Source organism: Marinospirillum alkalitolerans, from assembly GCF_045055655.1.
GTDB lineage: Bacteria > Pseudomonadota > Gammaproteobacteria > Pseudomonadales > Halomonadaceae > Marinospirillum > Marinospirillum alkalitolerans.
In genome coordinates this window covers 1-57,671 of sequence record NZ_JBANFI010000005.1, presented here as the reverse complement: position 1 = coordinate 57,671, position 57,671 = coordinate 1, and the positions used below count along the sequence as shown (strand labels likewise).

Annotated in this window: 50 protein-coding genes (1 of these 50 running past the window's edge); 35 read left to right on the top strand and 15 right to left on the bottom strand. The window is 52.4% G+C overall.

Annotation, left to right across the window (positions count from 1 at the left end; translation table 11 throughout):
• Together V6U78_RS09045 and gltA are read right to left on the bottom strand one after the other, a co-directional pair.
• On the bottom strand, positions 1-33 hold the beginning of the coding sequence (locus tag V6U78_RS09045) for an NAD(P)-dependent oxidoreductase (RefSeq protein ID WP_405339620.1). It extends 861 nt beyond the left edge of the window; only the first 33 of its 894 coding nucleotides appear in the window; it begins with the start codon at positions 31-33; the stop codon falls past the left edge of the window.
• A 65-nt stretch (positions 34-98) separates the two neighbouring features.
• Positions 99-1,379, bottom strand: a complete 1,281-nt coding sequence (gltA, locus tag V6U78_RS09040; protein ID WP_405339618.1) for a citrate synthase — start codon at positions 1,377-1,379, stop codon at positions 99-101.
• A 339-nt stretch (positions 1,380-1,718) separates the two neighbouring features.
• Here gltA and sdhC point away from each other — a divergent pair, with 339 nt between their 5' ends.
• The 10 genes from sdhC to V6U78_RS08990 all read left to right on the top strand — a co-directional run bounded on the left by sdhC (position 1,719) and on the right by V6U78_RS08990 (position 14,589).
• A complete protein-coding gene (gene sdhC, locus V6U78_RS09035; protein ID WP_405339616.1) occupies positions 1,719-2,096 on the top strand; it encodes a succinate dehydrogenase, cytochrome b556 subunit in 378 nt (125 codons plus the stop codon).
• On the top strand, positions 2,090-2,437 hold the full coding sequence (gene sdhD, locus V6U78_RS09030) for a succinate dehydrogenase, hydrophobic membrane anchor protein (RefSeq protein WP_405339614.1): 348 nt from the start codon (positions 2,090-2,092) through the stop codon (positions 2,435-2,437). Before sdhC ends, sdhD begins: the two co-directional genes overlap by 7 nt.
• A gap of 3 nt (positions 2,438-2,440) precedes the next feature.
• Positions 2,441-4,228, top strand: a complete 1,788-nt coding sequence (sdhA, locus tag V6U78_RS09025; protein WP_405339612.1) for a succinate dehydrogenase flavoprotein subunit — start codon at positions 2,441-2,443, stop codon at positions 4,226-4,228.
• Positions 4,229-4,256: 28 nt separating this feature from the next.
• The gene (locus tag V6U78_RS09020) at positions 4,257-4,961 is read left to right on the top strand and encodes a succinate dehydrogenase iron-sulfur subunit (protein WP_405339610.1); all 705 of its coding nucleotides are present in this window, start codon (positions 4,257-4,259) and stop codon (positions 4,959-4,961) included.
• A gap of 285 nt (positions 4,962-5,246) precedes the next feature.
• A complete protein-coding gene (locus V6U78_RS09015) occupies positions 5,247-8,081 on the top strand; it encodes a 2-oxoglutarate dehydrogenase E1 component (RefSeq protein ID WP_405339608.1) in 2,835 nt (944 codons plus the stop codon).
• A 75-nt stretch (positions 8,082-8,156) separates the two neighbouring features.
• Entirely contained in the window at positions 8,157-9,356 is a 1,200-nt protein-coding gene (gene odhB / locus V6U78_RS09010) for a 2-oxoglutarate dehydrogenase complex dihydrolipoyllysine-residue succinyltransferase (protein ID WP_405339606.1), read from the top strand.
• Between the two features lie 50 nt (positions 9,357-9,406).
• Positions 9,407-10,846 carry a dihydrolipoyl dehydrogenase gene (gene lpdA / locus V6U78_RS09005; protein WP_405339604.1) on the top strand — a complete coding sequence of 480 codons (1,440 nt, stop codon included), beginning with the start codon at positions 9,407-9,409 and terminating at the stop codon, positions 10,844-10,846.
• A 122-nt stretch (positions 10,847-10,968) separates the two neighbouring features.
• On the top strand, positions 10,969-12,135 hold the full coding sequence (gene sucC, locus V6U78_RS09000) for an ADP-forming succinate--CoA ligase subunit beta (protein ID WP_405339602.1): 1,167 nt from the start codon (positions 10,969-10,971) through the stop codon (positions 12,133-12,135).
• On the top strand, positions 12,135-13,010 hold the full coding sequence (sucD, locus tag V6U78_RS08995; protein WP_405339600.1) for a succinate--CoA ligase subunit alpha: 876 nt from the start codon (positions 12,135-12,137) through the stop codon (positions 13,008-13,010). The genes sucC and sucD overlap by 1 nt, the downstream gene beginning before the upstream one ends.
• Positions 13,011-13,185: 175 nt before the next feature.
• Complete coding sequence (locus V6U78_RS08990) at positions 13,186-14,589, top strand: sodium-dependent transporter (RefSeq protein ID WP_405339598.1); 1,404 nt, start codon at positions 13,186-13,188, stop codon at positions 14,587-14,589.
• A 72-nt stretch (positions 14,590-14,661) separates the two neighbouring features.
• On the opposite strand, the gene V6U78_RS08985 is transcribed toward V6U78_RS08990, so the two are convergent.
• Positions 14,662-14,895, bottom strand: a complete 234-nt coding sequence (locus tag V6U78_RS08985) for a DUF2798 domain-containing protein (RefSeq protein ID WP_405339596.1) — start codon at positions 14,893-14,895, stop codon at positions 14,662-14,664.
• Between the two features lie 186 nt (positions 14,896-15,081).
• Here V6U78_RS08985 and V6U78_RS08980 point away from each other — a divergent pair, with 186 nt between their 5' ends.
• The 8 genes from V6U78_RS08980 (at position 15,082) to V6U78_RS08945 (ending at position 22,567) form a co-directional block, all read left to right on the top strand.
• Entirely contained in the window at positions 15,082-15,564 is a 483-nt protein-coding gene (locus V6U78_RS08980) for a PaaI family thioesterase (protein WP_405339594.1), read from the top strand.
• Complete coding sequence (locus tag V6U78_RS08975; RefSeq protein WP_405339593.1) at positions 15,561-16,001, top strand: PaaI family thioesterase; 441 nt, start codon at positions 15,561-15,563, stop codon at positions 15,999-16,001. Before V6U78_RS08980 ends, V6U78_RS08975 begins: the two co-directional genes overlap by 4 nt.
• A gap of 91 nt (positions 16,002-16,092) precedes the next feature.
• Complete coding sequence (gene htpG / locus V6U78_RS08970) at positions 16,093-17,985, top strand: molecular chaperone HtpG (protein ID WP_405339591.1); 1,893 nt, start codon at positions 16,093-16,095, stop codon at positions 17,983-17,985.
• 170 nt (positions 17,986-18,155) lie between these two features.
• The gene (locus V6U78_RS08965) at positions 18,156-19,118 is read left to right on the top strand and encodes a M15 family metallopeptidase (RefSeq protein ID WP_405339589.1); all 963 of its coding nucleotides are present in this window, start codon (positions 18,156-18,158) and stop codon (positions 19,116-19,118) included.
• 99 nt (positions 19,119-19,217) lie between these two features.
• Positions 19,218-20,066: a glucosaminidase domain-containing protein gene (locus V6U78_RS08960; protein WP_405339587.1), complete on the top strand. Its 849-nt coding sequence runs from the start codon at positions 19,218-19,220 to the stop codon at positions 20,064-20,066.
• Positions 20,067-20,183: 117 nt separating this feature from the next.
• Positions 20,184-21,209 carry an NAD(P)H-dependent glycerol-3-phosphate dehydrogenase gene (locus V6U78_RS08955; RefSeq protein ID WP_405339585.1) on the top strand — a complete coding sequence of 342 codons (1,026 nt, stop codon included), beginning with the start codon at positions 20,184-20,186 and terminating at the stop codon, positions 21,207-21,209.
• Positions 21,210-21,257: 48 nt separating this feature from the next.
• Entirely contained in the window at positions 21,258-21,641 is a 384-nt protein-coding gene (locus tag V6U78_RS08950; protein WP_405339583.1) for a DUF4389 domain-containing protein, read from the top strand.
• A gap of 20 nt (positions 21,642-21,661) precedes the next feature.
• Positions 21,662-22,567 carry an alpha/beta hydrolase gene (locus V6U78_RS08945; RefSeq protein WP_405339581.1) on the top strand — a complete coding sequence of 302 codons (906 nt, stop codon included), beginning with the start codon at positions 21,662-21,664 and terminating at the stop codon, positions 22,565-22,567.
• A gap of 31 nt (positions 22,568-22,598) precedes the next feature.
• On the opposite strand, the gene V6U78_RS08940 is transcribed toward V6U78_RS08945, so the two are convergent.
• The 3 genes from V6U78_RS08940 to V6U78_RS08930 form a co-directional block, all read right to left on the bottom strand.
• The gene (locus V6U78_RS08940) at positions 22,599-23,405 is read right to left on the bottom strand and encodes an alpha/beta fold hydrolase (protein WP_405339579.1); all 807 of its coding nucleotides are present in this window, start codon (positions 23,403-23,405) and stop codon (positions 22,599-22,601) included.
• A gap of 190 nt (positions 23,406-23,595) precedes the next feature.
• Positions 23,596-24,993: a cysteine--tRNA ligase gene (gene cysS, locus V6U78_RS08935; RefSeq protein WP_405340151.1), complete on the bottom strand. Its 1,398-nt coding sequence runs from the start codon at positions 24,991-24,993 to the stop codon at positions 23,596-23,598.
• A 53-nt stretch (positions 24,994-25,046) separates the two neighbouring features.
• Entirely contained in the window at positions 25,047-26,732 is a 1,686-nt protein-coding gene (locus V6U78_RS08930; RefSeq protein WP_405339577.1) for a glutamine--tRNA ligase/YqeY domain fusion protein, read from the bottom strand.
• A 179-nt stretch (positions 26,733-26,911) separates the two neighbouring features.
• Between V6U78_RS08930 and V6U78_RS08925 the strand changes: the two genes are divergently transcribed.
• The 5 genes from V6U78_RS08925 (at position 26,912) to fadA (ending at position 34,238) form a co-directional block, all read left to right on the top strand.
• Entirely contained in the window at positions 26,912-27,430 is a 519-nt protein-coding gene (locus V6U78_RS08925; protein ID WP_405339575.1) for a peptidylprolyl isomerase, read from the top strand.
• A 13-nt stretch (positions 27,431-27,443) separates the two neighbouring features.
• Positions 27,444-28,190 carry a UDP-2,3-diacylglucosamine diphosphatase gene (locus V6U78_RS08920; protein WP_405339573.1) on the top strand — a complete coding sequence of 249 codons (747 nt, stop codon included), beginning with the start codon at positions 27,444-27,446 and terminating at the stop codon, positions 28,188-28,190.
• Positions 28,191-28,478: 288 nt separating this feature from the next.
• The gene (locus V6U78_RS08915) at positions 28,479-30,638 is read left to right on the top strand and encodes a methyl-accepting chemotaxis protein (protein ID WP_405339571.1); all 2,160 of its coding nucleotides are present in this window, start codon (positions 28,479-28,481) and stop codon (positions 30,636-30,638) included.
• 252 nt (positions 30,639-30,890) lie between these two features.
• On the top strand, positions 30,891-33,038 hold the full coding sequence (gene fadB / locus V6U78_RS08910; RefSeq protein WP_405339569.1) for a fatty acid oxidation complex subunit alpha FadB: 2,148 nt from the start codon (positions 30,891-30,893) through the stop codon (positions 33,036-33,038).
• A 24-nt stretch (positions 33,039-33,062) separates the two neighbouring features.
• Positions 33,063-34,238, top strand: coding sequence for an acetyl-CoA C-acyltransferase FadA (gene fadA / locus V6U78_RS08905; RefSeq protein ID WP_405339567.1), 1,176 nt, complete (start codon positions 33,063-33,065; stop codon positions 34,236-34,238).
• An 89-nt stretch (positions 34,239-34,327) separates the two neighbouring features.
• On the opposite strand, the gene V6U78_RS08900 is transcribed toward fadA, so the two are convergent.
• Positions 34,328-35,089, bottom strand: a complete 762-nt coding sequence (locus V6U78_RS08900) for an SDR family oxidoreductase (RefSeq protein WP_405339565.1) — start codon at positions 35,087-35,089, stop codon at positions 34,328-34,330.
• 344 nt (positions 35,090-35,433) lie between these two features.
• On the opposite strand from V6U78_RS08900, the gene chrA reads away from it, so the two are divergent.
• From chrA to groL, 4 genes are all read left to right on the top strand, one after another.
• Positions 35,434-36,624, top strand: a complete 1,191-nt coding sequence (chrA, locus tag V6U78_RS08895; RefSeq protein ID WP_405339563.1) for a chromate efflux transporter — start codon at positions 35,434-35,436, stop codon at positions 36,622-36,624.
• A gap of 80 nt (positions 36,625-36,704) precedes the next feature.
• Positions 36,705-37,196 (top strand): FxsA family protein, encoded by a 492-nt coding sequence (locus tag V6U78_RS08890; RefSeq protein ID WP_405339561.1) that lies wholly within the window; start codon positions 36,705-36,707, stop codon positions 37,194-37,196.
• A 186-nt stretch (positions 37,197-37,382) separates the two neighbouring features.
• On the top strand, positions 37,383-37,670 hold the full coding sequence (locus V6U78_RS08885) for a co-chaperone GroES (RefSeq protein ID WP_405339559.1): 288 nt from the start codon (positions 37,383-37,385) through the stop codon (positions 37,668-37,670).
• Positions 37,671-37,730: 60 nt separating this feature from the next.
• Entirely contained in the window at positions 37,731-39,371 is a 1,641-nt protein-coding gene (gene groL / locus V6U78_RS08880; RefSeq protein WP_405339557.1) for a chaperonin GroEL, read from the top strand.
• 65 nt (positions 39,372-39,436) lie between these two features.
• On the opposite strand, the gene V6U78_RS08875 is transcribed toward groL, so the two are convergent.
• The gene (locus V6U78_RS08875; RefSeq protein WP_405339555.1) at positions 39,437-41,395 is read right to left on the bottom strand and encodes a methyl-accepting chemotaxis protein; all 1,959 of its coding nucleotides are present in this window, start codon (positions 41,393-41,395) and stop codon (positions 39,437-39,439) included.
• A gap of 210 nt (positions 41,396-41,605) precedes the next feature.
• On the opposite strand from V6U78_RS08875, the gene lipA reads away from it, so the two are divergent.
• The gene (gene lipA / locus V6U78_RS08870; protein ID WP_405339553.1) at positions 41,606-42,649 is read left to right on the top strand and encodes a lipoyl synthase; all 1,044 of its coding nucleotides are present in this window, start codon (positions 41,606-41,608) and stop codon (positions 42,647-42,649) included.
• A gap of 201 nt (positions 42,650-42,850) precedes the next feature.
• Here lipA and V6U78_RS08865 read toward each other — a convergent pair whose 3' ends face one another.
• From V6U78_RS08865 to V6U78_RS08850, 4 genes are read right to left on the bottom strand one after another with little or no spacing between them, the layout of a single operon-like run.
• Positions 42,851-43,630, bottom strand: coding sequence for a heme ABC transporter ATP-binding protein (locus tag V6U78_RS08865; RefSeq protein ID WP_405339551.1), 780 nt, complete (start codon positions 43,628-43,630; stop codon positions 42,851-42,853).
• Positions 43,627-44,655, bottom strand: coding sequence for a FecCD family ABC transporter permease (locus tag V6U78_RS08860; RefSeq protein ID WP_405339549.1), 1,029 nt, complete (start codon positions 44,653-44,655; stop codon positions 43,627-43,629). The genes V6U78_RS08865 and V6U78_RS08860 overlap by 4 nt, the downstream gene beginning before the upstream one ends.
• Positions 44,656-44,683: 28 nt before the next feature.
• Positions 44,684-45,544 (bottom strand): heme/hemin ABC transporter substrate-binding protein, encoded by an 861-nt coding sequence (locus V6U78_RS08855; RefSeq protein WP_405339547.1) that lies wholly within the window; start codon positions 45,542-45,544, stop codon positions 44,684-44,686.
• A gap of 10 nt (positions 45,545-45,554) precedes the next feature.
• Complete coding sequence (locus V6U78_RS08850) at positions 45,555-46,631, bottom strand: hemin-degrading factor (RefSeq protein ID WP_405339545.1); 1,077 nt, start codon at positions 46,629-46,631, stop codon at positions 45,555-45,557.
• Positions 46,632-46,938: 307 nt separating this feature from the next.
• Between V6U78_RS08850 and V6U78_RS08845 the strand changes: the two genes are divergently transcribed.
• From V6U78_RS08845 to V6U78_RS08835, 3 genes are all read left to right on the top strand, one after another.
• A complete protein-coding gene (locus tag V6U78_RS08845; protein WP_405339543.1) occupies positions 46,939-48,993 on the top strand; it encodes a TonB-dependent receptor plug domain-containing protein in 2,055 nt (684 codons plus the stop codon).
• 82 nt (positions 48,994-49,075) lie between these two features.
• Positions 49,076-50,206 carry a hypothetical protein gene (locus V6U78_RS08840; RefSeq protein ID WP_405339541.1) on the top strand — a complete coding sequence of 377 codons (1,131 nt, stop codon included), beginning with the start codon at positions 49,076-49,078 and terminating at the stop codon, positions 50,204-50,206.
• Between the two features lie 238 nt (positions 50,207-50,444).
• A complete protein-coding gene (locus V6U78_RS08835; protein ID WP_405339539.1) occupies positions 50,445-51,587 on the top strand; it encodes an HmuY family protein in 1,143 nt (380 codons plus the stop codon).
• A gap of 157 nt (positions 51,588-51,744) precedes the next feature.
• Here V6U78_RS08835 and V6U78_RS08830 read toward each other — a convergent pair whose 3' ends face one another.
• From V6U78_RS08830 to serB, 3 genes are all read right to left on the bottom strand, one after another.
• A complete protein-coding gene (locus tag V6U78_RS08830) occupies positions 51,745-51,948 on the bottom strand; it encodes a cold-shock protein (protein ID WP_405340148.1) in 204 nt (67 codons plus the stop codon).
• Positions 51,949-52,074: 126 nt separating this feature from the next.
• The gene (locus V6U78_RS08825) at positions 52,075-52,446 is read right to left on the bottom strand and encodes a GIY-YIG nuclease family protein (protein ID WP_405339537.1); all 372 of its coding nucleotides are present in this window, start codon (positions 52,444-52,446) and stop codon (positions 52,075-52,077) included.
• The gene (gene serB / locus V6U78_RS08820) at positions 52,443-53,711 is read right to left on the bottom strand and encodes a phosphoserine phosphatase SerB (RefSeq protein ID WP_405339535.1); all 1,269 of its coding nucleotides are present in this window, start codon (positions 53,709-53,711) and stop codon (positions 52,443-52,445) included. The genes V6U78_RS08825 and serB overlap by 4 nt, the downstream gene beginning before the upstream one ends.
• Before the next feature lie 217 nt (positions 53,712-53,928).
• Here serB and V6U78_RS08815 point away from each other — a divergent pair, with 217 nt between their 5' ends.
• The 4 genes from V6U78_RS08815 (at position 53,929) to V6U78_RS08800 (ending at position 57,650) form a co-directional block, all read left to right on the top strand.
• Complete coding sequence (locus tag V6U78_RS08815) at positions 53,929-54,390, top strand: GAF domain-containing protein (protein ID WP_405339533.1); 462 nt, start codon at positions 53,929-53,931, stop codon at positions 54,388-54,390.
• Between the two features lie 198 nt (positions 54,391-54,588).
• Positions 54,589-55,149: an oligoribonuclease gene (orn, locus tag V6U78_RS08810; RefSeq protein ID WP_405339531.1), complete on the top strand. Its 561-nt coding sequence runs from the start codon at positions 54,589-54,591 to the stop codon at positions 55,147-55,149.
• A complete protein-coding gene (gene rsgA / locus V6U78_RS08805) occupies positions 55,146-56,183 on the top strand; it encodes a small ribosomal subunit biogenesis GTPase RsgA (protein WP_405339529.1) in 1,038 nt (345 codons plus the stop codon). Before orn ends, rsgA begins: the two co-directional genes overlap by 4 nt.
• Positions 56,184-56,240: 57 nt before the next feature.
• Positions 56,241-57,650, top strand: a complete 1,410-nt coding sequence (locus tag V6U78_RS08800; protein WP_405339527.1) for a diguanylate cyclase domain-containing protein — start codon at positions 56,241-56,243, stop codon at positions 57,648-57,650.
• The last annotated feature ends 21 nt before the right edge of the window (positions 57,651-57,671 follow it).

Below are 57,671 nucleotides of genomic sequence, written 5' to 3'. Positions count from 1 at the left end.
CTGCTCTATTTTTGTTTTTATTGGCTGCGACATTGCCTTCTCCTTTGATAGAAAACAGAAAAAAAGCCACCCGAAGGTGGCTTTTGCACATCTCAAAATCAGCTTTGCGGATAATCGCGCTGCTCAGCACCTGTATAAAGCTGGCGTGGACGGCCAATTTTATAGTCATTACTGATCATCTCATTCCAGTGCGAAATCCAACCAATTGTGCGACTCATTGCAAAAATCACAGTAAACATATTGGTCGGAATACCGATGGCTTTCAAGATAATCCCTGAGTAGAAATCCACATTCGGATAGAGACGACGCGATTTGAAGTAATCATCTTCCAGCGCGATCTGCTCCAAACGCTTGGCGATGCGCAGCTGAGGATCATCAGCCATGCCCAGTTCATTCAGGACTTCATCACAGGTTTTCTTCATCACGCGCGCACGCGGATCAAAATTACGATAAACGCGGTGACCAAAGCCCATCAGCTTGAAGGGATCATCCTTATCCTTAGCACGCGCAACAAATTCTTCGATACGCGATTCATCACCTATCTGATCCAGCATGGTTAAGACTGCTTCATTCGCACCACCATGCGCTGGTCCCCAAAGGGCCGCGATACCAGCAGCGATACAAGCGAAAGGATTAGCACCTGTCGAGCCAGCCAAACGCACAGTGGAAGTCGATGCATTTTGCTCGTGATCGGCATGCAGCATAAAGATGCGATCCATCGCCCGCGCAAAGACAGGGTTGACCTTATACTCTTCACAGGGTGTAGCGAACATCATATGGAGGAAGTTTTCTGCATAGGTCAAATCATTGCGTGGGTACACAAAGGGCTGACCTGTCGAATACTTGTAACACATAGCCGCAATCGTCGGCATTTTTGCCAAAAGACGGTGCGCCGAAACTTCACGGTGATAAGCATCACTGATATCCATCGCTTCATGATAGAAGGCTGACAAGGCACCAACAACCCCACACATCACGGCCATAGGGTGCGCATCACGACGGAAGCCCTTGAAGAACTGCGTCAACTGCTCATGCACCATCGTATGGCGACGAATAGTATTCTCAAACTTATCCCTTTGTGCCAGAGTTGGCAGCTCGCCATTTAACAGCAGATAACAGACCTCAATATAATCTGAATGCTCAGCGAGCTGTTCGATGGGATAACCACGATGCAACAAAATGCCTTGATTGCCATCAATAAAAGTGATTTTGGACTCACAGGAGGCCGTGGCTAAAAAACCTGGGTCGTAGGTAAAGAAGCCTGTAGCACCAAGGCCACGGACGTCAATGACTTCAGGCCCAGTCGATCCAGCCAGAATGGGCAGCTCAACACTCTGCTCCACACCATCAATAGTTAATACTGCTTTCTTGTCAGCCATAAGGCCTCCTTATTTATTTTTACTCACACTTGCCGTCTTTAAAACTGAGTTGCACCACTATAGAAGTCTTTAAAAGCTTGTCAATTACGCTATTTGGCTAGGGTCTTTGCGAATCAGCCTGCTAGAATGCGCTGCGCCTAGCCTGGTGCCCGCTGCCTAAGACTCGCTTATTTTGGTGCAGCGCACAACCTTTGGCTAGATTGCAGGATCAAATGAGCCTTCCTATAATCAGCGACCTGCACAAGGGGGAGGAGTGCGATCGACTGTTAAAAAGAAATCGCATCCTAAAATTCTCGTTTGGTTTTTCAAAGACGATCAAACACACAAGAGTGTAGAGCCGTGAATAAAAAACGACCTGTTAATCTCGATCTATCAACGATCAAGCTACCTTTATCGGCACTAACATCCATTACACACCGGATTAGCGGCGTGATTATGTTTGTTGGTCTGATCTTTCTGTTCTGGGCATGGGATGTTTCCTTGTCTTCACCAGAAGGCTTTGAAGCTGTGAAGTCCACTTTGCAAACTAACTTCCTGGCGAAGTTCGTTCTGTGGGGTCTGCTTTCTGCTCTGGCCTACCACTGCGTGGCGGGTTTCAAGCACCTGATCATGGATCTTGACATAGGTGTCAATCTGGAATCTGGCCACAAAATGTCACAAGCCGTTGTTCTGGTATCTGTTGTTCTTATTCTGCTGGCAGGAGTCTGGGTATGGTAACCAATATCACTAACTTTGGCCGCAGCGGTTTGTCTGACTGGCTGATTCAACGCCTCAGCGCCATCATCCTGCTGGCTTTCACTCTGTTCATGGTGGGCTACTTCTTATTCGGCTCCCAGCTGGATTTTGCCACCTGGCAAGCCCTGTTCCAAAATACCGCCATGCGTATCTTCACGCTGCTGGCTCTGCTATCCCTCGCAGCGCATGCTTGGATAGGCCTGTGGACCGTCTCCACTGACTATCTGAAAAATACTGGCGTGCGTTTGATTTTCCAAACCCTGGTGATCCTGGCAACCTTTGCCTATGTGGTCTGGGGCGTTCAAGTTTTGTGGGGAGCTTAATCCATGTCTACGCTACGTACTCTCGAGTTTGATGCCATTATTGTTGGCGGCGGCGGTTCAGGTTTGCGTGCAGCACTTCAACTGGCCCAATCCGGTCGTAAAACAGCTGTCATTTCCAAAGTCTTCCCGACCCGTTCACACACGGTTTCGGCTCAAGGCGGCATTACCTGTGCCATTGCATCAGATGATCCGAACGATGATTGGCGCTGGCACATGTACGATACCGTCAAAGGCTCTGATTATATCGGTGACCAAGACGCGATCGAATATATGTGTAACGAAGGCCCCAAGGCTGTTTTCGAGCTAGAGCACATGGGCCTGCCCTTCTCTCGCACCGAGCAAGGCCGCATCTATCAGCGTCCTTTTGGTGGCCAGTCAAAAGATTTTGGTAAAGGCGGACAGGCTGCACGGACTTGCGCCGCAGCGGACCGTACAGGCCATGCACTGCTCCACACCCTGTATCAGAACAACGTCAAAAACAACACCACCTTCTTGAACGAATGGTATGCCGTTGATCTGGTCAAAAACGCGAAGGATGATGTAGTAGGCTGTATCGCTGTCTGCATCGAAACGGGCGAAACAGTCTTCGTGAAATCCAAGGCGACTGTACTGGCGACAGGTGGTGCTGGTCGTATCTATGCTTCGACCACCAATGCATTGATCAATACTGGTGACGGTATCGGCATGGCACTGCGCGCTGGCTTTGCAATGCAGGATATGGAAATGTGGCAGTTCCACCCCACCGGTATTTACGGCGCGGGCACACTGGTCACCGAAGGATGCCGTGGTGAAGGTGGTTACCTGATCAACAAAGATGGCGAGCGTTTCATGGAGCGCTATGCGCCAAACGCAAAAGACTTGGCTGGCCGCGATGTTGTCGCACGTTCAATGGTACTGGAAATCCTGGAAGGCCGCGGTTGTGGCGAGAAGGGTGACCACGTCTTCTTGAAGCTGGATCACCTGGGTGAAGAAGTCCTCAACAAGCGTCTGCCTGGTATTTGCGAACTGTCTAAAACCTTCGCTCATGCTGACCCTGTTAAAGTGCCTATCCCCGTTGTCCCCACCTGCCACTACATGATGGGCGGGATTCCAACCAACATTCACGGCCAGGCCATCACGATTGATGAGAGCGGCCAAGAGCGCATCGTTAACGGTCTCTATGCTTGTGGTGAAGCGGCTTGCGTTTCTGTTCACGGTGCCAACCGCCTGGGCGGTAACTCACTGCTTGACCTGGTGGTCTTTGGCCGTGCAGCGGGTCTGTACATCGAGCAGGCACTGGATCAAGGCATCGCCTACGATGAAGCCTCTGCTTCTGATCTGGATAGCGCCCTGGCACGCATGAACCGCTGGAATGAATCTAAAGGCGGTGAATCTGTCCCAGCATTACGCACTGAGCTGCAAAACTGCATGCAGAACTACTTTGGTGTCTTCCGTGACGGTGAATACATGGAGAAGGGCATCAAGCAGCTGCAAGATCTGCGTGGCCGTATTGCACAAGCCCACATGCAGGACAAGAGCCAAGCCTTCAATACAGCCCGTATCGAAGCTCTGGAGCTGGACAACCTGCTGGAAGTCGCTGAAGCAACAGCCATCTCCGCTTATGAGCGCCGTGAAAGCCGTGGTGCGCATAGCCGGAATGACTTCACCGAGCGTGATGACGCCAACTGGTTGAAGCACTCAGTTTATATGCCTAAAACCAAGACTCTCGGTAAGCGCGACGTCAACATGGCACCTAAGCTCGTCCAAGGCGACCTGTTGAAGCATTTTGAACCCAAAGTGCGTACTTACTAATCAGAATTGAGATGATGGGAGAGTAAAAATGCTCCAGGTATCCGTTTACCGCTATAACCCAGAAACAGACAAAGCGCCCTACATGCAGGATTTCCAGATCGACACCAAAGGCAAAGACCTGATGGTGCTGGATGTACTGCATCTGGTCAAAGAAAAAGACAATGGCATGGCCTACCGTCGCTCTTGCCGCGAAGGCGTCTGCGGCTCTGACGGCATGAACATGAATGGCAAGAATGGCTTGGCGTGCATCACACCTCTGTCTGAGGTAGTGAAAAACAACAAGCTCGTCATTCGCCCGCTGCCTGGCCTGCCTGTCATTCGTGACATCGTGGTCGACATGTCGCTTTTTTACCAACAGTACGAGCGCATTCAGCCTTACCTGATCAACGATACGCCGGCTCCTGCCATTGAGCGCCTGCAATCACCAGAAGATCGTGACAAGCTCGATGGCTTGTACGAGTGTATTCTGTGTGCCTGCTGCTCAACAGCCTGCCCTTCTTTCTGGTGGAACCCAGAGAAGTTCGTGGGCCCATCTGGCCTGCTGCAGGCTTATCGCTTCTTGGTCGATAGCCGTGACACCGCACGTCGCGAGCGTTTGGCTGAGCTGGATGATCCATTCAGCGTCTTCCGCTGCCGTGGCATTATGAACTGTGTGGCTGTGTGTCCTAAGGGCCTGAACCCAACACGCGCCATTGGTCATATCCGCGATATGCTGCTCTCCAACGCCACCTAAGCGGCGCTCCACGACTTAGGTGTTCCGGCGTCTTAGCATTTAGTCGCTAATACACCAAAAGTCGTGGAGAAAACCCGTGTACAGGACTGTAGTTTTTCTACAAGTCGGGTACAATAGCTTAGTAGAAGCCGATGGCCTAAAAACCATCGGCTTCGATCTAAATACAGTAACCACCAGGGGATACGGGTTTTCCCCGTTTGTTCGCTACGATTAGGGGAACTGGGTGCCAAAAGTGACCCAGCAGTCGCAGCGGATAGACTCCCCTTCTATGCAGGGTGATAACAGATGCAAGAAGGCAGCATGGAGTTAATGTGGAACACCTCCCATACCTATGGGGGCAACGTCCACTTCATCGAAGAACTCTACGAAGAGTATCTTAACGATCCGAACGCCGTACCTGAGCAGTGGCGCGACTACTTCAACAAACTGCCGCGTCCCGAGGGTGCTTCCGCACAAGATCTTCCTCTTACACCGATCCGCGATCATTTTGCTCAGCTTGCTCGTCAGCGTATTTCACGCTCTGCAACAGGCAGCAGTGATATGGCCAACGACAAGAAGCAGGTCAAGGTACTGCAGCTGATCAACGCCTATCGCTTCAGAGGCCATCAGCAGGCTCAGCTCGATCCACTTGGGCTGCAAGTCCGTAAACCTGTCCCTGATCTTGATCTCAGCTTCCATCAGCTGGATAAAAACGATCTTGATACCGAATTCCAGACCGGCTCTTTGTTTATTGGCAAAGAGAAGGCCAGTCTGCGCGAAATCCATGAAGCAGTCAGCCAAACCTACTGCTCGACTATTGGCGCAGAGTTCATGCACATCGTCGACACAGAAGAAAAACGCTGGCTACAACAGCGCTTCGAATCTGTGCGCTCTAAACCTGAATTCAGCCCAGAAGTCCGCCAGCATCTGCTAGAGCGCTTAACGGCCGCTGAAGGCTTAGAGAACTATCTCGCTTCAAAATATCCAGGCACCAAGCGCTTTGGCCTTGAGGGCGGTGAATCCTACATCCCAATGATGGATGAAATCATTCAGCGCTCAGGCTCTTATGGCGTGAAGGAAATTGTCATCGGCATGGCACACCGTGGGCGCTTGAATACCCTGGTGAACATTCTGGGCAAAAACCCTGCCGAACTCTTTGATGAATTCGATGGCAAGAAGATGTTTGCTGATGGCTCTGGTGACGTCAAATACCACCAAGGCTTCTCTTCCAACGTCATGACCTCAGGCGGTGAAGTGCATTTGGCACTCGCTTTCAACCCTTCACACCTCGAAATCGTTTCTCCTGTGGTTGAAGGCTCTGTTCGCGCCCGCCAAGATCGTCGCCAAGATACCGAAGGCCAGAAGGTGCTGCCCATCTCGATCCACGGTGACTCAGCCTTTGCTGGTCAGGGTGTGGTGATGGAAACCTTCCAGATGTCGCAAACGCGCGCCTACAAAACAGGCGGCACGATCCATATCGTCATCAACAACCAGGTCGGCTTCACTACCTCCAAACCTGAAGATACGCGCTCTTCTGAGTACTGCACCGATATCGCCAAGATGGTGTCGGCGCCGATCTTCCACGTCAATGGCGATGATCCTGAAGCCGTGCTCCACGTCACCCAGGTGGCGGTTGACTATCGCATGCAGTTCAAGCGCGATGTGGTGATCGATCTGGTGTGCTATCGTCGTCGCGGCCACAACGAGGCCGACGAGCCATCCGGCACCCAGCCTTTGATGTACCAAAAAATCGCTAAGCACCCAACAACGCGTAAAATCTATGCGGAAAAACTGGTACAAGCAGGTGTGATTACGCCAGAAGACGACAAGCAACTGGTCGCTGACTATCGTGATGCACTGGATAACGGCGAGCATGTTGCCAAGTCTCTGGTCAAAGAACCCAATAAAGAGCTGTTTGTTGACTGGACGCCCTACTTGGGCCACAAGTGGACCGCTAAGTACGACACCAGCGTTGATGTGAAGCACCTGCAAGAACTCGCTGCCAAAATGTGCGAAGTGCCCGAAGGCTTCCAAATGCAGCGTCAAGTCGCCAAGATCTATGAAGATCGACGCAAAATGCTCGCAGGCGGCATGGCGCTCAACTGGGGCTTTGCAGAAGTCCTTGCCTATGCCACCCTGCTTGATGCTGGCCATCCAATCCGCATTACAGGTCAGGATGTGGGCCGTGGCACCTTCTCGCATCGTCATGCCGTTCTGCATGATTTCAATGATGCGCGAGTCTTTGTTCCGCTGCAAAACCTCAAAGCGGCTCAGCCTCCCTTTATCATTCATGACTCTTTCTTATCAGAAGAGGCAGTGCTGGCCTTCGAATATGGCTATGCCACCACCACACCGAATGCACTCGTGATTTGGGAAGCCCAGTTTGGTGATTTCGCCAACGGTGCACAGGTGGTCATGGATCAGTTTATTTCATCAGGCGAAACCAAATGGGGGCGTCTGTGTGGTCTCACAATGCTGCTGCCACATGGCTATGAAGGCCAAGGCCCTGAGCACTCTTCAGCGCGTCTAGAGCGCTACTTGCAGCTGTGTGCCGAACACAATATTCAAGTCTGCACACCTACGACACCTGCACAGATTTTCCATCTGCTGCGTCGTCAAGTCCTGCGTCCTTTGCGTAAGCCACTGGTGATCATGTCACCAAAGAGTTTGCTGCGCCATAAGGATGCAACGTCGACCTTGGAAGACCTGGCTGAAGGCCACTTCCAAACTGTGATTGGCGATCAAGCTCAGCTGGATGCCAACAAGGTCAAGCGCGTCATTCTGTGTGGCGGCAAGGTCTACTATGATCTGGCAGCCAAGCGCGAAGAATTGGGATCTGAAGACACAGCCATCGTGCGTATTGAGCAGCTCTACCCCTTCCCAGAGGAAGATCTGCAAGCTGAACTGGCTCAATACCCACATCTGGAACACGCTGTCTGGTGTCAAGAAGAACCACAAAACCAGGGCGCTTGGTACTCCAGTCAGCACCATATGCGTCATGTTTTGGGTCGCCTTGAAAATGACCTCTCAGGCAAGCTCCAATTTGCCGGACGTCCTGCTTCAGCGGCACCAGCCTGTGGTTATGCAAGTGTGCATGTCGAGCAGCAAAACAAACTGGTCGCTGATGCTTTCGGTCTCTAAGCCTTGGCAGTTCAGTAGATGACTTCAAACCACCCAGAGCCCTGCTCTGGGTTATAAAGAATGAAAGGGTTAAACATGGCTATCGAAATCAAAGCTCCAACTTTTCCTGAGTCTGTCGCTGAAGGCAGCGTTGCCACTTGGCACAAGCAACCTGGCGAAGCGGTCACGCGTGACGAAATTCTGGTTGAAATTGAAACCGACAAGGTTGTGCTCGAAGTGCCTTCACCTGTTGATGGTGTCCTCGAAAGCATCGCCGCAGCCGAAGGAGATACCGTCACTTCGGAACAGGTTCTGGCCCTGGTCAAAGAAGGTGCTGTTGCTGCAGCACCAACACCCGCTGAAGCCAATGCACCAGCAGCAGCAACAGAAGAAGTTGAGCTGGTGGGTGATCTGCGTGTTGCACCAGCAGCGCGTAAACTGGCAGCAGAAAAAGGCTTGGATTTAGCCAAGATTGCAGGCAGCGGCAAGGGTGGCATGATCACCAAAGAAGACGTTGTCAAAGCAGCCAGCGCACCGGCGGCCAAGCCTGCTGCTGCACCAGCGGCAGTACAAGTGACCGCTGCACCTGGTGAGCGCATTGAAAAACGCGTTCCAATGAGCCGTATGCGTCAAACCATCGCCAAGCGTCTGGTACAAGCTCAGCAAACAGCCGCCATGCTGACCACTTATAACGAAGTGGACATGAAGCCTGTGATGGAGCTGCGCAAGCAATATAAAGATCTGTTTGAAAAGCGCCACAATGGCGTGCGTTTAGGCTTTATGTCTTTCTTTGTGAAGGCGGCCACTGAAGCCCTGAAGCGCTTCCCTGATGTCAATGCCTCGATTGATGGTAATGATATCGTTTATCATGGCTACCAGGATATCGGTGTTGCGGTTTCAACAGATCGCGGCCTGATGGTTCCTGTTCTGCGCGATTGCGACAGCATGAACCTGGTTGATATCGAAGCGACCATTGCTGACTTTGGTAAGCGTGGCCGTGAAGGCAAAATTGGTATTGATGATCTGCAAGGCGGCACCTTCACCATCACTAACGGTGGCGTCTTTGGCTCACTGATGTCGACCCCCATCCTCAACCCACCACAAACAGCCATTCTGGGCATGCACAAGATTCAAGAGCGCCCTGTTGCGATCAATGGTCAGGTTGTTATTCGTCCGATGATGTATTTGGCTCTGTCTTATGACCACCGGATGATTGATGGTAAAGATGCCGTGCAGTTCCTGGTCACGATCAAAGAGTTGCTCGAAGACCCAGCACGTATTCTGCTTGACGTCTAAACTCTAGATCGCAAAGAACATCCTGCCACGCTCTTAACAGGAAATAAGTTATGTCTGATAAATTTGATGTTGTTGTCATTGGTGCTGGCCCCGGTGGCTATGTTGCAGCCATACGTGCCGCTCAGTTAGGTCTAAAAACCGCTTGTATCGAGAAGTGGGTCAACAAAGAAGGCAAAAGCGTCCTTGGCGGTACTTGCCTCAATGTTGGCTGTATTCCATCTAAAGCCTTGCTAGAAGCTTCACACAAGTTCCACGAAGCCAAGCATGACTTTGATACCTTTGGCATCCAAGCACCGAATGTGACCATGGATGTGCCGAAGATGATCGAACGTAAAGACAAGATCGTCACTCAGCTGACCGGCGGTATTGCGATGCTGTTCAAAGCCAATGGCGTCACGCCCTTCGAAGGTACTGGCAAGCTGTTAGCGGGTAAAAAGGTTGAGGTCACAGGCCACGATGGCAGCACTCAGGTTCTGGAAGCCGAGAACGTGATCATTGCTTCAGGTTCTGTGCCTGTTGAGATTCCACCAGCCCCGCTGACTGAAGACATTATTGTTGATTCCACCGGCGCACTGGATTTCACCGCCACACCAGCACGCCTCGGCGTGATTGGCGGCGGCGTGATCGGCCTCGAATTAGGCTCAGTATGGAGTCGCCTCGGCGCTGAAGTCACTGTATTCGAAGCGATGGACACCTTCCTCGCAGCAATGGATCAGCAGATTGCAAAAGAAGTGAAAAAATCACTGACCAAGCAAGGCCTGCAAATCGAGCTGGGCGCACGTGTGACTGCGACCCAAGTCAACGGTCAAGAAGTCGAAGTGACCTATGCCGATGCCAAGGGCGAGCACAAGAAGGTCTTTGACAAGCTGATCGTCTGTGTTGGCCGTAAGCCTTACACCAAAGGTGTTCTGTCAGAAGATGCCGGTGTTTCTCTGGATGAGCGCGGCTTCATCTTTGTTGATGACCAGTGCCAGACTTCTGTGCCTGGCGTCTATGCGATCGGTGACGTGGTTCGCGGCCCAATGCTGGCCCACAAGGCCTCTGAAGAAGGCGTGACGGTTGCTGAAATCATCGCAGGCCACAAGGCTCAGATGAACTATGATGCCATTCCTGGCGTCATCTACACCTTCCCAGAAGTGGCTTCGGTTGGCAAAACTGAAGAAGAACTGAAGGCGGCTGGCGTCCCTTACAAAACTGGCGTCTTCCCCTTCTCTGCAATTGGTCGTGCGATGGCCAACAACTGCACTGAAGGCATGGTCAAGATTCTGGCGCACGAAGAAACAGACCGCGTTCTTGGTATGCACATCTTCGGTCAGAATGCCGGTGAAATGATTCATAACGGTGTGATCGCTCTTGAATTTGCTTCCTCTGCGGAAGACTTGGCGCTGATGTGCTTTGCACACCCCACCTTGTCTGAAGCGGTGCATGAAGCAGCGCTGGCTGTGGATGGTCATGCCATCCATATGGCCAATCGTAAAAAACGCAAGTAAAACGGCGTGATGCAGGCTGGCTCTGTCAGCCTGTTGGGGATAGACGAATTGGTCTGAGATGATCTTTCAGTTCAGTTCGTCTATCAACTTAGTTCAGTTACAGACAAAGACGGCAATTATCTATGAACCTGCACGAATATCAGGGAAAAAAACTCTTCGCCGATTACGGTCTGCCAGTTTCCACCGGTTTTGCAGTAGACACCCCGGAAGAAGCTGCAGAAGCCTGTAAGAAAATCGGTGGCAACATGTGGGTCGTTAAGGCTCAAGTCCATGCTGGTGGCCGTGGTAAGGCTGGTGGCGTAAAACTGATTAAGTCTGCCGATGAAGCAGCTGCTTTTGCTCAGCAATGGCTGGGTAAAAATCTGGTCACCTACCAGACAGACAAAAACGGTCAGCCCGTCAGCAAGATTCTGGTCGAAAGCTGCACTGATATCGCGAATGAGCTGTATCTGGGTGCGGTTCTGGACCGTGCAACTCGTCGCGTTGTTTTCATGGCTTCCACCGAAGGTGGCGTGGAAATCGAGAAGGTGGCTGAAGAAACGCCAGAAAAAATCCTCAAAGCCATCATTGATCCTCTGGTCGGCGCTCAACCTTACCAAGCGCGTGAACTGGGCTTCAAACTGGGCCTGAACAGCGAGCAAATCAAGCAGTTCACCAAGATCTTCCTGGGCTTGGCTCAGCTCTTTACTGATAAAGATCTGGCACTGCTTGAGATCAACCCGCTGGTCATCACTGACGAAGGCAATCTCCACTGCCTCGACGCCAAGATCGTCATCGACAGCAATGCCCTCTATCGCCACAAAGATCTGCAAGAAATGCGTGATCCTTCTCAGGAAGATGAACGTGAAGCCAATGCAGCTCAGTGGGAACTCAACTATGTCGCGCTGGATGGCAACATCGGCTGCATGGTCAACGGCGCTGGTCTGGCGATGGGCACGATGGATATCGTGAACCTCCACGGTGGCCAACCTGCCAACTTCCTCGACGTGGGTGGCGGTGCAACCAAAGAGCGCGTTGCTGAAGCCTTCAAAATCATTCTGTCTGACAGCAATGTGAAGGCCGTTCTGGTCAACATCTTCGGTGGTATCGTGCGTTGCGATATGATCGCTGAAGGCATCATTGGTGCTGTTGAGCAGGTCGGTGTCAAAGTGCCTGTCGTTGTTCGCCTTGAAGGTAACAATGCAGAGTTGGGTTCCAAAAAACTGGCTGATAGCGGCTTGAATATCATTGCAGCAACCAGTCTGACCGATGCAGCGCAGCAGGTTGTTAAAGCTGCGGAGGGCAAATAATGAGCGTATTAATCAACAAAGACACCAAAGTGATCTGCCAAGGTTTCACTGGTGGCCAAGGTACTTTCCATTCTGAGCAAGCCATTGCTTATGGCACCAAAATGGTTGGCGGTGTCACACCAGGTAAGGGTGGTACGACTCACCTCGGCCTGCCTGTCTTCAATACAGTGAAAGAAGCTGTGGAAGCCACTGGCGCTGAAGCTTCTGTGATCTATGTTCCAGCTCCTTTCTGTAAAGATTCGATCTTAGAAGCGGCCAATGCAGGCATCAAGCTGATCGTCGCTATCACTGAAGGCATTCCAACTCTGGACATGCTGGAGTGCAAGGTCAAGTGTGACGAACTGGGCGTGATCCTGATCGGTCCTAACTGCCCTGGCGTCATCACACCCGGCGAGTGCAAAATCGGCATCATGCCTGGCCATATCCACAAGCCAGGTAAAGTGGGTATCGTTTCACGCTCAGGTACTTTGACCTATGAAGCAGTGAAGCAGACCACGGATCACGGTTTCGGCCAGTCCACTTGTGTTGGTATCGGTGGTGACCCCATCCCCGGTTCTAACTTCATTGATATCCTGAAGCTCTTCCAAGAAGATCCTCAGACTGAAGCGATCGTGATGATCGGTGAAATCGGTGGTTCTGCTGAAGAAGAAGCGGCAGCCTATATCAAAGCCAATGTCACCAAGCCTGTGGTTTCTTACATCGCGGGTGTCACGGCTCCTGCTGGTAAGCGCATGGGTCACGCTGGTGCGATCATCGCTGGCGGCAAGGGTACAGCAGACGAGAAGTTTGCGGCCCTGGAAGATGCAGGCGTCAAGACAGTGCGTTCACTGGCTGAAATCGGTAACGCATTGAAAGAAGTGACCGGCTGGAGCTAAGCTTCAGGTCACTTTTGTGACCCGTCGGTAAGCTGAAAGGTTTTTCAGCACACTTTTTTTCTGTAATACTAGAAGCAGTTCAATCTTTTGATTGAGCTGCTTTTTTTTGCCTGCCTTTTCACTAAGCCAGTTCATCGGTACTGGCTTGACGCCACTGATAGAAAATAGGAATGCGATGAATACCCCTACAGTCCATCCACAATGGTCGTCACGTCTGGCCTTTGTTCTTGCTGCAACAGGCTCGGCCGTTGGCCTTGGTAATATCTGGAAGTTTCCCTATGTCGTCGGCGAGAATGGTGGTGGTGCCTTTGTTCTGGTCTACCTCGCCTGTATCTTCCTGATGGGGATTCCCATTTTAATGGCCGAGTCCATGCTGGGTCGTTTAGGACGCCGTAGCCCCGTCGCCACCATGCAGCATCTGGTCACGGAACAAAAGGCGTTTAAAGGCTGGGCCTTAATCGGCTGGAACGGTGTCCTGGCCTCGGCGTTGGTTCTGTCCTTTTATGCCGTCATTGGTGGCTGGTCGCTCGCCTATGTTGTGCATGCATTAAGCGGTGACTTTACGCTTGACCCAGCCTCCACCGAACCTGCCATCGCAGTCATTGGTGGTATTTTTAGTGATCTGCTTGCCAATCCACTTGAACTGCTGCTTTGGCATAGCCTGTTTATGTTGATTGTGATCGGGATCGTTGGTCGCGGTGTGCGTCAGGGCTTAGAGCGTTCGATTACCTGGCTGATGCCTATGCTGTTTATCCTGCTGCTGGTGCTGGTCGGCTACGCCATGACCACCGGTGAGTTTATGCGTGGTGTGACCTTCTTATTCCGCCCCAATTTTGCTGATCTTAGCGGTCAAGCCATGTTGGCAGCCCTGGGCCATGCTGCATTTACGCTCAGTATCGGTATCGGCGTGATGATGGCCTATGGCTCTTATCTGCCGGATTCAGTCAATATCCCACGGACAGTGATCAGTATCGCTCTTTTGGATGTGGTGGTGGCGCTGCTGGCTGGCCTGGCCATCTTCCCGATTGTCTTTGCCGAAGGACTGCAGGTGGGTGAAGGCCCAGGGCTGATCTTTGTCACGCTGCCGCTCGCCTTTGCGCAGATGGGAGATTGGGTTGCCGGTCTGAACGTGAGCCTGATGGTCGCCAGCCTGTTTTTCCTGCTTCTGGCGATTGCGGCCATCACTTCGGCGATTTCGATGCTGGAACCTGTTGTTGAGTGGCTCGAAGAGCAAAAAGGCTTGTCGCGCCTTTCTGGTACGCTGCTCGGTGGTGGGGTGATTTGGTTTGTCGGTATCGCAACCCTCTTGTCCTTCAACCTGTGGGATAAGTTCTATCCTCTGGCTGCGCTCGGCATTGAGCGGACCTTCTTCCAATTGTTTGACTTCTTGGTTTCCAACCTGATGATGCCGCTCGGTGGTCTGGCCATCGTGCTCTTTGCTGGCTGGGTCATCCCACGCGCCACGTTGGAGCAGCAACTGCCTGTCTCACAAACCGCTTTTAATCTGCTCTATCTGCTCCTGCGCTGGATCACACCCGCAGGTGTGGCTTTGGTGTTCTTCTATCAGCTGATTCGCTGATACCAGCAAGGCAGCTGATCACTGGCCTCGACAGGATCAGCTGATGCATGGCGTTTGAAGCTCTTTTGGGCCTCAAGCGCCTTTTTTAATGAGTTTTGCGGCCAGACTTTGCAAACGAGGTGCACCGAAGAGAATCAATAAAAACGCAATCGGCCAGGCAATATAAAAAGCACGCCACCAGCGAGCGAGCAGCCCAGGCTCTAGGCCCGTATTCACTAAGGTGATCACCAAGGTCATGATGGTGACCATATAGATCGACATGATCAAGGCAAAAACAAAACGTGCGTAGCGAGCTGGAACAAGCATCAATCAACCTCATCTGATGAGTTTATTTTAGAAAAACCTTATTTTAAGGTGACGCCAACGTCTTGCCTAGTGCTTTTCAAGCTCGCTTAAAAACCTTAAGCTTATCAAACAAGCGTTTTGACTCAGTGGCTGCCCTTCTCTGCCAGTGCAGTCTCGATAAAAACCCTCTTCCTGATGATGGACAAGATGATGACCCCAGAACAACAACATCGTGGCATCGCCGGCTTTATGCAGATGATTCCTCACTGCAAAGAGATCGGCATGTCACTGGATCATATTCAAGCCGATTCAAGTGTGGTGCTCAGGCTCGATCCACGCCCTGAGCTGACCGGCAACGCAACCCTGGGCCTGATTCATGGCGGCGTACTGACAGTACTGATGGATACTGCCTGTGGTTCCGCTGCTATTCTTGGGCTGCCCTACCCTGAAATCTGCCCCACCGTGGATTTGCGTCTCGATCACTATAGTGCGGCCAATAATCAGCGCCCACTCTTTTGCCGCGCCTGGGCGACCCATGTGACGCAGCAGATCGTCTTTACAGAAGGTGTCATCTGGCAGGATGAGGGGCAGCTCCTTGCCAAAGGAACAGGCACTTTTATGCGTCTTGGCGCAGAACGTACCCCCGCAGGATTCGCACAACACCTCTTCGGCGTGGAGCCCCAAGCATGAGCCCATCTCTTGTCACTACTGATCAGATCAACCAATGGATCGAGCAGATTCCCTATGCCAAGATGATTGGCGTACAGGCCTTAGAAACAGAAAACGGCTTGATTTTTGAGCTCGCCGTGAAGAAAACCAATATCGGCAACCCTGTGCTGCCAGCCTTGCATGGTGGTGTGGTGGCCGCCTTTATGGAAACGGCCGCCATCCTGAATGTGATGGCGCTGACCGATGGGCAGAAGATCCCCAAGATTATCAACTTCTCGCTCGATTATCTGCGCAGTGTTGAACTCAAGCCTACCTATGCGCGTTGCGAGCTAGGTCGCATGGGTAAACGCGTGGTCAACGTGGCCGTGCATGTTTGGCAGGATCAACAGGATGAAAAACCTCTCGCCTTAGGCCGTGCGCATTTGATCTGGCCACAAGAGAACCACAACGAGGCTTGAAAAAGCACCACCCCATCCCCATTGTAAAGATCAGGCTGATGGCCAACTATTCATTCCACTGATCTGATCTTTACTGTGAGGAGCATTTTTTATGAGTCAGGCTGAAAAGCAAACGCTTGGTTTTCAAACTGAAGTCAAGCAGCTGCTGCATTTGATGGTGCATGCACTCTATTCCAATCGTGAGATTTTCCTGCGCGAACTCATCTCCAACGCCTCGGATGCGTGTGACAAGCTGCGTTTTGAAGCCATCAAAAAACCCGAACTCTTCGAAGACCAGTCTGATCTGCGTGTTCGCCTGTATTTAAATGAAGAACAAGGCGAAATCATCATTGAAGATAACGGCATCGGCATGAACCGCGAAGATGTCATTGCGCATCTGGGCACCATTGCCCGCTCTGGAACAGCTGATTTCTTGAAAAACCTGACAGGTGATCAAAAGAAAGATTCCAGCCTGATCGGCCAGTTTGGTGTTGGCTTCTACTCCGCTTTTATTGTCGCCGATGAAGTGCAGGTTGAAACGCGCAAGGCGGGTGAAGCGGCTGATCAAGGCGTACGCTGGATTTCGCAAGGTGAGGGCGAGTTCAGTGTTGAGCCAATCACCAAAGCTGAACGCGGCACACGTATCCTGCTGAAATTAAAAGAAGATGCCAAGGAGTTTGCTGGCTCTTGGCGAGTGCGCAATATTATCCAGAAATACTCCGACCATATCGGCCTGCCGATTCAGATCGAAAAAACAGTGGAAGTAGAAGGCGAAGAAGAGCAAGCCAGCGCCACTGAATGGGAAACCATCAACAAGGCGAACGCACTGTGGACACGTGCCAAGTCTGAGATCAAAGATGAAGAGTACAAGGAATTCTATAAGCATGTAGCGCATGATTTCCAAGATCCACTCCACTGGAGCCACAACAAGGTCGAGGGTAAGCAGGAGTACACCTCCTTGCTTTACATCCCTCAGCGCGCGCCCTTTGATCTTTATCATCGCGAAGCGCCACGCGGCCTAAAGCTTTATGTGCAGCGTGTATTTATCCTCGATAACGCTGAGCAGTTCCTGCCGCTTTATCTGCGCTTTATCAAAGGGGTGATCGATTCATCTGATCTGCCGCTGAACGTCTCGCGTGAAATCCTGCAACAGAATCCGATGATTGACAGCATGAAGTCAGCGCTCACTAAGCGCGTACTTTCCATGCTAGAGCAGCTCGCCAAGGATGCAGATCAGTATGCGATCTTCTGGAAAGAGTTTGGTCAGGCGCTGAAAGAAGGCCCAGCCGAGGACTTTGCCAACCGTGAGCGTATTGCTGGCCTGCTGCGCTTTAGCTCAACGCAAGAAACGGCGCAAACAGTCAGTCTGGCAGATTATCTGGCACGCATGCCAGAAGGCCAGCAGAAGATCTACTATCTGATCGGTGATAGCCTATCGCAAGTTAAATCCAGCCCGCACCTTGAGGTTTTCCGCAAGAAAGGCATTGAAGTGCTGCTGCTCACCGACCGGATCGATGAGTGGCTGATGAGCCATCTGAATGAGTTTGATGGCAAGTCCTTTGTTGATATCGCGCGCGGCGATCTTGACCTCGGTGAGCTGGATAGTGCAGAAGAAAAGCAAGCACAAGAAAAAGCCACGGAAGAGAAGAAAGATCTGCTGGAGCGTGTCCAGAAAGCCCTTGGCGAGCGCATTAGTGAAGTCAAGATCTCAACTCGCTTGACCAGCTCACCGGCTGTTCTGGTGATGGGCGCTGGTGATCTGGGTGTGCAAATGCGTAAAATTCTGGAAGCCGCTGGCCAGGCAGCACCAGAGAGCAAACCTCGCTTAGAAATCAATCCTGAGCACCCGCTGATCCAGCGTCTGGAAAGCAGTGCAGAAGAGCGCTTCAATGATCTGGCACGTTTGTTGTGCGATCAGGCAGCTTTAGCCGCAGGCGAAAGCTTAGAAGACCCTGCCGATTTTGTGCAGCGACTCAACCACTTACTGCTCGATCTGAGCCGTTAAGCCCTTCGAACCCCTGTCCTGACAGGGGTTTTTTTCGCTATAGCGTGACCCAATCCCTTTTATAGGCAAATCTCATAAACTGCGCAGGGCTTTTTCTGGACACCTCTCACCTCTCTGGGTAAAGTTAAGCCTAAATGAATCATATAAAAACTCTTTTAAGGTGAGACCACGTGGAACGCAGAACACTTTTAAAAGCTCTGTCAGTGAGCGGCTTTGTCGCATTGGGAAGCGGCTCAGTATTGCGACAGCTGAGTCTACAAGGCCAGTTACCGGATATCTTTGGCTTAGGGGCAGCCCAAAGCCAGCTTGCTGCAACTCAGTTGCAGTATGGTCTTGAGGATATCCTGCCAACTGAACTGAGTCAGGCACTGGCAATAGAACACCAGCAGGCGGCACAACGAGCTGTAGCGGCGGGCCAATCCCCTGAGCAGGCTCGCGTGCGCTACTTTGAAAGCGTGTTCGATGATGACTATTTTCTCCCTCAGGAGAAGATGCAAGTCATGCGTTCCACCTATCAGCGTCTTGATCGCGTCCAAACCATCGTTGGGCATGGCAACTTCAATCTACTCTCTTTTGATGAAGCTCTGCTCTATGCGCGCAACTATAGCGAAATTGGTGCCTTTGCTCAGGCTGAGATCGATTTCCTTGATGAACTTTATCATACCGATGCTCGTCTTTATGGCTTCTATGGCGACCGTGTTCTCGATACCGTGACAGCACGCATTCCACGCAACGAAGTACAGCGTATCCCAGGTACTGGCCACTTCCTCTTCCGTGGGCAATCCAGTCATTTTTATGATCGACTGCTCAATGAAGTCGGTGATGATCTGGTGTTGACCTCTGGTGTGCGCAGCATGGTCAAGCAGATGCACCTCTTCCTCGCCAAGGCGGATCAATCAGATGGCAATATGTCTAAAGCCTCTCGCTCTTTAGCGCCTCCCGGCTATTCCTACCATGCGGTGGGTGATTTTGATGTCGGCAAGGTGGGCTTTGGCTATCGTAACTTTACCGATGATTTTGCCGATACCGACGTTTACAAGCGTCTACAGGATCTGGGCTTTGTCGAAATACGCTACACCACTGATAATGCTTATGGTGTGCGCTACGAGCCTTGGCATATTCAAGTCAGTTAAATGCTTCTTTCTCTATTTAAGCCCAGCACTTTGCTGGGCTTTTTCGTTTATACTCTACCTTGCCAATAAAATAACTTATTCATTGTCTGGAGCTGACGCATGGCATCCTCCCCTCCTAAGGCGTTTGTGCTGCTGATCGCCTTGAGTCTGATCATTGCCCTCTGGGCTGGCCTCAAAGAAGTCTTCACACCAGCTGAAACCCATCGTTTGGCTCAGTTTCATCGCCTCCCGCTGGACCCCCTTGCCCAGATGCCTGATTTCAGCCATATCAGCCATATTCCTTGGCGCAAAGAGGCTTTTTTTGATGCCCTGCTGCCTCTGGTTGTCGAAGAAAACCGCCGTCTGGCATGGCAACGCGAGCTGGTCCTGACACTGCAAACCCTTTCCCCTGAGGAACGTGAAACGCTGTCAGCACAGGATCAGCAGCTGGTTGCGCAGCTGTTGCAAGAATATCGTCTCGAATGGCCCAATACGGCGCTGCAATGGTCTCGCCTACTCAAGCGTGTTGATCAAATCCCGATGGAGCTGGTGTTGATGCAGGCGGCCAACGAATCAGCCTGGGGCACTTCACGCTTTGCTCAAGAGGGCAACAACCTCTTTGGTGAATGGTGCTTCTCTGTCGGCTGCGGACTGGTTCCAGAGCGGCGTCAAACCGGCCAACGCCATGAGGTCCGTCGCTTCCCAAGTGTCCAGGCCAGCATTCAAAGCTATATGCGTAACCTGAACTCGCATCGCGCCTATAGCCAATTGCGCCAGATTCGTGCCCAGCGCCGCGCTGCGGGGGTCGAGGTCAGTGCACAGGATTTGCTTCCAGGCCTGCTGAGCTACTCTGAGCGCGGCCCGGCTTATATTCGTGAGCTGAATGCCATGCTTTTGGTCAACCAGCCTTTAATTGATGAAGCCCTGCAACGCTATCAAGCCTTGCTGGAAGAAGAATCCACACTCTAGAAGAACCCAGCTTAATCGGCCCTGCCTCAGGTCATTGAGAGGGTGAAAGAAAACAAGATCGAGATCAGGTCATGCTATGCTGACTCGATGCTCAAGCAGTTCTAACAAAGGTTTTTTATGACGCACAATCTTCGTGTAGCGGTGGTCGGTGGTGGTAGCTTTGGTACAGCGCTGACTTCGATTATCGCGGGCAATGGATATCCAGTTCAACTTTGGGTCCGTGATCCTGAGCTAGCCAGTGCTATCAATCGTGATCATACCAATCCGCGCTATTTGCCTCAGCTCACACTGCCTGAACAGGTGCAGGCTTCGACTGATTTAGGCCGTGTGGTGAGCTCAGCAGAATTGATTTTCTTGGCGATTCCAAGCAAAGGCTTTGCTACTGTCTTGGAGCAGGCGCAACCCTATCTCACCCCCGATCATCGACTGGTCAGCACAACCAAGGGGTTTGAAGAACAGGGGTTCCAACTGATGAGCCAGGTCATGCAAGCGCATGCGCCTACGCAGCATATCGGTGTGCTTTCTGGTCCCAATCTGGCCAGCGAACTGGCGCAGCAGCAGCTCACCGCCACGGTCATCGCCAGTGCTGACCCTGTCACACGGCGTCAGGTGCAGGAGGTACTGAGTAATCACTATCTACGCGTCTATGCCAATACAGATATGTATGGTGTTGAGCTGGGCGGTGCACTGAAGAATATCTATGCCATCGCAGCGGGTATGGCGGCGGCAATGGGTATGGGAGAAAACACCAAAAGCATGCTGATGACACGCGCATTGGCAGAGATGAGCCGCTTTGCAGTCAGCCTTGGTGCCAACCCGCTGACCTTTCTTGGGCTGGCCGGCGTCGGTGATTTGATCGTCACTTGTAGCTCTCCGCTATCGCGTAACTTTCGTGTTGGACAGGCATTAGGACAGGGTCAAACACTAGAGCAGATCGTGGCCTCACTCGGTCAGGTGGCCGAAGGCGTCAATACAATTAAGCTAGTCAAAGCCAAGGCCGATGAGATGGGGATTTATATGCCTCTCGTTCAAGCCCTCTATCTGGTACTCTTTGCAGGATACAAACCCACCGAAGTCGCCAAATCGATGATGGATAGAGAGCAAAGTACCGATGTGGAATTTGTTTTGCCTCGGTGTGAGTAGAGCGCGCTGTAGCCAGCGCTTTTATCCAGTCGTTAACGGAGAATCATCATGGATCAACATCAAAACGAACCCAAGGCTGATTTAAAACAGCGCCTAAAGGACGAAGGCTTCTGGTTGCGCCTTCCTTTTATGCTGCTTTTTTTTGTGGCCTGGAAGCTCGCTGAACTGGTCTTGTTTGGCGTGATCTTTGTGCAGCTGGTTTATCGTTTAGTAACTGGCTCACCCCAGCCACAACTTCAGGCATTGGGTAGCCAGCTGGCCCTCTATGGCTATCAGATTTACCGCTATCTGACGATGAGCGCTGAATCCAAGCCGTTTCCTTTTGCCGACTGGCCTGATGCTCCGCCGGTTGAGAAAAACCCCTACCTCCCTGATCAGCCCACGCCATCAGATGCTCAGGAGAAGCCCGCTCAATCAGCAGATTCACTCTAAGCCTTACAAGGATGCCTTATATGTGGAATGATCTGCTCTGGCCACTGGCCGCAGTGCAACAGAGCGCTGATTTTATCAACCGTCAGCTTTTGGCCAGCCAGTGCCGCCTCTTGCGTGATTATGTCAATGAACTCAACCCTTACTCACGCTTGCCGCACGATGTTGAACAGCTCTCGCTCACCATCAACCAGTGCGCCGCAGAGCTGCTGAGCATCAAAGGCAGTACCAGCCAACGCTACTTGCTGTATCTTCATGGTGGTGGCTTTGCACTCGGTTCTTTAGATACCCATCGAGAGCTGTGTACGGCGCTAACACGCTATGCCGATGCGCGCACTTTGGCGATCGACTACCGCCTCGCTCCAGATCACCCAGCACCGGCTGGCCTAGAAGATGCTTTTGCAGCTTATCAATGGCTGCTCGAACAGGGTGTGACACCAGATCGCATCGCGCTTGCTGGTGACTCAGCTGGTGGCGGCCTAGCACTGGCCTTGCTGCAAAAGATCAAGCAGGAACAGCTGGCTCAGCCTGCCGCCGTGGCACTCTTCTCTCCTTGGGTGGATTTAACCTGCTCGAGCCCTTCAATGGATCTGAATGCCGCGACCGATCCTGTACTCAACAAGGTGCAGATGCATGCCTTTGCAGAGCTCTATGCGGATCGGCGAGCGCTGGATGATCCGTTGATTTCGCCTTTGTACGGCCCTTTGGATGGCTTGCCCCCAATGCATCTTCAAGTGAGCCTGCAAGAGGTGCTGCGTGATGATACACGGCGTTTAGCCCGTGGATTGCAGCAGGCCGGTGGCCGCGTTGATCTGAAAGAGCAGCCTTGGATGCCGCACGTTTGGCAGCTCCTCTATCGCTACCTGCCCCAAGCGGCAGCCAGTGTCCGCCAAGCGGCGCGTTTCATTCGGGTTGAGACACACGGCTAGATGCTGCGACCCAAGGAGCCGCAGCACTGCATCAGGCCGGCGTCACCAGCGCGGCCTGCTCAGCAATCTTCTTCAATAAAGCTTGGCGCGTGGCCTCAGGATGCTCTAACGGGAACATATGCCCCCCAGCCAAAGCTGAGCAGCTGATGCCACGTGCCTCAATCCGCTTACGCCGCGCTGCATTCAGAAGCTGACTCTCCAACCCATAAAAGAGATGCGTTGGCACCTTAAGACGACGATGACTCCAAGTCAGATGGTCTGCTAAATGGCGGAAGATGGCCAGTTCAACCTGAGGCTGAAAACGCAGCTGTATCCCGCCCTGAGGGGCTGGCTCGGTTCCAGCTTGCAAATAATCACGTAGCGCCTGTGGATCAAAATGCCGAAAGAGCTTTTTAGTGCGCAGATTGTCTTCAGCGGCTTGCAGATCAGGCCAGTGGCTACGGCGTCCGCGTGTGATACCGGCCGGAGTAATGCGATCAATAAAACCAAAGCGTTTACCCACCTTTAAGCCCCAGCTATCCGATCCAAACATCAAGGGTGGATCAAGCAGGATAATCTGCTGAAAGCGCTCTGGCTGCTCTAACGCGGCCATATAGGTCACGACGCCCCCCAAAGAGTGACCGATGCCAATCACGGGCTGATCGCCTGCCTGCTGCTGCAAATAATCCAGCAACTCCTGAGCCAGAGGCTTCCAGTTTGGCGCAATAGGATATTGAGGCTGGTGGCCAAGACGGTCAATGGCCAACACCTGATAGTCTAAACTCAAGGGCCCAAGTAGCTGCTGATAACTGCCCGCAGGAAAACCATTGGCATGGGCAAAGTGTAAAAAGGGGCGCATATTCTTCTCCATAATCAATCTTCCATCTTCACTGCAACCTCAGCGGCTGATGGGTGGACAGCCCCGCTAAAGCCGCAGGCAAAAACTAATCCCAAGTAAAAGACTCAACTTCAGCCTCTCTATTTAGCATAAAAAAAGGCGACATGATCACTCTCATCTCGCCTTTTTTTCATACTCAGTTTTTTAATGCTTAAGCACGCGTCCAGCTGGTGCCATCTTTGGTGTCTTTGAGAATCACACCCTGAGCCGCCAGTTCATCGCGAATACGATCCGCCTCAGCAAAATCTCGCTCTTGCTTGGCCATCAGACGCTTCTCGATCAACGTCTCGATCACATCGGGATTGACGGAGCTTTGCGCTGTTTGCCCACCCTGTAAAAAGGCCTGTGGCTCCTGTTGCAGCAAGCCCAGAATACCACCCAGATCGCGTAGCTCCGCTGCCAGCGCCGAGGCCAGCAGCATCTCTTCGGCTTCAAGGGCGCGGTTCAAGGCCCGTGTCAGATCAAAGAGCACCGCCAGCGCCTCAGGTGTATTGAAGTCATCATCCATCACCTGCATAAAGCGCGCACGCCAATCACCGGCCTGTGCCACCTGCTCAGCATCGCTGACGGGTGCAATATGATTCAACGCGGTATAGAAGCGCTCAAGGCCTTTGCGCGCCTCATGCAGCGCACTTTCTGCATAGTTAATCGCTGAACGATAATGGCTTGCCAACAGCAGATAACGGATCACCTCAGCATCATGCTGCTCAAGCACATCACGGATCGTAAAGAAGTTGCCTAAGGATTTAGACATCTTCTCTTGATCCACCCGCACCGCGCCAGCATGCATCCAGGTATTGACATACTTCTGCCCTGTGGCGGCCTCGCTTTGTGCGATTTCATTTTCATGATGCGGGAAAGGCAGATCAGGACCACCACCATGAATATCAAAGGTATTGCCTAGGCAGCAGGTCGACATGGCCGAGCACTCGATATGCCAACCAGGGCGCCCTTCACCCCAGGGTGAAGGCCAGCTGATCTCGCCTTCTTTGGCAGCCTTCCACAAGACAAAATCAAGCGGATCTTCTTTAAAACCATCCACCTCGACACGCGCTCCTGCCTGCAGCTCATCCAACTGACGATTCGTCAGCTGTCCGTAACCAGCAAACTTGCGCACGCGATAGTAGACATCACCATTGGCAGCCGCATAGGCATAGCCCTTCTGCTCCAGAGTCTGCACCAGTGCGATGATCTGATCGATATAGGCTGTCGCACGCGGTTCTACATCAGGACGCAGCACGCCAAGGCGGGCCTCATCCTCATGCATGGCCTCAATCATCCGCTGTGTCAGCTGGTTGATGGGCTCGTTGTTCTCATCGGCGCGTTTGAGAATCTTGTCGTCGATATCGGTGATATTGCGTACATAGGTGACTTGATAGCCCCGCTCGCGCAAGTAGCGAGTGATCATGTCAAACACCACCATCACCCGCGCATGACCGATATGGCAGAGGTCATACACCGTCACGCCACACACATACATCTTGATCTGCCCGGGGGTGATCGGTTGCAGGCGCTCTTTCTGGCGTGTCAGGGTGTTATAAACCTGAATCTCCGGCAGAGACTGTCCTGTCGACGTCTGTTGCTGCGAACTTGCGGCCATGGTTAGCTGCCCTTTTTCTGAATTTTTGCCCAAGAGTCTTTCAAACCCACGGTGCGGTTGAAGACCAGTTTTTCGCCTGGCTGATGCTGATAGCGATCAGCGCAGAAGTAGCCTACCCGCTCAAACTGGAAACGATCTTCTGGCTGTGCCAGTGCCAAGCTCGGCTCACAATAGGCCTGAACAACCTGCAAGGAGTCGGGATTCAAGTGCTCAAGAAAATCTGTGTCTTTATCCGCATCAGGCGCTTCGACCTGGAACAGATTGTCATACAGGCGCACTTCCGCCGGAATCGCATGCTGAGCACTGACCCAGTGAATCACGCCTTTCACCTTACGGCCTTCTGGGTTCTTGCCCAGCGTATCTGGATCATAAGAGCAGCGCAGCTCGACTACCTCGCCCTGTGCATTCTTGATCACTTCATCACAACGGATCACCCAGGCATTGCGCAGGCGCACTTCCTGCCCAGGCGCCAGGCGGAAGAACTTTTTCGGTGGCTCTTCCATAAAATCATCACTGTCAATATAAAGCTCACGCGTAAAAGGCAGACGACGCTCGCCCAACTCTTCTCGCGCTGGGTGATGAGGCGAGCTTAACTCCACCTCTTCACCTTCTTTCCAGTTGGTCAGCACCACTTTGAGTGGATTCAACACCACCATCGCACGGCGGGCTGCATGCTCAAGATCATTGCGTAGTGCAAAATAAAGCATGTTGATATCCACCACACCACCAGAGCGGGTCACACCAATCATGTCGCAGAAATCACGCAAGGATTTGGCGGTATAACCACGGCGACGTAAACCGGCAATGGTTGGCATGCGTGGATCATCCCAGCCTTCGACTATCCCTTCATCAACCAGCAGCTTCAGCTTCCGCTTGGATGTGACGGTGTAATTCAGATTCAGGCGCGCAAACTCAGTCTGCACTGGTTGACTGGGCACCGGCAGATGACGCAGGAACCACTCATACAAGGGGCGATGATCTTCAAACTCCAGCGTACATAAAGAGTGGGTAATCCCCTCAATCGCATCCGACTGACCATGAGTAAAATCATAGCTGGGATAAATACACCATTGATCCCCAGTTTGGTGATGATGTGCATGACGAATACGATACAAGATGGGATCACGCAGATTGATATTCGGGGCGGCCATATCAATTTTGGCACGCAATACCTTCGCGCCATTGGGGTAAGCACCCGCACGCATCTGTTCAAACTCAGCCAGATTCTCTTCAACCGAGCGCTCACGATAGGGGCTAGGGCGTCCTGGCTCAGTCAGCGTGCCGCGATACTCACGCATCTGTTCAGCATTGAGTTCACACACATAGGCCAAACCTTCACGAATTAAATGCACGGCCCACTGATAAAGCTGCTCAAAATAGTTGGAAGCAAAGCGCACCTCACCAGCCCATTGGTAGCCTAACCAGCGAATATCTTCTTGAATGGCATCAATATAAGCCTGGCTTTCTTTTTCTGGGTTGGTGTCATCAAAACGCAGATGACAAGCGCCACCCAGCTCCTCGGCTAAACCAAAGTTCAAACAAATGCTTTTGGCATGGCCGATGTGCAGGTATCCGTTGGGTTCAGGAGGAAAACGGGTCACGATATCTTGTGCTTGGCCCGCTTCACGCTGCTGGTGAATCATCGTACGAATAAAATTAGATGCAGCAGTAATTTCTGGCTGGCTCATGGGGCTCGCTTCTTAGCTGGATGGTAAAAGGATGGTCAAAGCTTATTGGTGAAAAGCCTAAAGATCAGTATTATACGGCAGCGCACCGCCTTCGACTAGGAAGCACTGATCTGGCATCCTGATCAGCCCTTCAGTTGGCGGTTTTTTTGCCTAACAGATGACTTTAATGGAGCCGCTTCATGTCTGCAACCCAACCACAAGTTCGCCTGGTGACGAATTTCGGCGAGATCCTTCTTGAGCTGAACGCTGAAAAAGCCCCCATCACCGTGGCCAACTTTCTGAGCTATGTGGATAACGGCCACTATAACGGCACCATCTTCCACCGCGTGATCAGCAACTTTATGATCCAAGGCGGTGGCTTTGATGAAGACTTCAACCAAAAGCCGACGCAAACCCCCATTGAAAACGAAGCCGATAACGGCTTGGGCAATGTCAATGGCAGCATCGCCATGGCGCGGACTATGGACCCCCACTCAGCCAGCGCACAGTTCTTCATCAATGTGAAGGATAACGACTTCTTGAACCACAGCAGCAAAACCATGCAAGGTTGGGGCTATGCGGTCTTTGGTCGTGTCATTGAAGGCATGGAGGTCGTCGAGAGCATCAAGGCCGTCCCGACAGGCAACCGCCAAGGCCATCAAGATGTACCACGCGAGAATGTCGTGATCGAGCGTGCTGAGCGCGTGGCGGCGGAATAGTCCCCATCAGCCCATGCAACTCTTTATTGCTGATCTGCATCTGCAAGAAGATCGCCCTGAGATGACTCAGGGCTTTTTGCGTTTTCTGGCCACCGAGGCACGGTGCGCCGATGCTTTATACATCCTCGGCGATTTTTTTAATGTCTGGGTTGGGGATGATGGTATGGAACCTTACCATCACCAACTGGCGGCAGCGATGCAAGCCCTCAGCGATCATGGCACCAAGATTTATCTGATGCATGGCAATCGCGATTTCACAATCGGCTCTCGCTTTTGTGCACTAGCAGGCTGCCAGCTACTGGGCGATCTGGAGCGGATTGATACCGACAGTCCAGACCCGATCCTGCTCCAGCACGGTGATCTGCTCTGCACCGATGATCTTGGCTACCAGCGCCTGCGGCGCTTTTTTCGTCAACCCGTCATCAACTTCATTCTGCGCAACCTCCCCCTCAGTTGGCGGCAACGCATTGGCCGCACAACTCGCCAAGCCAGCAAAAGCAAGACACGCACCAAGCCAGTGCGCATCATTGATGTCAATCAGCAGGCTGTAGAGCAGGTGATGCTGGAGCATCAGGTCAGGCGTATGATTCATGGCCACACTCACCGACCCCAGGTGCATCACTTTCTGCTGACCGCCACTGAACCCGCTCAGGCTGCTGAACGCTGGGTGCTTGGCGACTGGAATGATCAGCAAGGCTGGCTGATTCGCAAGCAAGGCTCCCACCTCTCACTAGAGTCCTTTCAATTCCAGGACCTTTGACACACACGGACGCCAGATCAGCCTTGCATCAAAATAAGGCAAAATCACTCCAATAGGTCTAAGCTGCACCACAATGCAGCACTGCACCACCCCCTATCACAAGCGGCAAGTTCCTGCACCGTCCGGTCTGGCTTTGATGCGACTTCATCGCAAAAAAATGGTATGGATCTTGCTGTTTGCAGTGCAACATCACTTGCAACAGCGGCTGACCTGAGGCCCGGATCAGCACCTTATACGATAAAAACAATCATTCACGCTGCTTTTTCTTCTATGCCATGGAGAGAGACTATGTCCTTAATAAGCGATCAAATGCACCTCAGTCGCCGAGAGCGCCGCTGGCTACCTTGGTTTGGCCAGAACGGCAAACTCTCACTGGGTTGGAGCTGCTATCTGAATCGAGACATCTACCCAGTGATCGAGCAGATTTTTGAAGGCGTTGCCGATACCCGCGTCAAGCTCTTACAAGAATGGAGTCAAACGCAATGGCGCTATCTTGAAGAGCTGGCCGATCACATCGGTCTCAGCAATGATCTCAGCCAGCCAGATCTACTCCAAGGCAAGCAAGAGCATCTGGTCGACTTTTCCGAGCTCTTTATTGTTGATGCCGAGGGCCGGCTACTGAACTCCACTCGATCACAGCGCATCGGCCAGCGCCTCGAAGATCCACAACAGCGTCGTGCCCTGGCCGCTGGTTTGCAGCAACCTTTTCTCCACGGCCCTTATCGCGATCCAGTCACACTCACGCTTGGACCCTCCACATCCAGCTTTCATGATGCCGTCACGCTGATGTTCTATCAGCCGATTCGTCAACAGGGACGAGTGGTCGCTTGTCTTGCCGGACGGATTCCTAACGATGTGCTGGGCGATTTAATTCAACGCGAGGCAGGCCATGTGTATCCCGAATCAGGGGATAACTATATTTTTATGGTGGAGTCGCGTTTTGATCCACGCTTAGAGCCAGGCACAGCCCTATCACGCTCGCGCTTTGAGGACAGCACCTTTTCACATGGTGAAAACCTCAAGCAAGGCATCCATACCGATTGGGGCGTAGTGAAAGTCAAAGAGCATACTGAATTAGAGCTGCGCTTTACCGATCCGGCCACCAAGCAGCTGCATCCTGGTGTACGCGAAACCATCGCCAAGGGCAGCAATCTTTTCATCACCTATCCTGGCTATTCAGACTATCGCCATATCCCTGTCATCGGTAAGGGGGTGACCTTCCAGCTCCCCGGTTCACCCGATCGCTGGGGCATGATGTGCGAAGGCGATCTTGAAGAAGTCTATCGACGCCGCTCACTGAGTGTTGGCTTGATGAATACCTACTTACTGACTGTCAGTGGTTTTTTGGCCGCCACCACCTTGCTGCATAGCTTTGCCCCACTGAGCACCCTGCCTCTTTTTGCAGTGAATTTTTTGCTGCTGCTGATCTCGGCTTGGGTTTTTGCTCAGCTTGGCCCCAAACGCCTTGCAGATCGGATGCGTGAAACCACGCGGATTATTCGGACCTTAGCCGAAGGGGAGGGCAACCTGCGCCAACGCTTGGATCTGAACAAGCTCGCTCAGGATGAAAGTGGCAGTATGGGCCGCTGGCTGAATAGTTTTCTGGACAGCCTAGATGGCATCGTTGGCCGCGTGATTCACTCGACGGGCAATGTCAAACACAATAACGACCAGCTGCTGCAGCGCACCCAGGAGGCCAGTGTCACCAGTCAAGAAGTCAGCCAGGTGGTCACCAAAATGCTCAGCTTGGTTGAGGAACAGTTGCAAGAGATCGAGCAGGCTTCAGCCAGCGCCCATACCATGAAGCAGGCGATGGATGATGTGGTTGAACAGGCGCGTATCCAGTTTGAGGCAGCTCAAGGCAGTACACTCAAAATCCGTGAAGTTGTGGATACCACAGCCAATCGAGTGCAGAAGCTCAATAGCCGGATGGGTGAAATCGGCCAGATTGTCGATATGATCACCGAGGTCACCGATCAGACCAACCTGCTGGCTTTGAATGCCGCCATCGAAGCCGCACGGGCCGGAGAAGCGGGACGAGGCTTTGCCGTGGTGGCCGATGAAGTGCGCTCTTTAGCCAGCCGCACGGCTGAAGCCGCCGCAGAAATCCAGCAAACCGTCCACGGCCTCCAGCAAGAAACACGAAGTGCCGTGGCTTATATGGAAGAAGGGGTCAAGGAGGTGGATCAGCGCCTCAATGACACCGAGACACAAAGCCAAGAAAACACCGAACTCCATCAAGCTGTTGAGCAGATGTTCAGCATCATCACCCAACTCAGCGAACGCAGCCACTACTATGGCTCGTCGATGCGTCAGGTTGAGGTCGCCTCAGCAGAGCTGAACAATGTGATGCATGAGCTGCAGCATTCAGCCCATTCGGTACGCTATTCTGCCGATGCGCTGCAACAGCTGGTCAGCAAATTTAGTGTCAGCGAACACAGCCGCTAACCCTCTTTCAACCTAGTGCACACAGGGTTGAAAACCCGCCTCTTTTTTGCCAGCCTCAGCCGCTGGCTTTTTTAATTCTGGCTTGACAAGTTCGCTGGAATGTTCGACTCTAAGGCCAAGTTCAAACACTTGTATGAAAAAACTGTTTGATACGCAAGCTGTTTAGATGCCCCTGATCAACAAGCCAGTCCTTCTTCTTGAGAAGATGAACTGAGATCAGATTTCTTACAACAAAAAGCTGGAGATCACACGATGATTTACCAAGGCAAAGCCATTCGGGTGCAAGCCCTCGGCGATGGGAATGCAGAACTGACTTTTGACTTGCAAGGCGAGTCAATCAACAAGCTGAGCAGCGCCGTCATTTTAGAGCTTGAAGAGGCCGTCAAAGCCCTGCAAGCCCAAAGTGACATTCAAGGCCTGATGATCAGCAGCGCCAAGGATGTTTTCATTGTTGGTGCCGATATCACTGAATTCCACGGTATCTTCGGCAAGGACGAAGACTATCTGGTTGAGATGAACCTGAAGGTTCACCAACTCTTCAACACCATTGAAGATCTGCCCTATCCCACAGTCACGGCGATCAACGGTTTGGCACTGGGTGGCGGCTGCGAAATGCTGCTGACCACGGACTTCCGTGTGATGGCCGAAGGCGCCAAAATCGGCCTGCCTGAAACCAAACTCGGCATTATCCCCGGCTGGGGCGGCTGCGTTCGTCTACCACGCCTGATTGGTGCCGATAACGCGATCGAGTGGATTGCCGGTGGTACTGAGAACAAAGCCGCTGCAGCACTCAAAGTAGGTGCAGTTGATGCCGTTGTCGCGCCTGCACTGCTGCGTGAAGCCGCACTGGATCTGCTCGCTGAAGCTCGTGCTGGCAAGATCAACTGGGAAGCCAAGCGTGCTGAGAAAAAAGCACCTCTGCGCCTGAACCCTGTTGAGTCGATGATGGTGTTTGAAACCGCCAAGGGCTTTGTCGCCGGTAAAGCTGGCCCTCACTACCCAGCACCTGTTGAAGCCATCAAGGCCATTCAAAAAGGCGCAACAGCCGGTCGTGAAAAGGCCCAAGAAATTGAAGCCAAGATCTTCGCTAAAATGGCCAAGACTGATGTGTGCTTCAACCTGGTCGGCCTCTTCCTCAGCGACCAGCTGATCAAGAAAAAAGCTTCGGCCTATGAGAAGCAGGTTTCTGCGGTCAAGAAAGCAGCCGTACTGGGTGCTGGTATCATGGGTGGCGGTGTCGCCTACCAGTCTGCCTCCAAGGGCACGCCCATCATGATGAAAGACATCAATGAAGCGGCACTGCAACTGGGCCTGAAAGAAGCCAGCAAGCTGCTTGGCAAGCAAGTTGAGCGCAAAAAAATCACACCCGCACAAATGGCAGAAGCACTGGGCCGTATTCGCCCCACGCTGTCCTATGGTGACTTTGCGGATGTTGAGCTGACCGTCGAAGCGGTTGTTGAGAACCCCAAAATCAAGGCGGCCGTTCTGGCTGAGCTGGAAGACAAGGTCGCGGAAGATGCCATCATCACCTCGAACACCTCAACCATCTCGATCACCAGCCTGGCTGAAAACCTGAAGCGCCCAGAAAACTTCTGCGGCATGCACTTCTTTAACCCTGTTCACCGTATGCCTTTGGTTGAAGTCATTCGTGGCGAAAAATCATCTGAAAAAGCCATTGCCGCGACGGTGACCTACGCCAAGCAAATGGGCAAAACGCCTATCGTCGTCAATGACTGCCCCGGCTTCCTGGTCAACCGTGTGCTCTTCCCTTACTTTGGTGGCTTTATCGGCCTGGTTGAGCATGGCGCAGACTTCCAAAAAGTCGACAAGGTTATGGAGAAGTTTGGCTGGCCGATGGGCCCAGCTTACCTGCTCGACGTGGTCGGTCTGGACACCGCAGTTCACGCCAATGACGTGATGGCAGAAGGCTTCCCTGATCGCATGAAGCGTGATGAAAAGACTGTCCTGAACATCATGTACGAAGCAGGCCGTCTGGGTCAGAAGAACGCAACCGGCTTCTACAAGTATGAAGAAGACCGCAAAGGCAAGCCCAAGAAGGTCGCCGATGAATCGACCTATGGCCTAATCGAGCCGCTGATTAAAGACAAGCGCGAACTGACTGACGAGCAGATTATTGCCCGCATGATGGTGCCTCTGTGCCTGGAGACCGTTCGCTGCCTTGAAGACGGCATCGTCGAAACCGCAGCAGAAGCGGATATGGCTTTGATCTACGGCATCGGCTTCCCTCCCTTCCGCGGTGGTGCGCTACGTTACATTGACGCGATGGGTGTTGACGCTTTTGTTCAGCTTGCTGATTCCTTGGCAGATCTCGGCCCGCTTTACCACGTAACTGACAAGCTGCGTGAGATGGCCGCCCAAGGCAAGCGTTTTTACGCTTAATCAACCGAATTCAGGAGAATAATAATGAGTCTTCAACCTCGTGATATCGTCGTCGTTGATGGTGTGCGCACCGCGATGGGCAAAGCCAAAAACGGTGCCTTCCGCAATATTCGTGCAGAAAACCTGTCCGCTGCTGTGATGCAAGCGCTGTTTGATCGCAACCCCAATCTGAATCCTGCTGAACTGCAAGATATCATCTGGGGCTGCGTCAACCAGACACTGGAGCAGTCCATGAACGTCGCTCGTAATGCGGCCATCATGACCGGCATCCCCTTGTCTGTTCCTGCACAAACAGTCAACCGTCTGTGCGGCTCGTCGATGACGGCACTGCACATCGCTGGTGCGAACATCCAGGCTGGCCTGGGTGATTTTTACCTGATTGGCGGTGTGGAGCATATGGATCACGTGCCTATGGCACACGGCGTGGACGTCAACCCAGCCGCAAGCAAATACGCAGCCAAGGCCGCGATGATGATGGGTCTGACTGCAGAACTGCTCGGTAAGATGCATGGTATCAGCCGTCAGCAGCAAGATGAGATGGGCGCGCGCTCACACCGTCTGGCCTATGAAGCCACACTCGAAGGTCGCTTCAAGAAGGAAATTATTGGTGTCGAAGGCCATGATGCAGAAGGTCGTCGCAAGTTGATTCTGCAAGATGAAGTGATTCGTCCAGAAACGACCGTCGAGACGCTGGCGCAGCTCAAGCCTGTGTTTGATCCACGCAACGGTACCGTCACTGCGGGCACCTCGTCTGCCCTGTCTGTGGGTGCCTCTGCCATGCTGCTGATGAGCTACGAAAAAGCCCAAGCACTGGGCCTGAAGCCGCTGGCAAAAGTGCGCTCAATGGGCGTAGCTGGCTGCGATCCATCCATCATGGGCTATGGCCCAGTTCCTGCCTCTAAGCAGGCACTGAAAGCCGCTGGCCTGACTGTCGATGATATCGATATTGTTGAGCTGAACGAAGCCTTTGCTGCACAAGGTCTGCCCGTTCTGAAGGATCTGAAACTCCTCGACAAGATGGAAGAGAAGGTCAACCTGAATGGCGGTGCGATTGCACTGGGTCACCCACTGGGATGCTCAGGCTCACGTATCTGCACCACCTTACTGAATGTCATGGAACAGCGTGATGCCACCTTCGGCCTCGCCACCATGTGTATCGGTATGGGGCAGGGTGTTGCCACGGTCTTTGAACGTTTGTAAGACCAAACGCAAGACACGCTGTAAAAAAAGCCACTCCCAAGGGAGTGGCTTTATTGTTTCTGGGTGCAGCGACTTAATGAGTGCAACGACTAGATACGCAGTGCACCATCACATTCAATCACACGACCAGAGAAGTACTCATTCTCGATGATATAGCGCACAGACAGTGCTATCTCTGATGGCTCGCCTAAACGCTTCAGCGGAATGCCAGCCGTAATCTTACCCAGTACCTCTTCTGGCATCGCGGCCACCATCTCTGTGGCAATAAAGCCAGGAGCAATCGCACCAGTACGGATGCCATAGCGTGCCAGCTCTTTCGCCCAGGTCACGGCCATAGCGACCACACCGGCCTTGGCCGCCGAGTAGTTGGTCTGCCCCATGTTGCCAGCACGTGAAATAGAAGAGATATTGATAATCACGCCCTTCTTGCCCAGTTTGATCATCTGTGCTGCGGCTTCACGGCCACACAGGAAGACACCCGTCAGGTTGACATCCAAAACCTGCTGCCAGCTCGACAGGCTCATCTTCTTCACGATTTCGCCGTCTTTGGCTTTGATCAACAAACCATCACGGGTAATACCTGCATTGTTAACCAGTGCATCCAAGGTGCCAAAATCACGCACGATCTGCTCAAAAGTCTGCTCAACAACAGGCTCATCAGCCACATTGGCCAAATAGTAGTGGGCTTCGCTTCCGGCTTCTTTCACCAGCGCAACAGTTTCTTGCAGTTTTTCTTCATTCAAATCAATTAAGGCCAGCTTGGCACCCTGAGCGGCCAACTCTAGCGCCATAGCGCGTCCAAGACCCTGGCCGCCACCTGTAATCGCGATCACCGCATTCTTCACTTGCATCATTCACCTCGCAGTATTTGAAAAGCACTTTCTAAAAGCGCCTTAAAAAAGTACCTACAAAAAAGGACTGACCAACTCAGCTGTTCTTTTAATATCTGAGCTGGGAATCTCCAGTAAACACAGCTTGAAGCAGGTGACTCCACCCTGTCAGTGAGTTCACTTCTCACAATATAGCGCATCATCTCGCAGATGCGAAATATCCAACCCTACAGATCTGCAAAAAAGAATGACCTAGAAGTCTGCCGCATTAAGACTTAGGTTGCAGATTTCATCAAAGCGTCTTACTTTGATGCCAATTTCAACGCCGTATAAGCAAGCGTAATAGTTCATCAGGGGTTCCCTAAATGCATCACTGGTTCGAAGTCTTTCGCTCCTTTCTCTGGCTCGGTCTCACTTCTTTTGGTGGGCCCATCGCGCATCTGGCCTACTTTCGTAACGAGTTCGTAGAACGTCGGGGCTGGCTCAGTGATCAACACTTTGCCGATCTAGTGGCGCTCTGCCAGTTCTTGCCCGGTCCAGCCAGTAGTCAAATGGGCTTTGCACTTGGACTGCAACGCGCTGGCTGGCGGGGTGGCCTTGCCGCTTGGGTCGCCTTTACTCTGCCATCGGCCGTCTTTCTTTTGGCCGCCGCGTGGATCGGACTCACTTTTCAAGAAGGATGGGGCAGTGATTTTGTGGCCAGCTTAAAGCTGGTTGCCGTGATCGTTGTTGCCCATGCCGTCTGGGGGATGCGCCAACAGCTTTGCCGTGAGCCTGCGACCGCCACACTCGGGCTGCTGGCCGTGTTGCTGATGCTGGGCACTTCACCCTGGCTTGGCCCCCTGACCCCGTTAGTGACACTGCTGATCGGCGGTGGACTCGGTTGGCTCCTGTTCAGAACACCGCATCAAGCAACGCCCCCCAGCACACCGCCACTGATCTCCATTCAACCTTGGGTTGCTTGGTTCACCCTGGGGCTTTTTCTACTCCTGCTAGTGCTACTCCCTCTGCTCAGCCAGGGTGAGCCGAGCCTGCTGCAGATCTTTGATCGCTTCTACCGTGCTGGTGCTTTGGTTTTTGGTGGCGGGCATGTAGTGCTACCGCTGCTAGAAGCAGAGACAGTCCAATCAGGCTGGATCAGTAGCGAGGCCTTTTTAGCCGGCTATGGTCTTGCACAGGCGGTCCCTGGCCCACTCTTTACCTTTGCGGCTTACCTGGGAGCGTTTATCCCTACTGGCTGGCCCCTATGGGTGGGCGCTTTGGTCGCGCTGGTGGCCCTTTTTCTGCCTGGCCTGTTGATACTGGTTGCCCTGCTCCCCTACTGGGCGCGGCTGCAAGCTGATCAAAACGCACAGGCCATCTTGCGCGGCGTCAATGCCAGTGTCGTCGGCCTGCTCGGCGCTGTTCTTTATGACCCCCTCTTCACCTCCAGCGTGCATCAACCCTATGACCTGATGGTGGTGCTTTTGGGACTCGTGCTACTTCAAGTTTGGCGCTGGCCCTCTTGGGCGATGCTACTTTTGATTCTGCCTCTGGGCATGCTCGCTCAGCTTTAGAGCTATATTTTTGAAACATGCACCTTGAAATACACCAATATGGCACCATAACTTCTTTACACTCTTAAGGATGCCTTCCTATGCCCCTTCTGTTTTTCCTTCTTGTGTGGCCGCTGGCCGAAATCTGGTTGATGATTGAAATTGGCCAGCAAGCCGGTGGATTCAACACGCTGCTGTTAATTGTCGGCACAGCACTACTTGGGATTCTGTTAGTCCAGTTGGAATGGCAAAAGCTCTCACTGCAACTGCGTGAAAAAATGCTGCGCCGTGAAACACCCTTACCCCTGCTGCTCGAAAGTATGGCATTGGGCCTGTCTGGCCTTTTGTTCTTGATTCCAGGTTTTATCAGCGACTTTATTGCCCTGCTGCTGCTGATTCCGATCAGCAGAAAATTCTTACTTTTACCCTTGAAAACCAAGGCAACAGGCACCACTTATGATGGGCAAGCCAGAAGAAGTGATGCGGCCGATTTTGAGTCTATTCAACGTCCGCATGCAGATGCCTCACGATCTCAGCACAAGGCACATCGTCCTCAGGTGCTAGAAGGCGAGTATGAGAAAAAAGATGACTGAAAAAAATCTTTTGGCGTGCCCTTGAAATCTGCTTGCCCATCCCCATCTTGTGGGAAGCAGCACAGAATTCCGAATCAAGCCTTGGCTTGATTCTTATAACAATGCCTGTCTACAACCCTGGTGTTGAGACAGACTTTTTAAGTCGAGGCTTACGCCTCATAGTGATTAACTAGGAGACATTCAGCAATGAAAATCCGTCCTTTGCACGATCGCGTGGTCGTTCGTCGTACTGAAGAAGAAACCACGACTCCTGGCGGTATTGTTCTGCCTGGCAGCGCAAAAGAAAAACCCCAGCAAGGTGAAGTCATTGCTATCGGTGAAGGCCGTTTTGTTGATGGCCAGCTGCGTCCTTTGTCTCTGCAAGTCGGCGACAAGGTCATTTTCGGCAGCTATGCAGGTAGCACTGTAAAAATTGATGGCGAAGAGCTGTTAATTCTGACTGAAAGCGAAGTCTTCGGTGTTCTCGAAGCCTAAGCTTCATAGGTACCTTTTTAATAAGTCAGTTCAATTCACAGAGATATAGGAATATTCAACATGGCAGCTAAAGACGTCCGTTTTGGTGATGATGCTCGTAAACGCATGGTCGCTGGTGTCAACATCCTCGCCGATGCCGTTAAAACAACCTTAGGCCCTAAAGGCCGTAACGTTGTACTCGAAAAATCTTTTGGCGCCCCCACTGTCACTAAAGATGGTGTTTCTGTCGCCAAAGAAATCGAACTGAAAGACAAGTTCGAAAACATGGGCGCACAAATGGTTAAAGAAGTCGCCTCTAAGACTTCTGATGCAGCGGGTGACGGCACCACCACGGCCACTGTTCTGGCGCAAGCTATTGTCAACGATGGCTTCAAAGTCGTGACTGCAGGCATGAACCCCATGGATCTGAAGCGCGGTATTGATAAAGCCGTTGCTGCCGCTGTGGTCGAAATCAAAAAACTGGCCAAGCCTTGCACTGATACCAAATCCATCGCCCAAGTTGGCACCATTTCTGCCAATGGCGACACACGCATTGGTGAAATCATTGCTGAAGCCATGGAAAAAGTAGGCAAAGAAGGCGTCATCACTGTTGATGAAGGCCGTGGCTTTGAAGATGAGCTGGAAGTGGTTGAAGGTATGCAGTTCGACCGTGGCTACATCTCGCCCTACTTTGTCACCAACCAAGACAACATGTCAGCAGAGTTGGAAGACCCCTACATCCTGCTGGTTGACAAAAAGATCTCTAACATCCGTGAGCTGCTGCCTGTTCTTGAAGGCACTGCAAAAGCCGGTAAGCCACTGCTGATCATCGCTGAAGATATCGAAGGCGAAGCGCTGGCGACTCTGGTTGTCAACAACATGCGCGGTATCGTGAAAGTGGCTGCGGCTAAGGCACCAGGCTTTGGTGATCGTCGTAAGGCGATGCTGCAAGACATCGCTATTCTGACCAATGGTACCGTCATTTCTGAAGAAGTAGGCCTGACTTTAGAAAACGCGACTGTTGAGCACCTGGGTACCGCCAAGCGTGCTGTGCTGACGAAAGAAAGCACTACCATCATCGATGGCTCTGGCAGCCAGCAAGACATCGAAGCACGCGTGAAGCAGATCCGTGCACAGATGGAAGAAACTTCTTCTGACTATGACCGTGAAAAACTGCAAGAGCGTCTGGCCAAACTGGCTGGCGGTGTTGCCGTCATTCGTGTAGGCGCAGCGACAGAAGTCGAAATGAAAGAGAAAAAAGCCCGTGTTGAAGACGCGCTCCACTCGACTCGCGCCGCAGTAGAAGAAGGCGTTGTTGCCGGTGGTGGTACAGCACTGATCCGCGTGCTGTCTTCTATCAAAGATCTGAAAGGCGACAACGAAGATCAGAACCACGGTATCGCGATTGCTCTGCGTGCGATGGAAGCGCCTCTGCGCCAGATCGTCACCAACGCAGGTGAAGAAGCGTCTGTCATCGTGGCCAAGGTCAAAGAAGGCAGCGGTAACTTCGGTTACAACGCACAAACTGGCGAGTATGGTGATCTGGTTGAGATGGGTGTTCTTGATCCAGCTAAAGTCACACGTACAGCGCTGCAATCGGCAGCTTCTGTTGGCGGCCTGATGATCACCACCGAGTGCATGGTTTCTGAGATTCCAGAAGAGAAACCAGCTGGCGGTATGGGTGATATGGGCGGCATGGGTGGTATGGGCGGCATGATGTAAGCCGACCAGGTTCGCTGAACCTTGCGCGAACCACCCCACAACCCCAGCTTCGGCTGGGGTTTTTTTTAGAATTTAAAGCGTGTAATCAGCTCCAGCATAGATTGCGCCAACTTCTGTAATTTTTCCGCTCGACTCGCACTCAAATCTGCATTCGCTGAAGAATCCTGTGCCACCTCCTGAATACGATGAATGCTCTGCCCAAGCTCATCTGTGGCTGCTGTTTCTTGTTCGGTAGCTGCTGCAATTTGGGTCGTCATATCACGCACCTGCACCATCATCTGGGTAAGCACATTGAGGCGTTGATGCGTGGTTCTGACCCACTCTACGCTTTGTAACGCATGCTCACGGTTTTCATTGATACTCTTAACAGCTGTTCGCGTTTTCTGCTGTAATCCAGCAACGGTAGCTTCAATAGTTTCCGTAGATTGATGAGTCCGGCTGGCGAGAGTGCGCACCTCATCGGCCACCACGGCAAAGCCACGCCCATGTTCGCCCGCCCGAGCGGCTTCAATCGCCGCATTCAAGGCCAGCAAATTGGTTTGTTCGGTAATATCACGGATCACCTGCACCAATGCACCGATGGATTCGCTTTGCTGTTCCAGCTCATGCATATCCTGAGCTGCTTGCTGACTTTCTTGGGCCTGATTTTCTATACTGGCAAGCAGCTGATCCATTGTTTCACGCAAGGCCTCTACCTGATTGCCACCCTCCTCCGTCACCTGCTGAGTACGCTGTGCATGTTCTGCTACTTCATTGGCGGCCGCACTCATTTGGTGTATCGCTGCGGCAATCTGCTCTATATCGGTCTGCTGGCGTGCGGCCCCATCACGTGTTTTTTCTGTGAGATCATCAAGGTGATCCCCCTCTTGTTTTACAGCTTCACTTTGCTGAGCAATTTGTCCTACCAACTGCTGAATATTGGCAGCAAAGCGATTAAAACGTCGCGCTACCTGGCCTATTTCATCCTCTCGATATACTGTTAAGCGCTGGGTTAAATCACCCTGGCCTTCGGCGATATCACGCATTGCCAGCGCAATATCCTCCATTGGCTGTGCAACTAAACGGCGAATAAGGAGCATCAATGCACCCATCAATACGAGAAGCAACAATCCCATAGCCATCAGCATCACATCAGCGAGGCGGGTCGCTTGACGGATCACACTACGCAGCTGCTCAGCGGGTAAGCCCAGCAAGTGCATGGCCAATAAGCGCCCTTCAGCATCATGGATTGGGATAGCGACCATAAAATAGTCTTCACCGAGCTGATGCGGCTGCTCTAGTAAGCTTTCTAGAGGGGCTTGACGTGTAAAATCAACAACCTCATCGCTGAACCAGTTGTTATTCGCCAGTACAAAACGACCAAATGCCTGATTATTCCAGGCCGGATGCTGAGCATTAAGCAGATCGCGATTCAGCAGCATCACATAGTGGGTTGCATCCTGCGCATAATCGCGGCTGATACTACCGACACCCTGCGTGAGCTCCATCACCCCAATCACTTGATCTTGAGACAGCACTGGCATAAAAGCACGAATCAGTACATTACCCTGCGTATCACGCTCAAAAGCAGCATGAGGCTGTCCGTTCAGTGCCTGAGCGATGCCACGCGAAGCCTGATTGGTCGGTGCAGGACGCGCAACGCTGGCAACAAAGGGCTGTCCTTGCGCATTCATTAGGTGCACCTGAATACCTTGATAGTTGGTATGACGGCGATACTGGGCACGTACTTGGGCAATCACTGCCTCAGCCCGCGCGGGGTTCTGCTCATGCAGAGCCTGAATAATCTCAGCATGACCTGCCAGTAAAGCTGCATTGGTCAGCCCGACATCAAACTTAGTATCCAAACGATGGGTGAGCGTATCCCCCATCAACTGAGCACGCCTTTCTAGCGTGGTGGCCTCAAGCGTACTGCGCAAAAATAAAATCGCCAACGCAGCAAGCAACAATGCAATAGCGCCCAGAGCCGCCATCCAGAGACTGATACGCCAGCCAAGGCCCAAGGCTTTTTTGGTTTGTTCATCCATTATCGTCATCCCAGTTGAACGTTAAACTAGGATTAAGTCTAGACGAAGCAACAAAAATCGCACATCGATAGATCACTTTCATCTCACCACAGAGACTGAGCGCTTCCACTCATCCTCAAGGATCAACTAGTGTTAGAATAGAGGCATCCCATTCATCCTCATCCACTTGTGATGAGGACGCCACGAGCAATCAATGGAGCGCAGCATCCGATGAGTCAAAGTGAACCCCGTATCTCCAGTGGACAAAAGTTTAAAACCGAGCAAGGGATTGCTGCGATCAAAGATGGCATCAAGCAATCTCACTATGCCAATGAAGACACCGCAACACGCAAACCCGAGTGGCTGCGCGCCAAAATGCCTGCGGGTGAGCGTTTTAACGCGGTGATGAAGAATGTGCATGAACACAAATTAAGCACCGTCTGCCAAGAAGCCCATTGCCCCAATATTGGCGAATGCTGGAACTCGGGTACGGCGACCATTATGGTGATGGGCTCAGTGTGTACGCGTGCTTGTCGCTTTTGTGCCGTCGATACCGGCAACCCGAAGGGCTGGCTTGATCAGGATGAGCCGATCAACACCGCCAAATCGGTTGAGCTGATGGCCTTGCGCTATATCGTGCTGACGTCTGTTGATCGTGATGATCTGGCCGATGGTGGTGCTGCTCACTATGCCGCCTGTATTGCAGCCATCAAATCCAGAACGCCTGAAGTGGTGGTTGAGGCCCTGACGCCCGACTTTAACGGCGTTGAGGCGCATATTCGAACCGTGTTGGATTCAGGCTTAGAGGTTTTTGCGCAGAATGTCGAAACCGTACGCCGCCTGACCCATCCAGTGCGTGATAAGCGCGCGGGCTATGAAAAAACGCTCCGTGTGTTGGAGTATGCAAAAGAGTATCGTCCTGATGTGATCACCAAAACCAGCATCATGGTTGGACTGGGTGAGACAGACGAAGAGATCTTCCAGACCTTTGATGACCTACGCGCTATTGGCGTGGATATTGTGACACTCGGCCAGTATTTACGCCCGACCAAGAACCACCTTCCAGTGGAGCGCTATGTCACACCAGAAGAGTTTAACCATTATCGTGAAGTCGGCTTAGCCAAAGGCTTTATGGAAGTTCCTTCTGGCCCAATGGTGCGCTCAAGCTATCGCGCAGATCGTGTTTTTGAGAAGAATAATCTGGGATTGGCCGCTCCAGCGGCAGTGCCTGTCACAACACATCCAGATCGAATCGCGATTACGCAGCTCGGCTAGGGAACCTCTGATCAACGTCACGAGCACAGGTCAGGCAAGGCGAAATTGATCGAAAAAGCGGAGTTTACACGGAGTAAATGAGCATTTTGAGACCCAATTTCAACGCAGTATGACCAAGCGCAGTAGTTAATCAGAGGCTTCCTAGCCTTTTTTATCATTATTCAATTGAGCCTCACTGCATCCCCTGCAATGAGGCTCTTTTTAATCATCCAGCATCACCAGTTGGTGGTCTTTCAGTGGATGTTGATAAGCCGTGAGTTCAGCTTGATAGGTCAGACTCAAACGCTCCAGGCAGAGCACTTCCTGCGGTGGCCCCCAAGCGAGCTGCTGTCCTTGCGCTAAAAGCAACACGCGATCAGCAAAGAGCTGCGCCAAGTTCAGATCATGCAAAACACAGAGAATGCCCCAGTTTTTCTGGCGGGCTAACTGCTTGAGCTGGCGAAAAATCCACTGCTGCTGCCCCAGATCCTGCGCTGAAAGAGGCTCATCCAGCAGCAGCACACCTTGCTCAACCTGCCACACCTGCGCCAGCACGCGGGCCAACTGAACACGCTGACGCTCACCACCTGAAAGCTGGGTAATGGCCCGTTGAGCCAGATGCGCACAACCAGCGGCCTGCATGGCTTGGGCAACAATAGCTTGCGTTTCTGCCTCACTCTCTGGCCAGCTAAAGCGGCCAAAAGCGACGACCTCCTGAGCCAGAAAATCAAAATGCACCGGATAATCCTGCGCTAGACGTGCGCGCAGATGCGCTTGCTGACTGGCAGAGAAGCTGGATAGGGGTCGATCTTGCAACCAGACCTGACCCCAGGTGGGCTGCTGATCACCACTAAGCAAATCCAGTAGTGTCGATTTGCCCGCACCATTTGGCCCACAAACAACCAGTATCTCTTGCGGCTCCAGTGCAAAACTGACACCTTGCAAGCGCTGGTGACCACGAGTGCACAGGCCAAGGTCTTCGGCTTTTAAGCAGCTGTTCATATCCGCTCCTGACTGGCTTGACGCCCTCGCGCCAGCATCCACAGAAAATAGGGACCGCCCAGCAAACTGGTCAGCAAACCTACGGGGATTTCAGCCGGAGCGGCCACAGTCCGCGCCAAGGCATCAGCCACCAGTAACAAGCTTGCGCCACCCAGTGCGGCCGCTGGCAGCAATAAGCGATGACCTGGGCCAAAAATCATCCTTAACAGATGCGGCACCATCAGGCCCAAAAAGCCAATAATGCCTGCCAACGCGACACTGCCACCAACGGCGAGCGCAGTGCCAAGCACGACCTTGCGCCGCAGGGCATGGGTATTCAACCCACTATTGGCGGCCGCCTGATCACCCAGCTGCAGAACATCCAAATCACGGCGCACGCTGAGCAGCAAGCCCAAGCCAGGCAGAATCAGCAGCAAGCCGAACAGCAGTTCCGTGCCGCTCACAAAGCCCAGCCCACCCATGCCCCAAAGACTCATTTGGCGTAGCTGCTGATCATCGGCCAGATAACTCAACAAGCCGCTGGCGGCACCGGCGAGGGTGTTAATCGCTAAACCCGCCAGCAGCAACCAGAGCATCGAAGCCTGACCACCACGGCCCAGCCGGAAAATCAGCCAGCAGGTTAGCCAGCCTCCAAGACAGGCCATGATCATCTGCCCCTGCCATTGCCAGACCTCTGGCAACCATTCAGTCCACGGCAGCAGTATCCATAAACCCACTGCAAACCCCGCTCCGCTGGACACACCGAGCAAACCTGGATCAGCTAAGGGATTACGAAACAAACCCTGCATGGCGGCACCAGCGAGAGCCAAACTAGCTCCCACCAACAAAGCCAAAGCGAGGCGAGGCAAGCGAATTGCACTCCACAGCTGCCAGTCTTGCGCGCTCATCTGACCAGTCAGCGCCTGCCAAGGGCCCAAGGATAAAGCACCCAGTTGCGCAGCCAGTAACAAGCTGGCTAACAGAATCAGCGTTAAGCCGATCAGCGCTTGGGTGATCGACCAACTCGGTCGTGAAGATCTTGTCATACTCAACGGAACTACCTACTGATCATGGTCATGAAGAAGAAAAGGCCATCAGCGCCTGCCGAAGGCGCACTAGCTCATCGGGTGTGCGTGGGCCAAATCCAAGAAAGGCCAAATCATCAACAACAAGATAACGCCCTGCACGTCCCGCGGGGGTTTGGCGCACACCGGGGAGACGCCATAAACCTGCCTCGCCTCCCAGTGCTCGCAAACCGGCCTCAGTCACAATCACCACCTCTGGACGGGCTTGGATCAAGCCCTCTGCACTTAGAGGGCGATAGCCTTGCAGGGCGGCGGCGGCATTATCCACTCCCGCTAAATCAAGCATTTGCGCTGCGGATGAACCCTGCCCCGCAACTAAAGGCGCGCCCATGCCACCATGGTTGAGAATAAACACCGCCTGCCATCCAGCATGTTCCTCAGTGGCCTGTTGCAAGCGCGCCACATCCTGCTGAAAAGCACGGATCAGCTCGACACCGGCGGCTTGGCGCGATAATGCCTCAGCAATCACGTGGATTTTGTGCTCAACACCAGCCAGATCCTGCTGATGAGGCACACGCACCACACGCACCCCAGCCGCCACCAGCCGCTCAGCCAAGGGCGCTGGCCGTGCGGCATCACTCAGCAGCACCAGATCTGGACGCAAGGAGAGAATGCCTTCCAATGACAGCTGACGCAGATAGCCAACATCGGGTAAATCCAGCGCTGCCTGCGGGTATTGACTGGTGGTATCTCGACCTATCAGTCGATCACCCGCACCCAAGGCATACACCAGCTCAGTGACATCCCCTCCAAGGCTGATGACGCGCTCGGCAGATGCCACTGCCGGAACAATGAGCAAAAGCAAGAGCAGCAGGCGATCACGCCAGCCGAGCAGGGCAGAGCGCAGCATAAGAAGCTCCTTAGTTTAAATCTGGTAAAGCATTGATCATCGCTGTCCAAGCGGCCTGTTCTGGCTGCCCTTCATCACGACGCCCATACATCTGCACCTGAAGTTGACCCGCCGCATTAAAGACTTCTAGGCTCGAAACCCAACCGCCGCTTTGTGGCTTGCGCGTGACAAAGGCATAGGCAAACTCTTCTGGATTGGCATGCAGGGTGAAGTTCTCTTCAAACAGATTCAACCAACCCCGCATCGGCTTGATGCCCGAGACCTGGCCGGTATAGATCTGCACGCAACCCCGGCTGCCGACAAAAAACATCACCTCGATCTTGGCCTCAGCGGCAGCATCAACCAGTGTATTGAACGCCGTCACAGGGACCGGACGACTCAGATCAGCAGGTACACTTTGCAAGGCCGCAAAGCGTGAGAGGCGATGACGACGCAACAAACCGAAGAACTGATGCACATCCTTGATCTGCCGCCATTCCGCTTCGACCTGGCTCGGACTGGTCGCTGGCAGATGCTGTTCTGGTTCTGGCTCAGGTAAAAAATCAGGGGCCGCTGCCTGAGCTGAAGTATCCGTGTGCTGCTCAACCAGCGCTTGCCAGGCTTGGAGGTCTGTTTCTTCTAGCGCAAAAGTTTTATGCACCGCACTGCCATATTGATCAAAAAATTGTAAACAGCGTCGCGTGCCCTTTGGCGTTTCTTCTTCAATCGCGCAACCCCAGTACCAATGGCTCAGCATCAAGCGCAGATCCAATCCACCAATATCCAAAAACAAGCCTGTTGGGTGGCTGCCCGCTTCGCCCAATTTGGGTTCGGGATAAGTCCCCTTGAACTCATGCACCACACCGAGATTACGTGTGATTGCCAAAACATGCCCTAAACTGGGCAGTGCACGCAGCACCTGTATCACATCACGGATTGGCCAAACCTTTTCCTGCCCGATACGGGCCGCTTGTAGTGCCCCTTCGCTGGTGTTCAGGCTACGCGCCCAATCAACAAAATAGCCAGGAGCTTGCTGGGCGCGTTTTTCTTGTAGAGCAAGGTAGAGATCGCTCGGCGTGTGTGTTGGCGTCGCAAAGGCAGTGGACATAGTGAATCCTCATAATCAGCTTTTTTTAGGAGAAATGCAGAAAGCCTGAAAACATCAGGCCAAAATCGATCATGGCTGGCTGAGGTTGATCCTGTAGCTGGCTAGCGCCTAGCTTAATCTCGCCTTGGCTTGCTCGTCAATGATTTTGATTCTCATATTGACTAGAGAATCTTTTAGATTATTATTTACCACCCTAGCCAGCCATGAGGCCTCGCCTCCAGCCAGCCAAAGCATCCAGATCCACTCCGGTTTCGTCTTCTTGCTGGTCGAAACACCACCTGAGTGCCGACTGATTCTGAGGAGCATCATGGCTGGCTATTCTTTTCTTTCACCTTCTCCATTCGCCCGCGCTCTAGGCTGCCTACCCCTGCTGGTCTTGTCTGGCTTTGGCAGCATTCAAGCGGCTGACCCAGCTGCCGAGAGCCACTCGGCCAGTTGGCATACGGCTCAACTCAGCCCAATGGTGGTCACCGGAACCAGAACAGCCCGCAGTCTTGAAACCAGCCCTGTTCGTACCCAGGTGATCGATCGCAGCACTCTGGATCGGCAACAGGCACGCAACCTAGCAGAGGCCCTACGCCAGCTGCCTGGCGTTTACCTGCGTACCACACACGGCAAAGAAGGACAGGAAGTCTGGATGCAAGGGCTGGATAGTGAGCGGGTACTGATTCTGATCAATGGCGTACCTGCCATCGCCTCGACAGGCAACAGCGTGGATCTCACTCAAATTGCCATCACCGATGTCGAGCGCATTGAAGTGGTGCGCGGAGCCACCTCTGCTCTTTATGGCTCTTCAGCGATGGGCGGTGTCATCCATATTATTACTCGTCAACCCAGCCGCTCTGGTTATCGTATTCAAGCCACCGCTGGCACACTCGGTGACCAAGGCGATGGTGATGGACTCGATCGCGGTCAAGTTCAAGCCAGCCTTGCTTTAGCTGGAGAAGCGATACAGTTCGAAGCCCATGCTGACTGGCGTCGCGATGAAGGCTATACACTCAGATCTGGCGCTTTTGGACAGGATGGTCATGCCATTGAGCAGTTGAACCTCAGCGCCCAACTCAACTGGCAGCATGCTGAGCTGGGACGTTTTAGCCTGCGCCCCAGCTGGCTGAGCGAAGATAAGAATAAGCGCCAAGCTACGGCCCTGCCTGGCGGCCTCGAAGCACGCAGCCTCAAACAGGAAACAGTGGAGCAGCCAGGATTACAATTCGGCTGGCAACGTAGCACACCGCTTGAGGGTGAATGGAGCCTCAATGCCAGCTGGTCCTTGTTTTCTAATGTCACCGAAGACCGTCAGGCGAATGCCAGCCGCCAGCCCATTATGCGCCGCGAAGCCGATATCGAGCACTGGCGCCTAGAAACCCAATGGAGTTTTTGGTGGCTGGATCAACAGCAAATCACTGTTGGAGCGCTGGCGCGTCAGGAAACGCTGGAGCAGTTTAAAGAAACCTGGGGCGCATCAGGAGTCCAGCGCGACCCTGAAATCCAAAGCGGTGCAGAACAAACCAATTTAGAAGTCTATCTGCAAAATCAAATCTACTTGAGCCATGGAATCGAGTTTCTGCCCGGCGTGCGCTACCAGCATGACAGTGACTTTGGCTCTTTTATCACACCCAGCCTGACATTTTTTCAACGCCGCCATTTTGATCAAGGGGATCTGAATCAACGTTTAAGTTTTGGACGCGGCTATCGCACACCTGGCCTCAAAGAGCGCTACTTCTTTTTTGATCAAAGCGACAAGGGCTATATGGTCATCGGCAATCCAGACCTGGAGCCAGAAGAGTCCTGGAGCCTGCAAATCGGCGGCCATTGGCAACCCACTTCTGGGCCTGATCTTGATCTGAATTTCTTTTACAACCGCATAGAAAATCTGATCATGACCGAATACGACCCCAATGCAAGCAGCCAGCAAGGTATGGAAATCTATAACTACCAAAACCTGGATCAAGCACGCACCTGGGGTACAGAGATCACGACCCACTGGCAACCTCACCCCAACTGGCAGCTCCAGCTGGGCTATACCTGGCTGCAAAGCGAAGACCCAAACACCGGCCATCAATTAACTCGTCGCCCAGAGCATCAGCTGAAAGGTGAACTGAGCTTTCACTATCAGGCGCTCAGCATGAGTCTGCTCGGTGACTGGCAAAGCCGTGAATATATTGATGCGGCCAATACCCAAGCCTCGCCAGCTTGGCAGCGCTGGCACTGGCGCGCCAGCTACGCAATGCAGCCCTTCACGCTGCTCGCCGGTATCGACAATCTGTTTGACGCCTTACCTGATCTGAATGATCACGCTGACTTGAGCCCCAAACCCGGCCGCTTCATCTATCTCGGCTTGAGAATTGATGGGCAGTTCTAAGGAACCTTGGATCCATGTCATCACCACTCGTTGTATGCAGCTTTTCAACACCTTCACCTTTTTCAAAACAAGGAGCTTTCATATGTTGCAGCTAAAAAACCCCGCACTCTATGGACTGGTTCTGGCCAGCAGCCTACTGCTGACTGGTTGTAGTGATAGTGATTCTGACACCACAACAGGGAGTGATAACTCACTGCCTCAAGGAGTGAGGGTAGCATCTGTCGACACCACTCATAATCTACCTGTTTATTTTGATTTAAGTACAGGACAAACAACAAGTGCTGATGGAGACTGGCAAGTCGCTTACCAACGCTACGTTGGATTTTGGACAAGCGAGCAAACAAAAGCCTGTATAGCACACAGCTATCCAAACCTATTTAATGACAATGGAGAGGCTATACGCACTGAATTCGATCGACTCAATGCAAACGATACACTCAACGACTTTCTTGCTATTGATATCAATAACACCGACATTTGTAATCCTGAGCATGACAAGATTAACACACTTATCCCAACCACTGGCTGGTACTCAGGTTATCGCGGCCCAGGAACATCTCCAAATATCCACGACGATGGAACAAATGGCTGGATTATCCAATCTGCTGATGGAAATCAATATGCTCGTATCCGCTTCTCTTCATTTATTCCTATGCAAATGCAATTAACTTTAGAAGTAGAACACTGGAATGGAAGCACTTTCAACAGCCCTATTCAATCTCCTGCAATAACATTCCTAAATGGACCTGTTTACTGGGATCTTGAAAGCAATAGTCTGGCCCACGAAAACGATGATTGGGAGCTCAAGTTCTCTCGAGGACAGGGCTTTGAATGGCAAATCCAGATTAATGGTGGCGCCTCAGGAACTGGTAATACTGGCGTTGTTGGCTCTGACGGAACAAACCCACAAGGGGTTGGCGCCCTCGTATCGAATTCAGTTTGGGAGGTCACAGACCCAACGAACACAGCGCAAGTCTATCGTTTTTTTGCGGACAGCAAAGAGGGAGCATTCAGCAGCCCAGGGGACTATGGCGCATTTCAATATGCAGTAGGTGGTAACAATCACCTCATGTTCCCAACATTCACTACCTACTTAATAGAGAAAAACGGGGTCTATCATAAACTCCAAGTTATCAGCAATTATGGAGAAGATGGCAATAGTCCATCCGGCCATCTTGTTTATCGTTTCTCAGAAGCCGTATCACAACAATAACTCCAAGAGAAAAATCCAATACCAGGCCATATTAAACCGCCTTACACAACTCAAGTTCCACCTCGAAAAGAGGTGGAACACAGTAGTAGCCACATCAAAATCAAAAGAAACGAGCCACAACAAAACCATATTACCAAGCACTTTTAATCTTAAAAACAGCAAAAAAGTCTAATACATCACCACTCGCTGTATGTAGCTTTTCAACACCTTCACCTTTTTCAAAACAAGGAGCTTTCATATGTTGCAGCTAAAAAACCCCGCACTCTATGGGCTGGTTCTGGCCAGCAGCCTGCTGCTGACTGGTTGTAGTGATAGTGATTCTGACTCAGGGAGCGACCAAGGCCTGCCTCCGGTGCAAGGCCAACAGGTCATGACCCTAGATGCCACGAGCCAAACCGACTGGGTTTATCTGAATTTGATCACGGGACAGGTACTCGATGCCGAAGCAGCCGCCAACTCCACTGACTGGCATTTGGCGGCACGACGCATGGATATCAAACTCAATTCAGGTGCTTCAGGTCCGGGGCAGGTACGAGCCGCTCTGGTTGCAAATCAGAACCACCTTTATGACCAACAGAATCAGCCCATAGAGTCCCAGTTTCTTGGTATGAGCGCAAACAGTGAGCTTTATCTCCTCGATGGCCCGTTTAGCGAACCGAATAGCCGTAGCTGGGTGAGTGAGCAGGTCAGCAACACCTTTGGTATGGACTGGGCCGATTACAATCATGCCAATGGCCTTTACACCGCCAACAACCAAAATGGCTGGATTCTGCGTTCAGCTTCCGGTGATGCCTACGCCAAAATGCGCATGACCGCTTTAGATTTCCCAACGCGGGCAGGCCAAGGCATCCAAAGCTTCGCGTTTGACTTCTATGTTCAAAAGCCAGGTGAATCCAACTTCTCCACCACACCTATCACTTGGAATGGTGGAGCTCTAAACAACGGCAGCCTCTGCTTTAGCTTTGTCAATGGAGCAGAAGTAGCTTGCACAGGCAATCACTGGGATCTGCAAATCGGCTTTGAAGGCCGTGATTTCTTCCTGCGCACCAACAGCGGCCCCAATGGTGAAGGTCAAGCAGGCAGTTTTGGCCCCTTTGCTTGGTCTGATCAAGCCACCTTTGTCAAAGCAGGGGATGTTCCGCCTCGTCCTGGCTTTGCTGCCGACACCACCAGTGGCATCTTTGGCCAGCATTCTTGGTATGCCTATGGCGTCGGTGGCGGCCACCAACTCTGGCCTAACTACCGTGTTTACCTGATCGATACCGATGGCAGCAACGCTGAAGCACCACGCTATGCACTGCAAGTGATTGGTTACTATAACGATGCAGGTCAATCTGGACATATGATGCTGCGCTATCAGGAAGCGCCCATGCAGGATTAGGCCCATTTGACTCACCCACTTCTTCTCAGTTGGTTTACGCGATTTTTGCTAAACTAAAGAAGTGGATGAGTGCTTAAATTCAGATGCAAGCCTTTTATACAGACAACAAAAAACCCGCACTTGGCGGGTTTTTTTTATTTTAGCTTGAAGCTAAAAATTAGATCACTTGGATCTTAGCAGCTTGTTTGCCTTTAGGACCAGTGGTCACTTCAAAGGAAACTTTTTGGTTCTCAGCCAGAGTTTTGAAGCCCTGAGCTTGAATCTCAGAGAAGTGAGCAAACAGATCGTCGCCACCGTCGTCTGGAGTAATGAAGCCAAAGCCTTTAGTGTCGTTGAACCATTTAACTGTACCAGTTGCCATATCAAACATTCCTATTTCTTTGTTGATTTTTTTGAATATCCACAGATATTCGGTGATGCGGGAATCAAGATAGTACTCATGACGAACTGATGTTACCGATGATTCGATGACAACCTTGTTACGACACTACTCTTTGCTACCTTGCTGCCTACGAGTCCTAGACTGATCTATTTCCCCAGCCGCGTCAAGTAGATTTTGCATTGTTTCTTCTTGCCATTGCACAGGGAGATGACCTTGCTCAATGAAGGCTAACTTAGCGCTGCGTTTAAGCTTTTTTATACGCCCTTCCACCTGAAGGGCCGAGCGATGAGAGCCCACAGGGGCAGCAAAAGCCAACTCTAAGGGCCCACGACCACGCAAGGCCTTCGCCGTCTTCGGGCCATTTGCCTGGTGTTCAGCAAAGCGCCGCTGCACATCCAGCGTAATTCCCGTATAAAGTGCACCCTGTGCTTGGCGAATCACATAGACCCACCAGCAAGACGAAGAAGCTGATTTCACAGTGTTGCGTTTTGGCTCAGTTGGGCTTCTTGATAGGCTGTTTCTGCCAGATCACGATCTGAGAAACCGATCAGATAGAGGATGGCATCCAAACCCAGTGTCGACAGAGCATGGCGCGCTGTTTGGCGTACCAAAGGCTTGGCACGAAACGCGATACCTAGTCCGGCCAAACCTAGCATAGGCAGGTCATTGGCACCGTCGCCGACAGCAATGGACTGATCCAGATCGATCCCCTCTTGTGCGGCTATTTCTTGCAGCAGCTCTGCTTTACGCTGCCCATCGACAATCCGGCCAGTCACGCGGCCGGTCACGCGGCCATTTTCTATTTCCAGATCGTTGGCATGGACCTCATCAATGCCCAGCTTGGCTTGAAGATATTCACCAAAATAGGTGAAGCCTCCCGAGAGTATCGCCGTGCGATACCCGAGACGTTTCAAAGTACGCACCAGCTGCTCTGCCCCTTCGGTAATGGGCAGGCGCTGGGCAATCTGCTCCAGCACCTTGGCGTCCAGACCCTTCAAGAGTGCAACACGCGCTTTAAAACTCTCATTGAAGTCCAGCTCGCCACACATAGCCCGCTCTGTAATCTCAGCCACCTGCTCGCCCACACCAGCTTCTCGTGCCAGCTCATCGATCACTTCCGCTTCGATCAGCGTCGAGTCCATATCAAACACCACCAGACGGCGATTACGACGATAAATATTGTCTTCCTGCACAGCGATATCGATTTCCAACTCGCCCGATAAGGCCAGGAAGTGGCGGCGTAATTCAGCCGGATCGTCCACCTCACCCCGCACCGAAAACTCGACACAGGCACGGCGCGGCTGACCGAGCTGCTGCAAGCTCACCCGCCCAGATAAACGATGGATACGATCAATATTCAGCCCATTGGCCGCTACGGTTTGAGTCACCCGTGCAATCTGGTGCGCGGTAATTTGCGGCCCCAGCAAAGTCACGATATAGCGCTTTTTGCCCTGCCCACCAACCCATTGCTCATAACTGGCATCGGTCACTGGGGTAAAACGTATCTGCATACCCCATTCGTGCGCTTTGAACAGCAGCTCTTGTAATACAGGCGAGTTCTGCGCTTGAGGTGAAAGCTGAGCGAGCAGACCTAAGGCTAGGGTGTCATGAATCACAGCCTGCCCAATATCGAGGATATTCACGCCATAAGCCGCCAGGATTTCGGTCATAGCGGAGGTGATGCCGGGACGATCTGGGCCAGAAACATTAATCAAAACGATATTGCGATCCTGAGTCTTCATCTAGGTGTGATCCAGTGTGAAAAAATAAAGCAGAAACTGAGCCAGCATCTATACTTGACTCTAATTTCTCCAATAAAAAAATCCATCAGGAGAGTGCTGCTAAGCCGTGTTGATCTGGCCACAAGGATCACTCAACCCAATTCCAATGCGGCCTATTATAGCGTCCCTCTGCCCAAGGTTGCACGGATGAGCCAGCAACAGACGTGGAGTTTCATCTATGCCGCCCAACACCCAAGCTTTTTTTGAGTTATTAACCCCCCAGCTGGCGGCCATCTGCGCCTCCAGCCTGTCTAAAGTTGCCCAGCAATGTCAGAAAGAAATGGAGAGTGATCTGGCAGCTGTTGGTGTGAGAGAAGGCCAGCATCTCCACCTTTTCTACCCCTATGCGCGTGAGCAGCGTCTACTGCTTGAGGATGCCTTGTGTGGTTTCCCGCTGCTGATCCCCGGCGAGCACATCATTATCCAAGATTTGCAGTTACTTCCACAGGACATGCAGCCTGATTTTGCCTCTGCTCTTGGGCTCAGGAGCTATTTAGGCGTTCCACTTTATTTGCTCAATCAGCGCGTTGGCAGCCTCAGCGTCGCCTATGCGACCCCCCACCAATTTACGCCAGCCCACAGAGAGCTATTACAGCATCATGCAGATTGGGTCAGTGAGCTGCTGCAACTTTACCTTTAATTTGCAGCGCGCTTGAAGGCGGAATGCAGACAGTAAAAGTTCCGCCTTTTTAGTGCCTCTGTTACTATACGGCTTGAAGCTATCGGCTTACCCAAGAATCGGCTCACTCTCATCAAGCAACATCCCTAAGAGCCTGACGGCCTAGAAGGCCAACCCAGCTAAAACCACCTATCACTCTGACTCAAGGAGAACTGGCCGATGTCTGCAGCCACCGCGCCCTCGCATCTGATCTGGATCGATTTAGAAATGACAGGTTTGGATCCAGAGAAAGAACGCATCATCGAGATTGCGACTCTGGTGACAGACAGTGACCTCAATATCTTGGCAGAAGGCCCAGTGATGGCCATCCACCAGCCAAACAGCCTGCTCGAGTCTATGGATGCGTGGTGCGTCAACACCCATGGCGCTTCCGGTCTGACCGCACGCGTCCAAGCCAGTCAGATCACCACGCGCGAAGCTGAGCTGGCCACGCTGGCATTTTTGCGCCAATATGTCGCCGCAGGTGCCAGTCCGATGTGTGGTAACAGCGTGCATCAAGATCGACGCTTTATGCAGTATGAGATGCCAGAGCTGGAGGCTTTTTTTCATTACCGCAATCTGGATGTTTCTACCTTGAAGGAATTGGCAAAACGCTGGATGCCGGATTTACCCGCACAGTTTAAAAAGCAGAATACCCACCTCGCGCTCGATGACATTCGTGAATCGGTTGCCGAACTGCGCTTTTATCGTGAGCACTTTATTCGTACTCCTGCCCAATGAGTAAACGCAAACTCAGCCGCCAACAACAATGGCGTATCGATAAGATTCAGAATGAACGCAACCAGCGCGCCCTGCGCCAAGATGAGCAGGTCAGCGAACATTTTGCTGAAGGTCTTTACGCTGAATTACAACTCGGCCTGATCACAGCGCATTTTGGGCGTCAGGTCGAAGTCGAAAGCCTTGAAGCGCCACGGATCAAGCAGCTCTGCCATCTACGCGCCAAGGTCGATCAGCTGGTCACCGGCGATCAGGTTAGCTGGCGGCCGCACCAAGAGCCACAGGGCATAGGTGTGGTGGAAGCCCGCCAAGAGCGCCGATCACTGCTGGCACGCCCTGATACGCGTGGTGTCATGAAAGCCATCGCCGCCAATGTGGATCAACTGCTACTCGTCATTGCCCCAGAGCCTGAACCCTTTGCGAATCTGATTGATCGTTATCTGGTGGCGGCTGAACATACTGGCATTACGCCGATCCTGCTGCTCAATAAGTGGGATTTGATGCAGGATGGCAAGATGGAAACCGAGCGCCAAGCTAAGGTCCGTCACCTGCTCGATGTCTACACCCAGCTCGGTTATACCCTGCTGCCCACTTCCGCTTATGAAGAAACGGCGCTGCTGGCACTCAAAGACCAACTGAAAGATCGCGTCAGTGTGTTTGTTGGTCAGTCAGGTGTTGGCAAAAGCTCACTGATTAATGCTTTGCTGCCTGGCGTCGATCTGCGTGTTGGTGCGCTCTCAGCCGAAACGCGCAAAGGGCGTCATACCACCACAACCGCACGTCTGTTTCATTTCGCTGAAGGTGGACAATTGATCGATTCACCAGGAATCCGTGAGTTTTCACTGGGCTTTCTGACACCTCAAGAAATTGCCGCAGGTTTTCGTGAATTTGAACCCTATTTAGGCCAGTGCCGCTTTAGAGACTGCAAGCATCAGCAAGACCCAGGGTGCGCCTTACAAGCGGCCGTAGCCGCCGGTCAAATCTCGACCAGCCGTTTCCAAAGCTATCACCATCTGGTCGCCTCTTTACAAAATTAAGCGGCCGAGGTGGCGTCATATCCACCGAGGCTGCTGTTGAGATTCAGGAATCGGTTCATGACCCCGTCCTCCTTCAGCGCTTTAAAACAGCGTGTATTACTGATCAGCCTGAGCGGGATGCTGATCACAGGGCTGCTGATCGGTGTGATCACCAGCTGGCCGCTCTATCAAGCCATACGCACCAATCTGCTACAAAGCACCCAGTATCAGCTTCAGACTCAGTCACTGCTGATGAACCATCTTTTTGAGCAGTCTCATGCGCTCGCTGCCCAGCTTGCCAGCCGTACAGAGGTACGCCGTCGTTTGCTGGCCTATCACCAGCAGGCGCTGAGCCTGGCCGAACTACAAGAGTTCAGCATCCCTCGATTACGCGATGCGCTGGATTCTTCCACTCGCCTAGCTGGGCTGATTCGCTTTGATCAACAAGGCAATGCAGTGATTCAGATCGGGCAGCAACCTGATCTGCCCTTGGCAACCCATCTCTATCCTGCCATTGGAGAACAGCCGACCAGTTATCTGATTCAGCAGGACAACCAACTCGGCGACTGGCTGGTGGTCACACCGCTTTATGAAGAGGGCCAACGGATCGGGACAGACTGGCTCCTACTGCAAACCGATGCGCTACTCGCAGCCCTGCAACCTGTACACCATCAAGGTGAATTCAGCCTTATCGATCACAAACAAGCCTTAAGATGGACATTCAGCGCAGATCATCTGGTGAGCCAACCTCTCAGCGCGGATAACCACTCCGCAGCGTTGAACCTAGCATTAAGCTTGGAGCACTTCAGTCTAGAGTTGCATCAGGCCGCTCAGGACCTTCACTCTTTTAGCCTGAAGCAACTCTTCTGGCCCAGCAGTCTTTTACTGCTGCTCCTAATCAGCAGCGCTGGGTTATTAGTGCGTGTGCTGCGCCCTCTGCTAGAAGAAGCCGTCTATCAAGCCGCTCGACTAGAGGCACAACAACGCTCAGTGCAGCATCAGGCAGATCACGATGCCCTCACTGGCCTACCCAATCGTAGCCTGCTAGAGCGCCGCATCACCCTCGCTTTGACTAATCAACGTCCGTTGGCGCTTTTGTTTATGGACCTCGATCACTTTAAAGAAGTCAACGACCAGCTCGGGCATGCTATGGGCGATCAGCTGTTAAAACGCGTGGGAGAGAGGCTCAGCCATCTGATTCGCCAGCAAGATACCTTGGGGCGCTTAGGCGGGGATGAGTTTCTGATTCTGCTCGAAGAACCAAGTCATGATGCGCTCGCCTGTCAGCTGGCTCAAAGAATCATTGATGCGCTCACTCAGCCTTTTCAGCTCGGTGAGCATCAGGTGCGTATTGGGGTATCGATTGGCATCAGTCAGGCTCCGCTGGATGCAACAGATAAAGCCAGCTTGATTCATGCTGCTGATCAAGCCATGTATCAAGCCAAGGCCGCAGGAAGAAATCGATGGCGAAAAGCCAAGCCTGACTGAAACATCATCCATCAGGCCCAG

Excerpts from the sequence above, each read along its gene's own strand:
- V6U78_RS08900 (WP_405339565.1), bottom strand. The coding sequence starts at position 35,089 with ATGCAAGTGAAGAATGCGGTGATCGCGATTACAGGTGGCGGCCAGGGT.
- V6U78_RS08835 (WP_405339539.1), top strand. The coding sequence starts at position 50,445 with ATGTTGCAGCTAAAAAACCCCGCACTCTATGGGCTGGTTCTGGCCAGC.
- V6U78_RS08865 (WP_405339551.1), bottom strand. The coding sequence starts at position 43,630 with ATGAACAGCTGCTTAAAAGCCGAAGACCTTGGCCTGTGCACTCGTGGT.
- lipA (WP_405339553.1), top strand. The coding sequence starts at position 41,606 with ATGAGTCAAAGTGAACCCCGTATCTCCAGTGGACAAAAGTTTAAAACC.
- sucC (WP_405339602.1), top strand. The coding sequence starts at position 10,969 with ATGAACCTGCACGAATATCAGGGAAAAAAACTCTTCGCCGATTACGGT.
- V6U78_RS09015 (WP_405339608.1), top strand. The coding sequence starts at position 5,247 with ATGCAAGAAGGCAGCATGGAGTTAATGTGGAACACCTCCCATACCTAT.
- V6U78_RS08960 (WP_405339587.1), top strand. The coding sequence starts at position 19,218 with ATGGCATCCTCCCCTCCTAAGGCGTTTGTGCTGCTGATCGCCTTGAGT.
- lpdA (WP_405339604.1), top strand. The coding sequence starts at position 9,407 with ATGTCTGATAAATTTGATGTTGTTGTCATTGGTGCTGGCCCCGGTGGC.
- V6U78_RS08980 (WP_405339594.1), top strand. The coding sequence starts at position 15,082 with ATGATGACCCCAGAACAACAACATCGTGGCATCGCCGGCTTTATGCAG.
- V6U78_RS08920 (WP_405339573.1), top strand. The coding sequence starts at position 27,444 with ATGCAACTCTTTATTGCTGATCTGCATCTGCAAGAAGATCGCCCTGAG.
- sucD (WP_405339600.1), top strand. The coding sequence starts at position 12,135 with ATGAGCGTATTAATCAACAAAGACACCAAAGTGATCTGCCAAGGTTTC.
- V6U78_RS08885 (WP_405339559.1), top strand. The coding sequence starts at position 37,383 with ATGAAAATCCGTCCTTTGCACGATCGCGTGGTCGTTCGTCGTACTGAA.
- odhB (WP_405339606.1), top strand. The coding sequence starts at position 8,157 with ATGGCTATCGAAATCAAAGCTCCAACTTTTCCTGAGTCTGTCGCTGAA.
- V6U78_RS08875 (WP_405339555.1), bottom strand. The coding sequence starts at position 41,395 with ATGGATGAACAAACCAAAAAAGCCTTGGGCCTTGGCTGGCGTATCAGT.
- serB (WP_405339535.1), bottom strand. The coding sequence starts at position 53,711 with ATGAAGACTCAGGATCGCAATATCGTTTTGATTAATGTTTCTGGCCCA.
- V6U78_RS08945 (WP_405339581.1), top strand. The coding sequence starts at position 21,662 with ATGTGGAATGATCTGCTCTGGCCACTGGCCGCAGTGCAACAGAGCGCT.
- V6U78_RS08855 (WP_405339547.1), bottom strand. The coding sequence starts at position 45,544 with ATGCTGCGCTCTGCCCTGCTCGGCTGGCGTGATCGCCTGCTGCTCTTG.
- sdhA (WP_405339612.1), top strand. The coding sequence starts at position 2,441 with ATGTCTACGCTACGTACTCTCGAGTTTGATGCCATTATTGTTGGCGGC.
- V6U78_RS08890 (WP_405339561.1), top strand. The coding sequence starts at position 36,705 with ATGCCCCTTCTGTTTTTCCTTCTTGTGTGGCCGCTGGCCGAAATCTGG.
- V6U78_RS08990 (WP_405339598.1), top strand. The coding sequence starts at position 13,186 with ATGAATACCCCTACAGTCCATCCACAATGGTCGTCACGTCTGGCCTTT.
- V6U78_RS08845 (WP_405339543.1), top strand. The coding sequence starts at position 46,939 with ATGGCTGGCTATTCTTTTCTTTCACCTTCTCCATTCGCCCGCGCTCTA.
- sdhD (WP_405339614.1), top strand. The coding sequence starts at position 2,090 with ATGGTAACCAATATCACTAACTTTGGCCGCAGCGGTTTGTCTGACTGG.
- V6U78_RS08915 (WP_405339571.1), top strand. The coding sequence starts at position 28,479 with ATGTCCTTAATAAGCGATCAAATGCACCTCAGTCGCCGAGAGCGCCGC.
- V6U78_RS08830 (WP_405340148.1), bottom strand. The coding sequence starts at position 51,948 with ATGGCAACTGGTACAGTTAAATGGTTCAACGACACTAAAGGCTTTGGC.
- V6U78_RS08800 (WP_405339527.1), top strand. The coding sequence starts at position 56,241 with ATGACCCCGTCCTCCTTCAGCGCTTTAAAACAGCGTGTATTACTGATC.
- V6U78_RS08975 (WP_405339593.1), top strand. The coding sequence starts at position 15,561 with ATGAGCCCATCTCTTGTCACTACTGATCAGATCAACCAATGGATCGAG.
- V6U78_RS08950 (WP_405339583.1), top strand. The coding sequence starts at position 21,258 with ATGGATCAACATCAAAACGAACCCAAGGCTGATTTAAAACAGCGCCTA.
- V6U78_RS09020 (WP_405339610.1), top strand. The coding sequence starts at position 4,257 with ATGCTCCAGGTATCCGTTTACCGCTATAACCCAGAAACAGACAAAGCG.
- htpG (WP_405339591.1), top strand. The coding sequence starts at position 16,093 with ATGAGTCAGGCTGAAAAGCAAACGCTTGGTTTTCAAACTGAAGTCAAG.
- V6U78_RS08940 (WP_405339579.1), bottom strand. The coding sequence starts at position 23,405 with ATGCGCCCCTTTTTACACTTTGCCCATGCCAATGGTTTTCCTGCGGGC.
- V6U78_RS08930 (WP_405339577.1), bottom strand. The coding sequence starts at position 26,732 with ATGAGCCAGCCAGAAATTACTGCTGCATCTAATTTTATTCGTACGATG.
- V6U78_RS08985 (WP_405339596.1), bottom strand. The coding sequence starts at position 14,895 with ATGCTTGTTCCAGCTCGCTACGCACGTTTTGTTTTTGCCTTGATCATG.
- orn (WP_405339531.1), top strand. The coding sequence starts at position 54,589 with ATGTCTGCAGCCACCGCGCCCTCGCATCTGATCTGGATCGATTTAGAA.
- gltA (WP_405339618.1), bottom strand. The coding sequence starts at position 1,379 with ATGGCTGACAAGAAAGCAGTATTAACTATTGATGGTGTGGAGCAGAGT.
- V6U78_RS08955 (WP_405339585.1), top strand. The coding sequence starts at position 20,184 with ATGACGCACAATCTTCGTGTAGCGGTGGTCGGTGGTGGTAGCTTTGGT.
- V6U78_RS08815 (WP_405339533.1), top strand. The coding sequence starts at position 53,929 with ATGCCGCCCAACACCCAAGCTTTTTTTGAGTTATTAACCCCCCAGCTG.
- fadA (WP_405339567.1), top strand. The coding sequence starts at position 33,063 with ATGAGTCTTCAACCTCGTGATATCGTCGTCGTTGATGGTGTGCGCACC.
- V6U78_RS08840 (WP_405339541.1), top strand. The coding sequence starts at position 49,076 with ATGTTGCAGCTAAAAAACCCCGCACTCTATGGACTGGTTCTGGCCAGC.
- V6U78_RS08925 (WP_405339575.1), top strand. The coding sequence starts at position 26,912 with ATGTCTGCAACCCAACCACAAGTTCGCCTGGTGACGAATTTCGGCGAG.
- rsgA (WP_405339529.1), top strand. The coding sequence starts at position 55,146 with ATGAGTAAACGCAAACTCAGCCGCCAACAACAATGGCGTATCGATAAG.
- fadB (WP_405339569.1), top strand. The coding sequence starts at position 30,891 with ATGATTTACCAAGGCAAAGCCATTCGGGTGCAAGCCCTCGGCGATGGG.
- chrA (WP_405339563.1), top strand. The coding sequence starts at position 35,434 with ATGCATCACTGGTTCGAAGTCTTTCGCTCCTTTCTCTGGCTCGGTCTC.
- groL (WP_405339557.1), top strand. The coding sequence starts at position 37,731 with ATGGCAGCTAAAGACGTCCGTTTTGGTGATGATGCTCGTAAACGCATG.
- V6U78_RS08860 (WP_405339549.1), bottom strand. The coding sequence starts at position 44,655 with ATGACAAGATCTTCACGACCGAGTTGGTCGATCACCCAAGCGCTGATC.
- V6U78_RS08850 (WP_405339545.1), bottom strand. The coding sequence starts at position 46,631 with ATGTCCACTGCCTTTGCGACGCCAACACACACGCCGAGCGATCTCTAC.